The 57,671-nt window shown below is 31.4% G+C and carries 53 protein-coding genes and 2 pseudogenes (2 of these 55 cut by a window edge); 26 read left to right on the forward strand and 29 right to left on the reverse strand.

The genetic code is table 11. The annotated features are described in order from the left end of the window. Window positions 1-2,342 carry the 5' portion of a DNA polymerase III subunit alpha gene (dnaE, locus tag GCU34_RS09380; RefSeq protein WP_072782979.1) on the reverse strand. Its footprint begins 2,167 nt before the window's first position, so the window shows 2,342 of its 4,509 coding nt (coding positions 1-2,342); its start codon is at window positions 2,340-2,342; the stop codon falls past the left edge of the window. 155 nt (window positions 2,343-2,497) lie between these two features. Further along, entirely contained in the window at window positions 2,498-3,205 is a 708-nt protein-coding gene (locus GCU34_RS09385; RefSeq protein WP_072782977.1) for a DUF6252 family protein, read from the reverse strand. Between the two features lie 167 nt (window positions 3,206-3,372). On the opposite strand from GCU34_RS09385, the gene GCU34_RS09390 reads away from it, so the two are divergent. From GCU34_RS09390 to GCU34_RS09435, 10 genes are all read left to right on the forward strand, one after another. Then, window positions 3,373-3,909, forward strand: coding sequence for a 30S ribosomal protein S16 (locus GCU34_RS09390; RefSeq protein WP_072782975.1), 537 nt, complete (start codon window positions 3,373-3,375; stop codon window positions 3,907-3,909). A 13-nt stretch (window positions 3,910-3,922) separates the two neighbouring features. Further along, a complete protein-coding gene (gene rimM / locus GCU34_RS09395) occupies window positions 3,923-4,450 on the forward strand; it encodes a ribosome maturation factor RimM (RefSeq protein ID WP_072782973.1) in 528 nt (175 codons plus the stop codon). Between the two features lie 68 nt (window positions 4,451-4,518). Then, window positions 4,519-5,223, forward strand: coding sequence for a tRNA1(Val) (adenine(37)-N6)-methyltransferase (locus GCU34_RS09400; RefSeq protein WP_072782971.1), 705 nt, complete (start codon window positions 4,519-4,521; stop codon window positions 5,221-5,223). A 199-nt stretch (window positions 5,224-5,422) separates the two neighbouring features. Continuing rightward, complete coding sequence (locus tag GCU34_RS09405) at window positions 5,423-6,601, forward strand: acyl-CoA dehydrogenase family protein (protein WP_072782969.1); 1,179 nt, start codon at window positions 5,423-5,425, stop codon at window positions 6,599-6,601. Window positions 6,602-6,725: 124 nt separating this feature from the next. After that, a complete protein-coding gene (locus GCU34_RS09410; RefSeq protein ID WP_072782967.1) occupies window positions 6,726-7,508 on the forward strand; it encodes a DUF3050 domain-containing protein in 783 nt (260 codons plus the stop codon). A 119-nt stretch (window positions 7,509-7,627) separates the two neighbouring features. Continuing rightward, window positions 7,628-8,110 carry a T9SS type A sorting domain-containing protein gene (locus GCU34_RS09415; RefSeq protein WP_084656848.1) on the forward strand — a complete coding sequence of 161 codons (483 nt, stop codon included), beginning with the start codon at window positions 7,628-7,630 and terminating at the stop codon, window positions 8,108-8,110. Then, entirely contained in the window at window positions 8,107-10,818 is a 2,712-nt protein-coding gene (locus tag GCU34_RS09420; RefSeq protein ID WP_072782963.1) for a carbohydrate-binding domain-containing protein, read from the forward strand. The genes GCU34_RS09415 and GCU34_RS09420 overlap by 4 nt, the downstream gene beginning before the upstream one ends. A gap of 523 nt (window positions 10,819-11,341) precedes the next feature. Continuing rightward, entirely contained in the window at window positions 11,342-11,905 is a 564-nt protein-coding gene (locus GCU34_RS09425) for a sensor histidine kinase (protein ID WP_227658788.1), read from the forward strand. A 17-nt stretch (window positions 11,906-11,922) separates the two neighbouring features. Then, window positions 11,923-12,600, forward strand: coding sequence for a LytR/AlgR family response regulator transcription factor (locus GCU34_RS09430; protein WP_227658671.1), 678 nt, complete (start codon window positions 11,923-11,925; stop codon window positions 12,598-12,600). A 106-nt stretch (window positions 12,601-12,706) separates the two neighbouring features. Continuing rightward, the gene (locus GCU34_RS09435; protein ID WP_072782957.1) at window positions 12,707-13,132 is read left to right on the forward strand and encodes a hypothetical protein; all 426 of its coding nucleotides are present in this window, start codon (window positions 12,707-12,709) and stop codon (window positions 13,130-13,132) included. 180 nt (window positions 13,133-13,312) lie between these two features. On the opposite strand, the gene GCU34_RS09440 is transcribed toward GCU34_RS09435, so the two are convergent. Together GCU34_RS09440 and GCU34_RS09445 are read right to left on the reverse strand one after the other, a co-directional pair. Then, entirely contained in the window at window positions 13,313-14,404 is a 1,092-nt protein-coding gene (locus tag GCU34_RS09440) for an HmuY family protein (RefSeq protein ID WP_072782955.1), read from the reverse strand. Window positions 14,405-14,409: 5 nt separating this feature from the next. Continuing rightward, window positions 14,410-16,521 carry a TonB-dependent receptor plug domain-containing protein gene (locus tag GCU34_RS09445; protein ID WP_072782953.1) on the reverse strand — a complete coding sequence of 704 codons (2,112 nt, stop codon included), beginning with the start codon at window positions 16,519-16,521 and terminating at the stop codon, window positions 14,410-14,412. Between the two features lie 133 nt (window positions 16,522-16,654). Between GCU34_RS09445 and GCU34_RS09450 the strand changes: the two are divergent. Continuing rightward, window positions 16,655-17,526 (forward strand): annotated as a pseudogene (locus GCU34_RS09450) (DUF6607 family protein). 37 nt (window positions 17,527-17,563) lie between these two features. Here the strand turns inward: GCU34_RS09450 and GCU34_RS09455 are convergent. From GCU34_RS09455 to trmB, 10 genes are all read right to left on the reverse strand, one after another. Next, a complete protein-coding gene (locus tag GCU34_RS09455) occupies window positions 17,564-17,896 on the reverse strand; it encodes a 2Fe-2S iron-sulfur cluster-binding protein (protein WP_072782949.1) in 333 nt (110 codons plus the stop codon). Window positions 17,897-17,935: 39 nt separating this feature from the next. Further along, entirely contained in the window at window positions 17,936-18,994 is a 1,059-nt protein-coding gene (locus GCU34_RS09460; protein WP_072782947.1) for an NAD(P)/FAD-dependent oxidoreductase, read from the reverse strand. A gap of 235 nt (window positions 18,995-19,229) precedes the next feature. Next, window positions 19,230-19,469, reverse strand: coding sequence for a NifU family protein (locus GCU34_RS09465; protein ID WP_072782945.1), 240 nt, complete (start codon window positions 19,467-19,469; stop codon window positions 19,230-19,232). 1 nt (window position 19,470) lies between these two features. Next, window positions 19,471-20,613: an Mrp/NBP35 family ATP-binding protein gene (locus tag GCU34_RS09470; RefSeq protein WP_072782943.1), complete on the reverse strand. Its 1,143-nt coding sequence runs from the start codon at window positions 20,611-20,613 to the stop codon at window positions 19,471-19,473. A gap of 181 nt (window positions 20,614-20,794) precedes the next feature. Beyond that, on the reverse strand, window positions 20,795-21,352 hold the full coding sequence (locus GCU34_RS09475) for a YceI family protein (protein WP_072782942.1): 558 nt from the start codon (window positions 21,350-21,352) through the stop codon (window positions 20,795-20,797). Between the two features lie 45 nt (window positions 21,353-21,397). Then, window positions 21,398-22,687 carry a hypothetical protein gene (locus GCU34_RS09480; RefSeq protein ID WP_072782940.1) on the reverse strand — a complete coding sequence of 430 codons (1,290 nt, stop codon included), beginning with the start codon at window positions 22,685-22,687 and terminating at the stop codon, window positions 21,398-21,400. A gap of 31 nt (window positions 22,688-22,718) precedes the next feature. Then, complete coding sequence (locus tag GCU34_RS09485) at window positions 22,719-23,282, reverse strand: YceI family protein (RefSeq protein ID WP_152378437.1); 564 nt, start codon at window positions 23,280-23,282, stop codon at window positions 22,719-22,721. Between the two features lie 165 nt (window positions 23,283-23,447). Beyond that, complete coding sequence (locus GCU34_RS09490; protein WP_072782938.1) at window positions 23,448-23,777, reverse strand: MGMT family protein; 330 nt, start codon at window positions 23,775-23,777, stop codon at window positions 23,448-23,450. Further along, window positions 23,777-24,403 (reverse strand): hypothetical protein, encoded by a 627-nt coding sequence (locus GCU34_RS09495; RefSeq protein WP_072782937.1) that lies wholly within the window; start codon window positions 24,401-24,403, stop codon window positions 23,777-23,779. Before GCU34_RS09495 ends, GCU34_RS09490 begins: the two co-directional genes overlap by 1 nt. A 53-nt stretch (window positions 24,404-24,456) precedes the next feature. Continuing rightward, the gene (trmB, locus tag GCU34_RS09500) at window positions 24,457-25,131 is read right to left on the reverse strand and encodes a tRNA (guanosine(46)-N7)-methyltransferase TrmB (protein ID WP_072782936.1); all 675 of its coding nucleotides are present in this window, start codon (window positions 25,129-25,131) and stop codon (window positions 24,457-24,459) included. Window positions 25,132-25,223: 92 nt separating this feature from the next. Here trmB and GCU34_RS09505 point away from each other — a divergent pair, with 92 nt between their 5' ends. Continuing rightward, window positions 25,224-26,282: a glycosyltransferase gene (locus GCU34_RS09505; protein ID WP_072782934.1), complete on the forward strand. Its 1,059-nt coding sequence runs from the start codon at window positions 25,224-25,226 to the stop codon at window positions 26,280-26,282. Here the strand turns inward: GCU34_RS09505 and GCU34_RS09510 are convergent. Together GCU34_RS09510 and GCU34_RS09515 are read right to left on the reverse strand one after the other, a co-directional pair. Further along, entirely contained in the window at window positions 26,265-27,308 is a 1,044-nt protein-coding gene (locus GCU34_RS09510; protein WP_072782932.1) for a sensor histidine kinase, read from the reverse strand. The genes GCU34_RS09505 and GCU34_RS09510 overlap by 18 nt on opposite strands. Further along, window positions 27,308-27,991 (reverse strand): response regulator transcription factor, encoded by a 684-nt coding sequence (locus GCU34_RS09515; RefSeq protein WP_072782930.1) that lies wholly within the window; start codon window positions 27,989-27,991, stop codon window positions 27,308-27,310. The genes GCU34_RS09510 and GCU34_RS09515 overlap by 1 nt, the downstream gene beginning before the upstream one ends. A 178-nt stretch (window positions 27,992-28,169) precedes the next feature. On the opposite strand from GCU34_RS09515, the gene GCU34_RS09520 reads away from it, so the two are divergent. The 5 genes from GCU34_RS09520 (at window position 28,170) to GCU34_RS09540 (ending at window position 35,640) form a co-directional block, all read left to right on the forward strand. Then, on the forward strand, window positions 28,170-30,953 hold the full coding sequence (locus tag GCU34_RS09520; RefSeq protein WP_072782927.1) for a TonB-dependent receptor: 2,784 nt from the start codon (window positions 28,170-28,172) through the stop codon (window positions 30,951-30,953). A gap of 148 nt (window positions 30,954-31,101) precedes the next feature. Then, window positions 31,102-32,250: a hypothetical protein gene (locus GCU34_RS09525; RefSeq protein ID WP_072782924.1), complete on the forward strand. Its 1,149-nt coding sequence runs from the start codon at window positions 31,102-31,104 to the stop codon at window positions 32,248-32,250. A 110-nt stretch (window positions 32,251-32,360) separates the two neighbouring features. Then, on the forward strand, window positions 32,361-32,708 hold the full coding sequence (locus tag GCU34_RS09530; RefSeq protein ID WP_072783412.1) for a T9SS type A sorting domain-containing protein: 348 nt from the start codon (window positions 32,361-32,363) through the stop codon (window positions 32,706-32,708). A 93-nt stretch (window positions 32,709-32,801) separates the two neighbouring features. Then, window positions 32,802-34,538 (forward strand): T9SS type A sorting domain-containing protein, encoded by a 1,737-nt coding sequence (locus tag GCU34_RS09535; RefSeq protein WP_072782922.1) that lies wholly within the window; start codon window positions 32,802-32,804, stop codon window positions 34,536-34,538. 121 nt (window positions 34,539-34,659) lie between these two features. Then, on the forward strand, window positions 34,660-35,640 hold the full coding sequence (locus GCU34_RS09540; RefSeq protein WP_072782920.1) for a LuxE/PaaK family acyltransferase: 981 nt from the start codon (window positions 34,660-34,662) through the stop codon (window positions 35,638-35,640). 87 nt (window positions 35,641-35,727) lie between these two features. Here GCU34_RS09540 and tyrS read toward each other — a convergent pair whose 3' ends face one another. Then, complete coding sequence (tyrS, locus tag GCU34_RS09545; RefSeq protein ID WP_072782918.1) at window positions 35,728-37,029, reverse strand: tyrosine--tRNA ligase; 1,302 nt, start codon at window positions 37,027-37,029, stop codon at window positions 35,728-35,730. A 135-nt stretch (window positions 37,030-37,164) separates the two neighbouring features. Between tyrS and GCU34_RS09550 the strand changes: the two genes are divergently transcribed. Beyond that, the gene (locus tag GCU34_RS09550) at window positions 37,165-38,157 is read left to right on the forward strand and encodes an NAD-dependent epimerase/dehydratase family protein (RefSeq protein ID WP_072782916.1); all 993 of its coding nucleotides are present in this window, start codon (window positions 37,165-37,167) and stop codon (window positions 38,155-38,157) included. A 2-nt stretch (window positions 38,158-38,159) separates the two neighbouring features. On the opposite strand, the gene GCU34_RS09555 is transcribed toward GCU34_RS09550, so the two are convergent. From GCU34_RS09555 to GCU34_RS14270, 5 genes are all read right to left on the reverse strand, one after another. Then, entirely contained in the window at window positions 38,160-38,549 is a 390-nt protein-coding gene (locus tag GCU34_RS09555) for a DUF4296 domain-containing protein (protein ID WP_072782914.1), read from the reverse strand. Between the two features lies 1 nt (window position 38,550). Then, window positions 38,551-39,897, reverse strand: a complete 1,347-nt coding sequence (locus GCU34_RS09560) for a dihydroorotase (RefSeq protein WP_072782912.1) — start codon at window positions 39,895-39,897, stop codon at window positions 38,551-38,553. After that, window positions 39,897-40,619 carry a polyprenol monophosphomannose synthase gene (locus GCU34_RS09565; protein ID WP_072782909.1) on the reverse strand — a complete coding sequence of 241 codons (723 nt, stop codon included), beginning with the start codon at window positions 40,617-40,619 and terminating at the stop codon, window positions 39,897-39,899. The genes GCU34_RS09560 and GCU34_RS09565 overlap by 1 nt, the downstream gene beginning before the upstream one ends. A gap of 113 nt (window positions 40,620-40,732) precedes the next feature. Then, window positions 40,733-41,074, reverse strand: coding sequence for a thioredoxin family protein (locus tag GCU34_RS14265; protein WP_317162535.1), 342 nt, complete (start codon window positions 41,072-41,074; stop codon window positions 40,733-40,735). Window positions 41,075-41,109: 35 nt separating this feature from the next. Next, window positions 41,110-41,343: a hypothetical protein gene (locus tag GCU34_RS14270; protein ID WP_317162507.1), complete on the reverse strand. Its 234-nt coding sequence runs from the start codon at window positions 41,341-41,343 to the stop codon at window positions 41,110-41,112. A gap of 65 nt (window positions 41,344-41,408) precedes the next feature. Between GCU34_RS14270 and GCU34_RS09575 the strand changes: the two genes are divergently transcribed. The 8 genes from GCU34_RS09575 (at window position 41,409) to GCU34_RS09610 (ending at window position 52,498) form a co-directional block, all read left to right on the forward strand. After that, window positions 41,409-42,197, forward strand: coding sequence for a patatin-like phospholipase family protein (locus GCU34_RS09575; protein WP_072782904.1), 789 nt, complete (start codon window positions 41,409-41,411; stop codon window positions 42,195-42,197). A gap of 63 nt (window positions 42,198-42,260) precedes the next feature. After that, on the forward strand, window positions 42,261-42,968 hold the full coding sequence (gene pyrH / locus GCU34_RS09580) for a UMP kinase (protein WP_072782902.1): 708 nt from the start codon (window positions 42,261-42,263) through the stop codon (window positions 42,966-42,968). Between the two features lie 85 nt (window positions 42,969-43,053). Next, window positions 43,054-43,617, forward strand: a complete 564-nt coding sequence (frr, locus tag GCU34_RS09585) for a ribosome recycling factor (protein WP_072782899.1) — start codon at window positions 43,054-43,056, stop codon at window positions 43,615-43,617. Window positions 43,618-43,728: 111 nt separating this feature from the next. Then, window positions 43,729-46,209 carry a DUF5686 family protein gene (locus GCU34_RS09590; protein WP_072782896.1) on the forward strand — a complete coding sequence of 827 codons (2,481 nt, stop codon included), beginning with the start codon at window positions 43,729-43,731 and terminating at the stop codon, window positions 46,207-46,209. A 77-nt stretch (window positions 46,210-46,286) separates the two neighbouring features. After that, complete coding sequence (locus GCU34_RS09595) at window positions 46,287-48,698, forward strand: efflux RND transporter permease subunit (RefSeq protein WP_072782893.1); 2,412 nt, start codon at window positions 46,287-46,289, stop codon at window positions 48,696-48,698. An 88-nt stretch (window positions 48,699-48,786) separates the two neighbouring features. Continuing rightward, window positions 48,787-50,223: an asparagine--tRNA ligase gene (gene asnS, locus GCU34_RS09600; RefSeq protein WP_072782890.1), complete on the forward strand. Its 1,437-nt coding sequence runs from the start codon at window positions 48,787-48,789 to the stop codon at window positions 50,221-50,223. 79 nt (window positions 50,224-50,302) lie between these two features. After that, window positions 50,303-51,772 (forward strand): RNA polymerase factor sigma-54, encoded by a 1,470-nt coding sequence (rpoN, locus tag GCU34_RS09605; protein WP_152378438.1) that lies wholly within the window; start codon window positions 50,303-50,305, stop codon window positions 51,770-51,772. Window positions 51,773-51,883: 111 nt separating this feature from the next. Next, the gene (locus GCU34_RS09610) at window positions 51,884-52,498 is read left to right on the forward strand and encodes a hypothetical protein (RefSeq protein ID WP_072782885.1); all 615 of its coding nucleotides are present in this window, start codon (window positions 51,884-51,886) and stop codon (window positions 52,496-52,498) included. On the opposite strand, the gene GCU34_RS09615 is transcribed toward GCU34_RS09610, so the two are convergent. From GCU34_RS09615 to GCU34_RS09650, 7 genes and pseudogenes are all read right to left on the reverse strand, one after another. Continuing rightward, entirely contained in the window at window positions 52,493-53,152 is a 660-nt protein-coding gene (locus GCU34_RS09615; RefSeq protein WP_072782882.1) for a porin family protein, read from the reverse strand. The two genes, GCU34_RS09610 and GCU34_RS09615, sit on opposite strands and share 6 nt — an antisense overlap. A 72-nt stretch (window positions 53,153-53,224) precedes the next feature. Further along, complete coding sequence (locus GCU34_RS09620; RefSeq protein WP_072782880.1) at window positions 53,225-53,698, reverse strand: ExbD/TolR family protein; 474 nt, start codon at window positions 53,696-53,698, stop codon at window positions 53,225-53,227. 18 nt (window positions 53,699-53,716) lie between these two features. After that, window positions 53,717-54,331, reverse strand: a complete 615-nt coding sequence (locus tag GCU34_RS09625) for an ExbD/TolR family protein (RefSeq protein WP_072782877.1) — start codon at window positions 54,329-54,331, stop codon at window positions 53,717-53,719. Window positions 54,332-54,333: 2 nt separating this feature from the next. After that, window positions 54,334-54,753, reverse strand: coding sequence for a hypothetical protein (locus GCU34_RS09630; RefSeq protein ID WP_072782874.1), 420 nt, complete (start codon window positions 54,751-54,753; stop codon window positions 54,334-54,336). Between the two features lie 31 nt (window positions 54,754-54,784). Next, window positions 54,785-55,593: pseudogene (locus tag GCU34_RS09635) on the reverse strand (MotA/TolQ/ExbB proton channel family protein). Window positions 55,594-55,809: 216 nt separating this feature from the next. Next, window positions 55,810-56,841 carry an asparaginase gene (locus GCU34_RS09645; protein ID WP_072782868.1) on the reverse strand — a complete coding sequence of 344 codons (1,032 nt, stop codon included), beginning with the start codon at window positions 56,839-56,841 and terminating at the stop codon, window positions 55,810-55,812. Next, window positions 56,828-57,671, reverse strand: partial view of a 1-acyl-sn-glycerol-3-phosphate acyltransferase gene (locus tag GCU34_RS09650; protein ID WP_072782864.1) — the 3' portion only. 296 nt of this gene lie beyond the right edge of the window; 844 of the gene's 1,140 nt are visible here — the last part of the coding sequence; its start codon lies off the right edge, out of view; its stop codon occupies window positions 56,828-56,830. Before GCU34_RS09650 ends, GCU34_RS09645 begins: the two co-directional genes overlap by 14 nt.

The following is a 57,671-nucleotide window of genomic DNA, read 5'->3' on the forward strand; positions in this document are numbered from 1 at the left end:
AATTCTTCAGAACGAAGTGCTTTTTTAACTTCTGCTTCTTCTTCTTTTAAAAAACGAGCCAAATTCCATTTTGAAGGCATCATTCCTGGAATTAACTTCGCAATTCTGTCGGCTTCAAACAAAGGCAAATCAAGTACACGTGCGGTATCACGAATAGCCGATTTGGTAGCCATTTTACCATAGGTAATAATTTGTGCTACCTGATTAGCTCCATATTTATTGATTACATAATCCATTACCCTACTTCGGCCTTCATCATCAAAGTCAATATCAATATCGGGCATCGATACACGATCAGGATTTAAGAAACGCTCAAAAAGTAAATCGTATTTAATTGGGTCGATATTTGTAATTCCTAAACAATAGGCAACTGCTGAACCTGCTGCTGAACCACGACCAGGACCAACTGAAACATCCATTTTACGAGCTTCAGCAATGAAATCTTGTACAATTAAGAAATAACCTGGATAACCTGAGTTTGAAATCGTTAATAATTCAAAATCTAATCGTTCTTGAATTTCAGGCGTAATTTCGCCATATCTTCGTTTTGCACCTTCCATTGTAAGATGACGTAAATAGGCGTTTTCACCTCGCACTCCACCATCAACAGCATCTTCTGGATTTACAAATTCTTCAGGAATATCATATTTTGGAAGTAAAACATCTCGATAAAGTGAATAGGTTTCTACTTTATCAATGATTTCTTGAATGTTGATAATGGCATCTGGTAAATCGGAAAAAAGTTGTTTCATTTCTTCTTCCGACTTATAATAATACTCTTGATTAGGTAATCCGTAGCGATAACCACGACCACGACCAATTGGAGTAGCTTGTTTTTCACCATCTTTTACACACAATAAAATATCGTGCGCATTTGCATCTTCTTTATCGAGATAATAGGTATTGTTGGTTGCAATTAGCTTTACATTATGTTTTTTTGCAAAAGAAATTAATGTTTGGTTGACACGATTTTCATCTTCTTGATTGTGTCGCATGATTTCCAAGTAGAAATCTTCTCCAAACTGTTCTTTCCACCAAAGCAAAGCTTCTTCTGCTTGATTTTCACCGATGTTTAATATTTTACTTGGAACTTCACCATATAAATTCCCAGACAAAATCATCACGTCTTCTTTGTATTGCTCAACAATTGCTCTATCAATCCTTGGCACATAATAAAAACCATCGGTATAAGCAATGGAGGTCATTTTAGCCAAGTTGTGATAGCCATTTTTATTTTTAGCTAAAAACACAATTTGGTAACCATTATCTTTTTTAGTTCGATCTAAATGATTATCACAAACATACAATTCGCATCCAACAATAGGTTTTATTTCAACTTCTGTTGGTTCTTCCCCAGCTTCAATAGCTGCTTCATTTTTAGCTTTTGCCGCTTTATTATGATTCATTACTGCACTCACGAAGTGAAATGCTCCCATCATGTTTTCAGTGTCAGTTAATGCTACAGCTGGCATTTTGTGTTTTGCAGTAGCTGCAACCAAACCAGGAATTGAAATGGTTGATTGTAAAACCGAAAATTGAGAATGGTTATGTAAATGTGCGAATTTTGCTAAGCCTAAATCTTTTTTATCCGATTCAGAAACAGTCGTTTGTTGATTTTCCTGCTCAATTTTTTGAAATCTGCGTCTAATTTCATCAGAAGCAGCTTTTAAATTGATATGCTTTAAACCAATTAATTGAATTTCTCTCGGATTGTTTTCTCTAAATCGAGTAAAATAATCAGGTGTTACATCAAGTTCTTCTTTTGTAAAAACTTCGCGTTTGATTAACTCTAAAAAACAACGCGTTGTTGCTTCCACGTCGGCAGTTGCATTGTGTGCTTCAGCAAAAGGCTGATTAAAAAGATACTGATGTAATTCGGTTAGTGTAGGTAACTTAAATTTTCCACCTCGACCACCAGGCAATTTTAATAGCTCGGCAGTAGTTTCGGTACATGTATCTAAAACGGGTAATTGCGACAAGTCGGTTGTAATGCCTAAACGATGGAATTCACAACCCATAATGTTGACATCGAAACCAACATTTTGTCCAACAACATATTTTGCTTTTGATAAGGCAATATTGAACTTCTCTAAAACTTCAGACAAGACAATTCCTTGTTCTTGGGCAAGTTCCGTTGAAATACCGTGAATTCGTTCCGCATCATAAGGAATATTAAACCCTTCTGGTTGTACTAAATAATCTTGATGTTCGATAAGATTTCCCATCTCGTCGTGTAATTGCCAAGCAATTTGAATACAACGTGGCCAGTTGTCGGTATCTGTAATTGGAGCCGACCAGCTCTTAGGCAATCCAGTAGTTTCGGTATCAAAAATTAAATACATAACGCAGTAAATTCCAAATGGTTAAATTAAAAATCTTAAGAGATTAGATTTTCTTCAAAAATACATTTTATAAAATTGAAATTCAATTTAAGTTATCAACAGAAACAAAAAAACCATCTCTTTGAGATGGTTTTTAGTATATTAAATTTGCTCTTTTAATATTGTACTATTGGAATTCTATAAAATATACCTTCAGAAATTGTTACTGTATTTCCTTCAGAATCTGATGCAGTAAATTTGAAAGTCCCTGTTAAAGTATTTCCATCTACACTTTCGATCTTAACTTCACCATTACTATTTTGAGTACTCAAAATTTTAACTTGAGCATTTGAATTACCGCCAGTTACCTTAACTACATCTCCTGCTTTATAATTATCACCTCTAGAAACAATATCAGCGGCAGTAATTCTACCATTAGTATTTACTTGAGTAGCTAATCTTAAACCTGCACCAGGATTTAATTGTGGATTATCAAAAAAAGTAGTTGCACTGTTGCTTAATACATAACCAATACCTCCATTAACTATACTAACTTTAAAAGCTGGCCCATAAACAATACTTGTTTCAAAGTCTTCAACAACTTCTTCATCATCATAATAATAACTAGCAAAGTTATCTTGATTAGTTGTACCTAAATTATAAGTTCCGGCATTTGTTGATGTCGTTCCTAATGTTACCTCTTCATAAGGAGTGTAAGCAGTAATCGTGAAACCACCACTACCATTTGAACGCGCTTCAGCATAATCGGCTCTCCAATAATTATTATTTAATTTACCTTGAAAAGACGGATTATTATCTTTTAAATCTTGAGTACAAGATTGAAAAAACAAAGCAATACCTACTATAGCTAAAATTTTCTTCATGTTGTGTTTGCTAAAATTTTTATGGAAAACAAAAATAAATGTTTTATTCTAAAAAACTACCACCTTGTATAAAATATTTACACTTATATTTTATTGTATTACAAAGTTTTGTATATTTGCACCCTCAATAACCGAGGTCGGGAACCTCAAATTTAATCAAAAAGATTATGCCTGTAAAAATTAGATTACAAAGACACGGTAAAAAAGGAAAGCCTTTTTTCTGGATTGTAGCTGCGGATTCTCGCGCTAAAAGAGATGGTAAATTCCTTGAAAAATTAGGAACTTATAATCCAAACACTAACCCAGCAACTATCGATTTAAACTTAGATAGCGCTGTACAATGGTTACACAATGGTGCTCAACCAACTGACACTGCAAGAGCAATTTTATCTTACAAAGGTGCTTTATTAAAACACCACTTAGATGGAGGAGTTCGTAAAGGTGCTTTAACTCAAGAACAAGCTGATGCTAAATTAGCTACTTGGTTAGATGAAAAAGCTGGTAAAGTTACTGCTAAAAAAGATGGTTTAGCTAATGCTAAAGATGAAGCTAAAGCTAAAGCTTTAAAAGCTGAAAAAGAGTACAACGAAAAGCGTGCTGCTGCAAAAGTAGAAGAGCCTGCTGTTGAAGAAGTTGCTGAAGAGGCTGCTACTGAAGAAGCTCCAGCTGTTGAAGAAAACAACAACGAAGAAACTGAAGCATAATAAATAGCGATTGATGCGTAAAAAGGATTGTTTTTATTTAGGCAAAATCGCGAAAAAATTCAGTTTTAAGGGTGAAGTATTGATTTATTTGGACACAGATGAACCCGAAGTTTATGAAAATATGGAATCGGTTTTTGTTGAGTTAAACAAAAACTTGGTTCCATTTTTTATTGAAAAAAGTCAGTTACATAAAGGTGATTTTTTAAGAACTAAATTTGAAGACATCGACTCGGAAGAAGATGCTGATGAAATTATAGGTTGTGAAGTTTATTTACCACTTTCTCTTTTACCGAAACTGGAGGGGAATAAATTTTATTATCACGAAATTGAAGGTTTTGAAGTAAAAGATACTCGTCTTGGAACTATTGGAACTATTGTTAGAATAAATGATAGTAATGCGCAACCACTTTTTGAAATTGATTACAAAGGAACTGAAATATTAGTTCCAATGATTGACCATTTTATTATTGAAGTCAATCGAAAAGATAAAAAACTAGTCTTAACTACTCCAGAAGGTTTGGTTGATTTGTATTTGCAATAGTCGACAGTTGCAGTCAAAATTTACAGATTACAGTTTTTTTAATTGTTTAAATTCAATCCTTTTTCATTTTGTTCAAATTCAAGCAATTTCACGTTAATCAAGATCGTTGTGCTATGAAAATTGGCACTGATGGTGTTTTGCTTGGTGCTTGGACTCCGTTAATTAACAATCCTTGTAATGTTTTAGATATTGGTGCTGGAACTGGAATTTTGTCTTTAATGTTAGCCCAAAGAAGTAACGCTGAACAAATCGATGCTATTGAAATTAACGAAGATGCTTACGAACAATGCGTTGAGAATTTTGAAGCTTCGCCTTGGGGCGATAAATTATTTTGTTTTCATGCGGGTTTGGATGAATTTGTAGATGAACCTGAAGATGAATATGATTTAATTATTTCCAATCCGCCTTTTTATACTGATGATTATAAATCTGATAATACTTCGAGAGATTTAGCACGTTTTGAGAACGCTTTGCCTTTTGAAGAATTGATTGAAGCGGCTGCTTTACTACTTTCGGATAACGGAATTTTCTCGGTGATTATTCCTTATAAAGAAGAAGAGCGATTTGTTGCTATGTGTAAAGAATTGGATTTATTCCCTTTAAAAATTACTCGTGTAAAAGGCACGACAACATCGGAAATTAAAAGAAGTTTATTAGCTTTTTGCCGAATGGAGCAAACTCCTTTAATTGATGAGTTAGTTATTGAAATTTCTAGACATAATTATACTCCTGAATACATCGAATTAACGAAAGAGTTCTATTTGAAGATGTAACGCTAGCCCAGATTGAGCAATTTGCTGGAGCTCTTTTTAAAAAAAGCGACTTGCGAAAGCTGGATAAAGCTTCAAAAATAAAAAAATATAACATTTGTTGGGTAATTTGTTAAAAATGTTTCTGTAATTTTGCAAACGATTTCGTAGTTAGCTTAATCTAATTACTTATCACTTTTTACTAATCACTTTTTAAAAAAATATGAGACCAGACTTATTTCAATCTCCAGATTATTATTTATTAGACGAATTATTATCTGACGAACATAAAATGGTGCGTGATGCTGCACGTGCTTGGGTAAAAAAAGAAGTTTCTCCAATTATTGAAGAATACGCGCAAAGAGCAGAATTTCCAAAACAAATTGTAAAAGGTTTAGGAGAAATTGGTGGATTTGGTCCGTATATTCCAGTGGAATATGGTGGTGCTGGATTAGACCAAATTTCTTATGGATTAATCATGCAAGAAATTGAAAGAGGAGATTCGGGTGTACGTTCGACATCTTCGGTTCAGTCTTCATTGGTAATGTATCCAATTTGGAAATACGGAAACGAAGAGCAAAGAATGAAATATTTACCAAAACTTGCTACTGGTGAATTCATGGGATGTTTTGGTTTAACAGAGCCAGATTACGGTTCAAATCCAGGTGGAATGGTAACTAATTTTAAAGATATGGGTGATCATTATCTTTTAAATGGTGCTAAAATGTGGATTTCGAATGCGCCTTTTGCTGATATTGCAGTAGTTTGGGCTAAAAACGAAGAAGGAAGAATTCACGGATTAATCGTAGAAAGAGGAATGGAAGGATTCTCAACTCCAGAAACACACAATAAATGGTCGTTAAGAGCATCTGCAACTGGAGAGTTAATTTTTGACAACGTTAAAGTTCCTAAAGAAAACTTATTACCGGGAAAATCTGGATTAGGAGCACCACTAGGATGTTTAGATTCTGCTCGTTATGGTATTGCTTGGGGAGCTATTGGAGCAGCAATGGATTGTTATGATACTGCTTTACGCTATTCAAAAGAAAGAATTCAGTTTGACAAGCCAATTGGAGCAACACAATTACAACAAAAGAAATTAGCTGAAATGATTACCGAAATCACAAAAGCACAATTATTAACTTGGAGATTGGGTGTTTTAAGAAACGAAGGAAAAGCTACTTCTGCTCAAATTTCAATGGCTAAGAGAAACAACGTAGATATGGCTATTCATATTGCTCGTGAAGCTCGTCAAATGTTAGGCGGAATGGGTATTACAGGAGAATATTCTATCATGAGACACATGATGAATTTAGAATCTGTAATTACTTATGAAGGAACTCACGACATTCACTTGTTAATTACTGGTATGGACGTAACAGGTTTCCCTGCATTCAAATAATTGAACAATAGATAAAATTGATACAAAATGCTTCTCTTTTTAGGGAAGCATTTTTACATTTGTAATGTATAGATTCAATCCCAAAAGAAGTTAGAAATTCGTATATAGAAATAAAAATTGCCCAATGAATATTCAAACCATAAACCAATCGATTAAAAATCAGAAAGAACAATTATTAAATCATTCGTTATACAATAAAGTAAAAACGATAGACGATTTGCATTGTTTCTTAGAAAACCACATTTATGCGGTTTGGGATTTTATGTCGTTACTAAAAGCCTTGCAGAATAAATTAACTTGCACTACTACTCCGTGGTTACCTATTGGAAATCCAGAAATTCGTTATTTAATTAATGAAATTGTTGTAGCCGAAGAAACCGATTTAACATTGGACGGAACACGTCAAAGTCATTTTGAAATGTATTTGGATGCGATGGTACAATGTGGTGCTTCGACAAGTCAAATAAATGCTTTTTTGAAAAATGTAGAAGAAACAAAAAACATTTTTGTATCAATAAAACAAAGTGATTTACATACTAATGTTAAAGAATTTTTAGATTTTACTTTTAGAGTAATTGAACAAGGAAAACCACATGAAATTGCAGCTGCTTTTACTTTTGGTAGAGAAGATTTGATTCCGAATATGTTTACCGAAATCTTGAAAAACTTTCAGCAAAATTTCCCTGAAACCGATTTATCAAAACTAATTTATTATTTCGAAAGACATATTGAATTAGATGCCGACGAGCACGGTCCAATGGCAATGCAAATGATAACTGAACTTTGTGGTGATTCAGAACAAAAATGGAATGAAGTTCAAGAAGTTTCGGTTTTAGCTTTAGAAAAAAGAATCGGACTTTGGAATGCTATTGAAGAACAAGTAGAACACAAACATGAATTAGTATAAAATGAAAAGCGAGAAGAAATTCTCGCTTTTTTATTTCACCTCAATTTTTTTAACGTTTACCTCAATTTTTTTTCATAAAAACAAACCTCACGTACTTTGGGGCATTAAATGTTTATATTATGAAGACAAAACATCTACTCATACAAGTATTGTTACTACTTACTTTTGGATTGGCATCAGCGCAAACCGGAGTAACCGTAACCTACTACGACGCTACGACACAGCAGTTCAATGTCACTACCGCTGGAAAATTATACTTTTCCTCTGATAATTTGAATATTTTATCTGATACTGGTTCAACCGTAACCACTATTCCGGTAACGATTATTCAAAAAGTTACGTTTTCCGAAGCTTTTTTAAGCACATCTACTTTTGGAACTAATTCGACTAATTTGGTTATGTATCCAAATCCAAGTTCCGACTTTATCAAATTTTCATCATCGCAAACCGATGAATTAAAAGTAAGTATTTACAACTTAAGTGGGCAATTGGTACTCAACGGAACATATTCGGTTAGTCAGGAAATTACAGTTTCAAACTTTGCTTCCGGATTGTATTTGGTTCAAGTTAATGGTGTAACATTTAAATTGAGTAAAAAATGAAAAAGATAGTTTTATTTATAGCAACAGTTGTATTCGGAATAAACAGCTATGCACAGCAAAAAGTTTTGGTTCACCATTCGGGAGAAACCATTTATGCTAAAGAAATTTCTGCGGTTGACAGCATCAAATTAAATGACACCTATGCCAAATTCAAATTAACCGATGTTACCAATACATTGAATTTCCAAAAAACATTGGTTGACAGTTTAACCTTCACTTCGTCAACAGTAGATTTGGATAAAATATATGTTATTTACAATGGCACCGATGATGCAACCATTATTAATCCGTATGCTGACCAAGGTGTTACTTTAACAGCTTCAGGCGGAACTGTAACTGGAACAGCAACTTCGGGTATTGCCAATTTGGAATACAACATTTTAGGAACAACTACTAACGGAAGTTTAACATTGGCAACAACTGATAATGTTATTTTTGTAATGAACAACGCTTCGGTAACCAATCCTTCGGGAGCACCAATTGTAGTTACCGGCGGAATGACAACCAATTTTTATTTGACTGACGGAACTACCAACAGTTTATCCGATGGAACATCAAGCACCAAAAATGGAACAATCGTAACTGCCGGACCAATTGTTTTTGACGGAACAGGAACTTTAACCGTTGCCGGATTGAAAAAACACGGTATTTATACAACTTCAACAATTACTATTGATGAAGGCGATATTGCAGTTACTTCAGCTGTATCAGACGGTTTACATAGCGAAGGTTTTGCAATGAATGGCGGTTCGCTTAATGTTACTTCAACTGCTGATGGAATAGATGCTGGAGATGGCGTAGTTACCGTTACCGATGGTACTATTACGATTACTTCTACTTCTGCAGATGTTAAGGCATTTAAAACAGGTAACAACACCATTACAATTAATGGCGGAACCATTACATTAACTGTTTCGGGTAACCAATCAAAAGGAATTAGTGCAAAAAGCGACATTATGTTTAATGGCGGAACAATTGCTGTTACACTTTCAGGAGCAACCGTTTTAACGGCTTCAGGAAGTGGTTATGATCCATCTTATCCTACGGCAGTAAAAACCGATACAGACATTATAATCAATGGTGGAACTTTTACCATAACAGCAACCTCAACAGCAACGGGAGCAAAAGGTTTTTCTGCGAATGGTGAAATTATAGTAAACAGTGGAAACATCACAACGAATACTGCTGGCGCTGGTGCCGATTATGTAAATATTGACGGTGTTGCCGATTCGTATTCTACTTCTTCTTTCTCTGCAGACACCAATATTACTGTTACAGGTGGAACCATAAATAGTACGAATAGCGGTTCAAACGGAAAAGGATTATCGGCAGATGTTGATGTACTTGTTAGTGGCGGAACCTTGACAATTACCAATTCTGGAGCTTCTGGAAAAGGTATCAAAGCAGATGGAAATGTAACCTTTTCAGGTGGAAATACAACCATTACAGTTTCTGGAGCAACTGTTTTAACAGCTTCAGGCAGTGGTTATGATACTTCGTATCCTACAGGTGTAAAAGCAACAGGTGATATCATTGTAAATAGCGGAACAATTACACTTACAGGAACTTCTGCTGCAACGGGCGGAAAAGGTTTGTCGGCTGATGGCAACATTACCATAAACGATGGTACAATTTCAGCTACATTTGCCGGGGCAGGTGCAGTTTATACCAATACATTGGGAACAACTGATTCGTATTCTTCTGCTTGTATTACTGCCGATGGAAATTTAACCATCAATGCTGGTTCGGTAACAACTTCAAGTTCAGGTAATGGCGGAAAAGGTTTAAAAGCCGATGGTGCTATGAACATTGGAACATCAATTACAAGTCCAACTTTAAATATTACAACTACTGGTTCACGATTTTTAGTTTCAGGAACGGATTACAGCCATCCTAAAACTATTGTTGCCGATGGTGCTATTACCATTGCAAACGGAACGCTTACTGTAAATTCAACAGATGACGGTATTCACTCCGATACTTCGGTAACTATTTCTGGCGGAAATCATAATGTAAATGCTATTTCAACTATTAGTGGAATGGGCGAAGGTGTAGAAGCTCCAATAATTAACTTTACTGGCGGTGTTACCAATATTACCGCTTCAAATGATGGAATTAATGCTACTTATGGAACAGTTGCCGGTGGAACAGAAAGCAACGACGGTAGCCAATTAAACATTTCAGGCGGAATTGTTATTGTTGCAGGAACAGATGCTATTGACAGTAACGGAAACATTACCATAACTGGTGGAACAACTGTGGTTTGCGGACCAACTAACCAACCAGAAGAAGGAATCGATTTTAACGGAACTTTCAATATGAATGGCGGTACACTTATAAGCGCTGGTTCAAATGCGAATATGACAAAAAACTTTAGCTCTACTTCAACTCAAAGAACGATGTATTTAAAATCTAATTCTCAACTAGCAGCCACTTCTATGATTCATATAAGAACAACTGCTGGTGTTGAATTAGCAACTTTTAAACCTAAAAATGGTGTTTATTACTTCCATTTTTCAAGCCCAAATATCGCTGGAAATGTTAGTCATCAAGTTTATTTTGGAGGTTCCTATACAGGAGGAAGTTTTGTAGGCAATTCATCTGGATGGGGTCTTTATACGGGTGGGACCTATTCTACAACTGGTGCGACTCTAAAAAAGACGTTCACTACATCGAATACAAGCACATTAAATACACAAACTTTTTAATAATTAATTTATATTTGAATCTTTGGCAAAGTATTGTTTTTGCCAAAGATTTAAAAAATGAAGGCATCTACCCGAAATATCATTCTTCATATCATAGGAAGCATCTCGTTTTTGAGTTTTCCTATTTTATCTTCACCTGATTTTAATACTGGTCAAAATTTATTTGCAATAAATCCGTTTCTTCAAAATTTTTCAAGAACTATTTTATTATTACTTTTTTTTATTTAAATTTTTACGTTTTACTTCCAAAACTATATTTTAAAAAAAGAAAGTTTATTTTTTTATAACATTAATTGTTTGTTTTACGGTTATTTACAGTATTTCAAATTTTGTTTTTCCGTATGAATTTAGACCAAATATTGAAATTGATGAAAATTTCCCTTTAAAACCTAATCCAAGTTTTCATTTACCTCCATTTTTTGAAAGCGGAATATTTCAATTTCTCATCGTTATTGCTTTATCATATCTTTTAAAAATTAACAAAAGATTTGAAGAAGTTAAAAACGAAAAACAAATTGCTGAAATCTCATATCTAAAAGCTCAAATTAATCCTCATTTTCTATTTAATACACTCAACAGTATATATGCCTTAACCATTATAAAATCAGATGAAGCTCCTAATGCTGTTTTAAAATTATCGAGTATGATGCGTTATGTTGTTACAGAGAGTTCACAAGATTTTGTTCCACTCTCAAAAGAAATTGAATATATAAACGACTATATAACGTTACAAAAATTGAGAATGAATAATGATGTCAACTTTTCATTTAATTTCGTAGGAAATGAAACAGGAAAAGTTATAGCACCGTTAATCTTGATTCCATTTATTGAAAATGCCTTTAAATATGGCTTAAACCCTGATGAAGAATCCGAAATTAAAATTGAACTAGTTGTACTTGATTTTAATTTAACTTTGGTTGTAAAAAACAAGATGGTTGTTGATGAAATTTCAAAAGATTTAAAAACCGAAACTGGAATAGAAAACACCAAAAAGCATTTAGAATATTTATATCCAAAAAAATATTTATTAGAAATTACAGAAATTGAAAATGATTATATTGTAAGCTTAAATATAAATTTGGATTAATAAAAAAACTCTTACTGATGACTGCAATTGCAATAGATGACGAACCATTAGCACTTCAAATAATTTCGCATTATTGTGATCAAATAGAATGTATTACTTTAGAAAAGACTTTTACTCAACAAACTGAAGCATTAAAATATTTAAAAAAATACCCCGTTGATTTAATTTTTTTAGATATTCAAATGCCAAATAAAAATGGAGTTGAATTTTACAAAATGCTAGATAATAGCCCAATGGTTATTTTTACAACTGCTCACAGTCAATATGCAGTTGAAGGATTTAATGTAAATGCTACTGATTATCTATTGAAACCATTTTCTACAGAACGATTCATGACAGCAGTTCAAAAAGCTCGCAATGAATATGAATTTCGTAAAAATCAGTCCACACAATACCATTTAATGATTCGCGCCGATTATAAATTACATCGTATTGAATTTGATGAAATTTTATTTATTGAAGGTCTAGATGACTATGTGCAAATTCATTTAACAAATAAACCCAAAATTGTAGCTCGACTCTCTATGAAAGGAATTTTAGAAAAATTACCTGAAAATGATTTTATAAGAGTTCACCGTTCCTTTATTATACCAATTAAAAAAGTAAAAGCAATAGTTAATAAAAATATTCAAATTAATGATTTTTTAATCCCAATTGGCGAGACTTATAAAGATGCAATTTTAAAATATTTTTAAGAATTAACATTCTTTTACCCTAAAAATACTTGTGTTTACCTATTAAAATTTTTCAGGAGTTTATCATTACATAAATTTATTAACATAAAGTTTTAAATGATAAAAAATGAAAAAAATTGCAATCCTTTTTTTAATAATTTCCAATTTAACAGTTTTTGCACAACAAAGAATGCCTCCAAAAGGTGAAAGACCTGATGGTCCTCCAAAAGGTGAAAAACCTAAAAAAGAAAAAATATCAATTGATGATCAGGTTAAAATAATGACTTCTGATTTAAATTTAGATGAATTACAACAATTACAAGTAAGAGAGATATTAATTGACCAAGAAAAAAACAGACCTTCTTTCTCAAAAGAAAACACAACTGCTGAACCAAGTCAAGATGAAATGGAAGCTAAAATGAAAGAGGAAAAAAATACTTTAGATGCTAAATTTAAAAAGATTTTAACTGAAGAACAGTATACAAAGTTTACAACAAAAATGGAAGAAAGAAATAATAAGAAAAAACGAAAAAATAAGGAACAAGAGGAATAGAATAGGTTTATGTTAGTTTAAAAATGCATTAAGTAATATACTTCTTAATGCATTTTTTTAATAATAAAACGTCACACACAAATTGTGAATAATTACAAAAAACAATTTATTATTAAATAAAAAAAGCTGTCTCAAAAAGACAGCTTTTTCTTTATAAACAAAACTCAATGTCAAAAAATATTAATTCAATATTTTGTACGTAAATGTTGGATTTCCCCTTTCTCCAGCATTGTTTGACATTGCTAAAAATCTAAGTTTATAAATATTATTGTCATTATCTTTTATGATATAAAAGCGATCATCTTTTATACTTGGTAAAGATGTTGGTCCACCACCATTTCTCCAATTTGAACCAATAATTCTTTGATCTGAAGATGAAACTGTAAATTGAGTATTATCTACATCTGCTAAAACAAAATTTTCAAATTCTGTTTCGGTTTGAGAAGCGTCAGATACAACAACTTCATAAACTTGAGTTCCGCCTAAAATATTTGATGAAACAAAATCTGAATAAAAATACAACACATCTGAACCATAGTTTACATAGTTAGTAAATCCTGTTAAGTTAATATCCCAGTTTTCTTTTTTAGGTTGAACATTTACTGTTTGAGCTGTAGCTAGATTAAAAAACTTAAAATTATAGTCGGAATCCTTAGAAATTGTAACTGTTTCTGCAGTTGAAGCATCTAAATTTGCATATTGTAACACATAATTACTTCCGCTTCTTGTAATTCTAATTTTTTTCCAACCACGACTATCTCCATTCATAGAAACCGAACCTGTTGCTGGAGTTGTAGTACTTACTTCGTAACCCATATTTACTACATATACAAAATTTTGAGTATTATCGGTAGAAATTTCAGCAATTGCAGTACCAATTCCAGAACCTGAACCTTGTAAAATTCCCGTTGGATTATCGGCATATCCTAAACTTGCCAATGTTGTGTATCCTACAGAAACAGATGAATCTTCAGTTTGAATTTCTGAAATATCTGTTGAAGTCGTTTTCTTAACTGCCATGCTTATTGCACCGTTTAGAATTACTCTAAAATCGTTCCCACAGTAAAAACCTAAATCCCAAGAATCTCTTTGTACAGCTGTTTCTGAATTTGCACTTAAATCAACAAAAACTTGATTGGGTTGATTTGGTCCGCCAACATTTGGACTTGTAGTCGCTTCAGTGGTAATTGGTGTTGCTGAATTTGAATCATCACTTGAACATGATACTAATGATAAAATGGCTAATGATAAAATGTAAAATGTCTTTTTCATGTTTATTAAAAATTTAAATTATATACTGCTTTTAAAAAATAACTTCGCCCATAGGCTAGTAACACTTGAGATGAAACGCTATGTCCACCACTTTGATTAACATTGGTTTGGTTGATATTATCGATATTGAATACATTTCTGGCTCCAAGTGTAAGTTCAATTTTGTTTTCCCAGAATGTTTTTCTTACAGAAGCATCTAACCAACTATAAGGTTCAATTTCAGATAACACATAGCCATCGGTTGAACTGATATATTGTTGGGTTTTTCCGGTAAACTTATAATAGGTTGAGAAGGTGGTTTTCCATTTTGGAATTGTGTAAGAAATATTGGCATTCAAATTAAAATTGAATAAAAATTTATCATCAGATTGAAACTCTAAATCGTTTATTTCTCTCGAAATTCCTGTTAAAGAAGTTCCAAACATAAACTTCCAATTATTGGTTTGCAACTGATTAGTTAAAGCGAAATTGATACTTTGGTACTTGCTAATATTGATGTATTCATAAATAGGAGTAGCGTTGTCGAAACCAGTTAATGCACTTGTAATTCGATCTTTAACATCTAAAAAACCGATTGCTAATTGGATAAACATTTTAACATCTTCGCCTAAAGACGTTTGCTTTTTTAGATTTACTTCATAAGAAGTGCTGGTTTCTGGAATTAGATTTTCGTTACCAATGAAATAATGTCCGTCGAAAATAATTTGGCTAAACAATTCTTGAAAAGTTGGTGTTCGATACGATTTTCCTAAAGAAGCTCTAAGTTCGAACTCCTTTGGTAACAGAAAACGCGACCCTAATGAAATTGCATATTGGTTATCGAACATAGACTGAAAGGAATATCTAGCACCTGGACGAAGCGAAAAGACATCGGAAAACCTAATTTCTGAAACCGCAAAAAAGTCTAAATTATTTATAGTTTCTCTAACTTCTTTTGTTTGATTATTTACTTCATCTACAATAGCAAATCCGTTATTATTTACCGCTTCATAACCCAATTGAAGATTAATTTTTTTACTCTTAAAAAAATCGCTAAAAGTTCCTGTAGTATAAAAAACTTCCATCGATTGATCTTTTTTGGTTGTATTATTCGATTCTACATCATAAGTAATATTGTAACGATACTGCTCGACTTCCCTCTTTTGATATTGATGTGAAAAAGAAAGATTATAGTTAACTTGAGAAAACAACTTGCCTACAAAATTTAAATGATGATAAAATCTATCGGAAAAATAGCGTTCGTCATCTCCATATTTATAAGAACCATATTGAGTATTAAATCCAGATTGTGCTGCCGAACCATAAAAATGAATCACTTCGTCTAACCATTCGAATTTATAAAAAGCACGAAAATTATTTTTCTTGTAAGAAAGCAAAGCATTGTTTTGCCATTGTTCTCTTGGTAACCAATTGTAACCTCTAGTTCCATCGTTTATTTCATAATTAGAGCCATTTTTATTACCAAGAAAACCTCGAAAATCGTTACGATTTCCATTTACAGAAACAAACCAATATTTATTAATAGAATGCGCTACTTGCAAAGTTTGCATGTGCCTGCCTTGGTTAAATAATTCATACTCTTTACCAACAGTTTCCTCTTGAATTGTAGCTTCTATATTCCATTTATCTTGTGAAGATTTTTTTGTAATGATGTTTAAAATTCCCGAAACCGCGTTGGCACCATGTGTAACTCCCATAGAGCCTTCGATTATTTCAATTTGTTCAATATCATTAAGATTAATTTGAGATAAATCGGTATTATTCCCTAAACCACCTTCATTTACAATCGGAATATTATCTACTAAAATTTTAAAATATCCTGCATTTAACCCAAACATTGAAATTGTAGATTTCCCAGAATTACTACTTGGTCTTACTGTAATATTGATATATTGATTTAAAACATCTCCTAAATTATTTGCTGCTAAATTTTGAATGTCTTGTGCTCTAATAATTCGCACATTATGCACTGATTTTTTTAACGACTGAGGTTCAAATTGAGTAGTTAACACTACTTCTTCTAGTTTATTTATTTTCAAAGAATCATTTTCAATTTTTTGAGAATAAACACAAGAAAAATATAGCATTGAACACAATAAAACTAGCTTCTTTTTCATTATTTAGAATTGGACTTATTTAAAATATTTTCGCAAATATATATATTATTTTTATTCAATCTAAATAAATTTTATACTTTTGTCTTCGTTATATTCAATTAATAATTTTATAAATCATGAGAAAAAACTTTTATTGTTATCTACTTTATTCAGTATCATAACATTAGCACAAAACAAACAAGAAGACATTAAAGCCATAAAAAGTATGTGCGGTTGCTATGAAGTTCAATTTAACTTTACAGAAACCTTTCAGCCTAAAAAAGACAGCTTGTATATTGCTTCTCCAACAAAAAAAGATTGGGGATTAGAATGGGTAGAATTAGTAGAAGATACTCCAAACAAAATAGTAATGCAACATTTATTGATTGTGAGCGATTCTATGATTATTAAACATTGGAGACAAGATTGGCTTTATGAAAACACCGATTTATATACTTTTAATAAAGACTTACATTGGAAATATTCTAAACTAGATAGTAAAACTGTTAAAGGACAATGGACACAAAAAGTATATCAAGTAGATGATAGTCCACGTTATGAAGGAAGTGCAACTTGGATTCACGCTGATGGTAAACATTATTGGATGAATACAACAGATGCACCGCTTCCAAGAAGAGAGCACACCATTAGAAATGACTACAATGTATTAAAAGAAGAAATATACATGAAATTACCGCTTATGGTTGGTTACACGAACAAGACAATGTAAAAATTAAACGTGACGATAAAGGAAATGACACTGAAATAGCACAAGAAAAAGGATTAGACCTTTACAAAAAAGTAGATGATTCTAAATGTAAAGCAGCGCAGAATTGGTGGAAAACAAATCAGTTTGTATGGAAAAATGTTAGAACTAAATGGCAAACCATTTTCGATGGCAAAAAAGATATTTATCTAGAAGGCAAAGTTGATAAAAAGCCGCTTTACTCGCATTTATTTAGTTTAAAAACAAATGCTACAAAGAAAGAAAGTGATACAATAATTGATTCTTTCATTAAAAAATAAATCAATAAAAAAGCGAAGATTTCTCTTCGCTTTTTTATTATTGTTCTGGAGCAATTTGAACTTCTAAACCTTCTAATGCTTCTGAAATATGAATTTGGCAACCTAGCCTACTATTTTCTTGAACATGATAAGCTTCATCTAGCATAGCATCTTCATCTGGGTTTCTATCAATAGGAACCACATCGTTTAAAACATAAACTTGGCATGAAGCACACATAGCCATTCCACCACAAATTCCCAAAGTTCCTTCCTCGGCTAATTCATAAGAACGAATTAACTCCATAAGGTTCATATTCATATCTGTTGGAGCTAAAACTTCGTGAGTTACTCCGTTTCGGTCTGTAATTTTAATTGTAACGTCTTGTGTCATTTTACACCCCTAAAATCCCTCAAGGGGACAATTAATAAATTAATCAATCGATTTAACAACTGCTTTTTCCGCTTCTTTACGAGTACCATCAAAACCATCAACACCAGAAACGGTTGTATATTTCAGAACATAACGTTTTCCTGGATTGATTCGGTTATAAACACTTTGACACATTAAAGTTGCTTCGTGAAAACCACAAAGAATTAATTTTAATTTACCTGGATAAGTATTTACATCACCTATAGCATAAATACCGTCAATATTTGTTTGATAATCTAATGCGTTATTTACTTTAATGGCATTTTTTTCGATTTCTAATCCCCAGTTTGCAATAGGTCCTAACTTTGGCGTTAAACCAAATAAAGGAATAAAATAATCGCAATCTACTTTTTGGCGAGCTCCGTTAATTTCAATAACAACTGCAATTATTCTTTCGCTACCATTAAAACCAACGACCTCTGCAGGAGTAACTAATTTAATTTTTCCTGCATCTTTTAATTCTTTTACTTTTTCAACTGAATCTAAAGCCCCACGGAATTCGTTTCTTCTATGGACTAAAGTCACTGAATTTGCAACATTTGATAAGAAAATTGACCAATCTAAAGCCGAGTCTCCACCACCAGCAATTACAATGTTTTTACCACGGTATTTTTCTGGGTCTTTTACAAAATAATCTACTCCACGATCTTCTTTCTCATAGAACTCAATGTCTTTTAGAACTGGTTTTCTCGGTTCAAAAGTTCCTAAACCACCTGCAATTGCAATGGCTTTTGCTTTATGTTGTGTTCCTTCATTTGTAGTTACAATAAAAGTACCGTCTTCAAGTTTTTCAATAGTTTCGGCTGTTTCTCCTAATGTAAAACCTGGTTGAAACTGTTTAATTTGTTCCATTAAATTGTTTACCAAATCTCCAGCTAAAACTTCAGGATAACCTGGAATATCAAAAATAGGTTTTTTAGGATATAATTCGGCTAATTGCCCTCCGGGTTGTGGTAATGCGTCAATAATATGACACTTCATTTGCAATAAACCCGCTTCAAAAACAGCGAAAAGTCCTGTAGGACCAGCTCCAATTATTAGTATATCTGTTTCAATCATTCTATTATTCTTTCAATTTTTACAGTACAAAGATCTGTATTTTGAAACTTTTGTTTTGTGACTTTTGTCACCTTTTATTTTGCGTTAGGGATGGAAGTGATATCCTTTTTTGTTTTCAATTAATCTTGAACTTATAAAAAAGATAAAACGGACAGCCCGACCGAGACATGAACGTAGTTTTTCGTCTTGGTAACGCCCATACTTCGACAAGCTCAGTATGAAACTAAAGACATCGTTAACTTATGTTTTCGACTGTTTCTATTTGTGGTGCATATTTTTTTATAGTAGTTTCTACTCCAGCTTTCATAGTACTGATACTTAAACTACAACTTGTACAAGCACCTTCTAAACGTACTTTTACATGTTTATCGTCGATAATTTCAACAAGTGTAATATCGCCTCCATCTGAATTTAGGAATGGACGAATTTCACTTAACGCTTTTTCGACATTATCTTTTATTTCTAGTGTAGTCATTTTATTTTCCTTTTACTGCTGAACAACCAGCCATAGTAGTTATTTTAATAGCTTCTGAAGGTGGCAAGTTTTCATTTCTTTTTACCGTTTCTTCTACTACATTACGAGCTAGTTCTTCGAATGCTTTTTCTAATGGAGTCGCTGTTTGTAATGCCGCTGGGCGACCATAATCTCCTGCTTCGCGAATACTTTGTACCAATGGAACTTCTCCTAAGAATGGAACTTGTAAATCTTGTGCTAAGTTTTTTGCTCCTTCTTGACCGAAAATATAATATTTATTATTTGGCAATTCTTCTGGTGTAAAGTATGCCATATTCTCGATAATACCTAAAACTGGAACATTAATACTTTCATTATTGAACATTGCTACTCCTTTTTTAGCATCGGCTAAGGCAACGGCTTGTGGTGTACTTACTATAACAGCTCCTGTTATAGGCAACGACTGCATAATAGATAAGTGAATATCTCCTGTTCCTGGTGGTAAGTCGATTAACATGAAGTCGATTTCTCCCCAATTTGCATCAAAAATCATTTGGTTTAATGCTTTTGCAGCCATTGGACCTCTCCAAATTACAGCTTGATCTGGTTTTGTAAAGAATCCGATAGATAAAATTTCAACTCCGTAGCTTTGAACAGGTTGCATTTTCGATTTTCCATCTACCTCAACTGATACAGGTTTTGCTTGTTCTACATCGAACATTATTGGCATTGAAGGTCCGTAAATATCGGCATCTAAAACTCCAACTTTAAATCCCATTTTTGCTAATGCTACCGCTAAATTTGCCGTAATTGTAGATTTTCCTACTCCACCTTTACCAGAAGAAACCGCAATAATATTGCTAATTCCTGGAATTGCTTTCCCTTTGATTTGATTTGGATTTTCAGGTTTTTCTGGAGTTTCAACTTTAATATTAACCTTCACTTTTGCTTTTTCATACACTTTTTCGTGTATTACTTTCATAATGTCAACTTCGGCTCTTTTTTTGATGTGTAATGCTGGAGTATTTAATACTAATTCTACAACTACTTCATCGCCAAAAGTTAGTACATTTTGAACTGCACCGCTCTCTACCATATTTTTACCTTCACCAGCTATTGTAATAGTTTCCAAGGCTTTTAGGATTTCTTTTCTATCTAGTTTCATTATTTTTTTGAAAAATTCTTATTAAGACTGAATTTGAATTGCAAAGATACATATAACTTTAAAAGTTTTGGAAATAAAGCTTTTAAAAGTTTTATACCACTATTTAAAAAATCTATAAAATAAAAAAGCAACTTAGATAAGTTACCTAAATTGCTTTTAAAACTAAAACATTTAAAAAATATTAATATTCAAGAAATAAGTTAAAATGGATGGTAATTGTTTCTTTTAGCTTTATTAATCCTAATACTTTTTTGGGTGACTTTAAATCAAAATCGTTAATGTTTATGGTTAAATCTCCTTTTACATTATTTGTTGATGAATCAAAGTTTACTGGCAAATTATAATTTTTCTCAATACCAGTTATTTTAATATTAGTTTTTGCTAAAAGTTTATTATTTTGAGAAACTATTTCTTTAATTGTAATTTCAATATCTGGATAAACTTCTGAATTAAGAACTTTTTTTAAATCGCTTGTAATCATTTTATGTCCGCAATCGAAACCTTTTGATTTTATTTTGATAATTGCACCGTCTAAAACCAATTTACTTTCACGTTTAATGTGTGTAACGGTCATTTCGTTTTGCATAAGTTTTGTATCATAAAGACACTCAAAACAATTTACATTAGATTCTCCTTTTATAACCACTTCACTGCGATTTAGAATCGTAACTTTTGTTTTATCGCTACTAACAAAACTTATTAAAAGAATAAGGGGCAATATTTTTAAAAATCTTTTCATTTTGAAAAGAGAAAAGCATTTGAGCTTTTCTCTTGTTGTATAAAGTTAGAAACTAATTATTGCTTCTGCAACTAATCCGTTGAATTTACCACCATCTAAGATGTTACCAGTTGCAAAACCATCATATTTTTGAGTTACATATTCTACTTTAGCTAACACATTTTTAGTCATAAACCAACCACCACCGATGTTGAATCTTGTGATATCGATATCATATCCTGAAGCATCTTCTGCAGAAACACTGTTATAACGTCCACCGAAATAGAAGTTTTCTTTACTTCCAAAGCGGTATAATAACTCTGCTCCTAATTGAGTTGCTTTTCTTCTATCAACTTCACCTAAATTTTTACCATTTGTTAACTCTAACATTCCGAAGAATTCTAAACCTTTAAATTTCACGAATGGGTTGAACATAATTGCAGTTAATTTGTTATTGAAACCTGGATTGTAACGACCAGTTGTAAACGCAGCAGCAGCAGTTGTAGCAGCACCATTTGTTGTTGGAGGAGCCATTACGTAGTAATATCTTGCACCAGCTCTATCTCCAGCATATAAGTAAGTTCTAGTTGCCCAAGCTGTGTTGTAGATAGATCCTGTTAAACGTAATCTTAAATCAGAATTTATTTGTTTGTCGTATCCTAATTTACCAACTATTGAAGGACTTGCATTACCGTTTACCTCGTCACTTACTACACTTTGATTTAATTTAGTGTTTGTTGCACCAACCATTGCTAAGAAGCCATTTTTTCTAAAGTACACTTCTCCACCAACTTCTGTTGTAAAAGAGTCCATGATGTAGTTACCAACGAATGGATTGAAAATAGCTTGAGCATTATCAGATCTTCTAAAGTGAGCGTCACCGTAGTTAATTTCCATGTGACCAACTTTAATAGTTACATATTTCATTAAATCTGAAGCCAATCCTTCTTTGATGAAATCTAAATTATCTACTTGGAAATATCCACCTTTAACATAAGGTTCATTGTGGTGACGAGAAGATAAATAAGTTCTTAAGTGCATTCTTAAACCTTTTGCTAATGCAACATCTAAATCTAAGTTTGCTGTAGCTAAGTTAAAATTGTTTGTTATGGGCATAAGGGCTGCAGCACCATTTGCATTTTCGTGATCAATTGCTTGATATTGTAAAGCAAATGAACCACCTATTCTCACTTTAATATTTTCGAATGTAGATGTAGTATCTTTTGGTGATTCAAAAACATTTAATCCATTTTTATCTGGTTCTCTATAATTATCTAGTTTTCTATTTTGAGCATTGATGCCTAATCCTAAAGCTAATGCTGCAATTAAAATTGAATTTTTAACTATTGTTCTCATGATTCTATTAATAAAAAATTATATACTTAGTTTAATTGTATGTTACACTGAAATCTGCAGTAACGTCTTTTCCTGTTTTGATAGTTCCCATTAAAGCTGTAGGAGGTTCAATACCATAAGTAGTCATGTCGATTGTTTGTTTACCACTTAAAAGGTATTTTCCGCCGGTAACTTTAACTGTAAAAGTTTGATTCACTTTTTTGGTTACTCCACAAATTGTTAAATTTCCTTGAGTTTCTACTGCAAAAACTCCTTCACTTTTTTTAGTAATTTTCGCTACACTTAATAATTTAAATTCGATGTTTTTATAAGTTTCTGTTTTTAAAGCTTTATAAGTATTTTTATCCATCCCACTTTTGCCACTTTTTAAACCTTCTGATGTTAGAACAAAATTTAAACTCTTAACTTCTTTTAAGGTATTACCTTCCGAAACAAAAGTTCCTTTTCCACTCATTACTTCAGCATTTGCATGCCAATCGTGTAAATTAGATGTTCCTAATACTGTTAACTTACTTTCTTTTACATTAACTTTACTCTCTTGAGCGACTAAAACTCCTGAAACCAGTAAAAAAGCTACTAGGACATTTTTCCTAATTTTATTATTTCACTTTTCATTTGTACTTGTTTTAATTTTATAGTACAAAGTTCAGCACAATAAACCCCTTAAAACATGACTTTTGTCACATTTGTTACAAAAAGATAATGGTACATTTTAGGAAAACATTAACGAAAACGTTTGAGTTTTTGAAATACAAAAAAATTAAAAAATTGGTTCCCAAAAATATTTTTGAAAATCTACAATTTTATTATCAACTACTTTAACACCTTCGGCTTCTAAAAGTTGTTGCATTAAGTTGGTTCCTTCGAAATGATGTTTCCCGGTTAGCATTCCATTTCTGTTTACTACTCTATGCGCTGGAACATCTTCCATGTTGTGCGAAGCATTCATGGCATAACCCACCATTCTTGAGGATTGTGACGAACCAATTGCTTTGGCTATAGCTCCGTAAGAAGTAACTTTTCCATAAGGAATTTGCCGAACCACTTCGTAAACACGTTCAAAAAAATTGTCTTTACCATTAGTTTTCATTATGAAAACATTTTTATTAAAGAAGATATAGCAACAAAACCTGTTAGTGCAGCTATCAAAAAATTAATATTTTTTACGATAAAAGTTAAACGCTGTTCAATTAATTTGAAAAATTTAGCATATAGATAAAATACTAAATATGTTCCTATTGCTGCAGCTACAGAAAATAAAATAATTGAAACTATATCATAAAAGAAGAAATCTTTTGATGCTACCATTAAGCTTGTAAAAGCATACCAAGGAATAGCAAACATATTAAAGGCAGACATTGCCATACCATAAAAAAATCTATTCCTTTTTGCCTCAACATTCACTTTTATATCTTTTTGTTTGTTAGCTTTTATTCCCATTATGGTAAAAGCAATCGTTAAAGCAATAAAAATAAATGTTCCAACTTTTCTTAATCCTTCACTAAAAACAGGATTTGCATCTAAAAATTTGGCAAAATATGTTCCTACAAAACTTTGAAAAAAAACGACAACAACTGCTCCAAATGCAAATTTTAAAGCTTGTGATTGGTTTTCATTTAAACTAATTTTAGCAATGGTCATATTCAACATACCAGGAATAATAATTCCAACTATTGAAATAAACAAACCTGATAATATTGCAAGTAAAAATGTCATTTATTTATTTTTTCAAATTTAGTAGTGTCTTTTAATATGTTTTGTAACCTTTCTTACTTTATCTTAAATTTAATATAAGTAATGGGTTTATTTTGTTCTAGATATTGACTTTCATAAAAAGTTTGAATACTTGTTACTTCTTCAGGAGCTCCTTCATTTCGATATACATTATGATTAGCATATAAAACCTCGTGACCTTCACCATGTAATAAACCTAAAGTATAACCATGCATAAATTCGCTATCGGTTTTTAAATGCACAATTCCCTCATTTTTTAGAATCTTTTTGTAACGTTGTAAAAACTCTGAATTCGTCATACGATGTTTTGTACGTTTGTATTTAATTTGCGGATCTGGAAAAGTAATCCAAATTTCATCTACTTCATTTTCAGCAAAACAATGTTCCACTAATTCAATTTGTGTACGAAGAAACCCAACATTATTTATGTTTTCTTCTACAGCAGTTTTAGCACCACGCCAAAAACGTGCACCTTTAATATCGATACCAATAAAATTTTTATTTGGAAATTTTTGAGCCAGGCCTACAGAATATTCTCCTTTTCCACAACCTAACTCTAAAACAATTGGATTGTCATTTTTAAAAAAATCAGTTTTCCACTTTCCTTTAAATGGCAATTCTCCAGCAACCACCTCTTCTCTAGTTGGTTGCACTACATTTGAAAACGTTAAATTCTCTCTAAATCTTTTTAATTTATTTTTACTTCCCACAGTTAAAATTAATTTTTTGGTAAAATTAAGGAAATATGTCAGAAGAAAAATTATATTTAATTTGTAATTCAATAATCATTTGATCAAATACATTGAATAAGCCAAAAAAAATACTTATTGCACCTTTAAATTGGGGATTAGGGCATGCCACTAGATGCATACCAATTATAAATGCATTATTAGAAAATGGTTTTGAAACAATTATTGCTTCTGATGGTGTTGCAATGGAATTATTAAAAAAAGAATTTCCTAATCTTAGACATCATGTTTTGCCTTCATATGATATTAAATATGCAGAGAATGGTAAAAATTTTAAATGGAAGTTATTTTTACAAATTCCTAAAATGATTACTGCAGTAATTAATGAAAAGAAATCTGTTGAAAAGCTAGTGGACGAATTACAAATAGATGGTATTATTTCTGACAACAGATTAGGTGTTCATTACAAAAGAGTACCTTGTGTTTTTATGACACATCAATTAAATGTATTGACCGGAAACACTTCTTACTTAACAACAAAAATTCATCATTATTTCATTAATAAATTCAACGAATGTTGGATTCCTGATTATGCTACAAGTCCAAATTTATCGGGTGAATTGGGTCATTTAAAAAATCCTCTAAAACATTTACGATATTTGGGTCCGTTGAGTAGAATTCACAGAAAAGAATTACCTAAAAAATATGATTATTTTGTATTGCTTTCTGGTCCTGAACCTCAACGAACTTTACTTGAAGAGAAACTAAAAATTGAATTTCAACATGTAGACAAACCTACTTTATTTGTAAAAGGTATTGTTGAAAATGAGCAAAAAACAAATCAAGAAGGCAATGTAACTTTCTACAACTATATGAATAGCAAAGAGCTTGAAATTGCTTTTAACGAAAGTGATTTAATTATTTGTAGATCGGGCTATACTACTATAATGGATTTAGCTTTTCTAGGGAAAAAAGCCTTTTTTATACCAACACCAGGTCAATATGAACAAGAATATTTGGCCAAGAAATTAAAATCGGAAAATATTGTACCAAGCTGTAAACAAGAAAAATTTAAACTAGACAAACTAGATAAAGTAAGTATGTATAGAGGTTTACAAACTTTTAACAACGGAACTGCAGTGAGTTGGTCTGAGTTATTTCGCCTTTTCTAAAGTAAAAGAAAATTCAGAGCCTACGCCAAATTGGCTTTCGACATAAATTTTTTCTTCGTGACTTTCGATAATGTGCTTCACAATTGCTAATCCTAGTCCGGAACCGCCTTCGCTTCGAGCGCCACTTTTATCAACGCGATAAAATCTTTCAAATAAACGTGGAATATGACTATTTTCTATTCCTTCACCGTTATCAGTAACACGGATAATTACTTTATTGTTGACTAAATCCTCAATGCTTACTTCAGTAGTTCCACCTTGTTTTCCATATTTAATAGAATTCATAACCAAGTTGGTAATTACTTGTTGAATCTTTTCTTGATCTCCCGATACTTTTATAGCGTGTTTATATTTAACATCGAAAGTTAGCGTAATATCTTTTTTAGCAGCTCTCATTTCAAGTAAGTCAAATACATTTTGAATGAGTTCAACTACATTAAATTCAGATCTTTCTATATTAATATCACCTGTTTCTAGTTTGGTAATCATATCTAAATCTTTAACGATATAGATTAATCTCTCCACCCCTTTTTCAGCTCTTTGTAAATATTTTTTACGAATATTTTTATCATCCATTGCCCCATCTAGAAGCGTAAGTAAATAACCTTGAACGGTAAACAAAGGTGTTTTTAATTCGTGTGAAACATTTCCTAAAAACTCGCGACGATATTCTTCTCTAATTTTTAATGTTTCAATTTCAAGTTTTTTGTCTCTGGCAAACTTCTTTACTTCTTGAGTTAAAGTAGCCATATCAGTAGTTATAGGTTGGTTTCTAAAAGTAGTATTTTCAAGCAACGAAACATCGTCGTATATTTTTTTAACTCTTTTATAAATAAAACGTTCTACTCTATATTGGATTACAAAAAAAGAAAAAACAAAAAGTAAAATAGCCAATGGAACTACTGCAAAATAGCCAAAAGGCTGTTCTAAAAAATGATATAATAACAATACAAAAACAAAGAAAATTGTAATGTATAATGATGATTTAAAAGCAAATTTATATGACTTTTTAAAGTTTACTGCCATTAAAATTCAATTTTATAACCCACTCCTTTAATGGTTTTAAAAAAATCATCACCAATTTTTTCTCTCAATTTTCTAATGTGCACATCAATTGTTCTACCACCTACAACAACTTCGTTACCCCAAACTTTATCAAGAATTTCTTCCCTAGTAAAAACTTTTCCAGGTTTTGTAGCTAATAAATAAAACAATTCGAATTCTTTTCTAGGTAAAACAATTTCTTCGTCTTGTCTTATTATTTTGTACTCTTCTCTATTGATTTCAATGTTACCAACTTTTAGCACATCGCTTGAACCATCATCTTCTTTTAATCTTCTTAGTAAAGCTTTTACTTTGCTTACAAGAACTTTTGGTTTAATTGGTTTTGCAATATAATCATCGGCACCAGCATCAAATCCAGCAACTTGAGAATAATCTTCAGAACGAGCGGTTAAAAAAGTGATAACGGTGTTTTCTAATTCAGGGATTTTACGGATATTTTCACAAGCTTCGATACCATCCATTTCAGGCATCATAACATCCATAATTATTAAATGTGGAAGTTCTTTTTTAGCTTTTACGATTGCTTCTTTACCATTTGATGCCGTACTAATTTGATATCCTTCTTGTTCAAGATTATACCCTACAATCTCAAGTATATCTTGCTCATCGTCAACTAATAAGATTTTAATATCCTTCTTCTTCATGAGTAGATTTTGTTATTTTTCGATTGTAAAGGTAAAGATAAAATAAATAGTTCAAAGTTGTTAACAATTATTTAATCGCTTAACGATTTGATAACAAAAAACAAACCTAATAATAATAACTGCATAACTTTTCAGTAACCTTGCCGCAGTTCCTTTGCGCAAAATTTAACACAACAACATGAAACTTAAAATTTTATTACCATTTTTATTCTTTATCTCGTTAACATTTGCGCAAACTGGAACTGTATCGGGAGTAATTTTAGATAAAGAATTTAACAATGAGCCACTACCTTTTGCAAATATTACAGTTAAAGGTTCAACTCAAGGTGCTTCAACTGACGATCAAGGTCGTTATTCGATAACCTTAAAACCAGGTAATTATACACTAGTAATCGCTTTCTTAGGATACGAAACTAAAGAAATTCCATTTACTTTAAAAGCCGGAGAGAAAAAAGTTATCAATCATACTTTAGAAGCTAGTGGAGTTCAACTTGCAGACATTGTGATTACGCATACTGTTTCTAAAGAAAGTGAACAAGCTTTATTACAAGAACAACAAAAAGCAGTAGAAATTAAACAAGCTATTGGCGCAGAAGAGATTTCTAAAAAAGGAATTAGTGATGTTGCTGCTGCAGTTGCTAAAACAACAGGTATCTCAAAATCTGAAAGTTCAAGTGGAATATTTGTAAGAGGATTAGGAGATCGTTATAACATGACAACTTTAAATGGATTACCATTACCTTCAAATAACCCTTCTACTAAAAATATTTCATTAGATTTATTTTCAACAGATATCGTAGAATATATTGGTATTGATAAAACTTACAATTATAAAAACTACGGTGACTTCGCTGGTGCAAACATAGATATTGTTTCTAAAAATTATACAGGATCAGGAATGTTAGAAGTGGGGACTGGATTTGGCGTAAACTCAAACGCTGTTTCTCAAGATAAATTTTATTTACAAGATGGACCAAATTATTATGGTTTTACAAATCAGAGTGAACCAAAAAATGGTTTAGCTGATTATAATTTTTCAACAAGTTGGAACAAACATGCTGAAACACCTGTTAATACTTCTTACTACTTAAGAGGTGGAGATTCTTATTCAGTTGGAGACAATGGTAAATTTAGTTTCTTTATTAATGGATCTTTTGATAATTCTTATACATACAAAGAAGGAGTATTAAGAGGATCTGTTACTTCTGATGGTACAGCTAAAGTTGATTTGTTTCAAAAATCATATAACTATTCTACATCAACAAATGGAATGTTGAATTTAGCTTATAAAATCAACAACAAGAACACTATTAAAACTAATACTTTATATATCAATTCAAGTAATCAAAATCATAGTGAGTATACTGGAGTATTAGATATTTTTGATATTGCTCCTAACGGTGGAGGTTACCAAAGACGTTCTACATTTGATAGAACAAGTTTATTGGTAAATCAATTACTTGGAGATCATAAATTATTTGATGAAAAAGTTGATTTTAATTGGGGACTATCATACAACATGATGACAAATGTTATTCCTGATCGTATGCAAAACACTTTTATCCCAAGAAATGATGATGATTTAAGTCAAGGATTGGTACCATCAAACTTTAATAAAGCGCATAATCATAGATATTATCAAGAAATGACTGACGATGAAGTTGCTGGTAATTTCTCAGCTTCTTATAAATTTAAAAAAGATGAAGACGGAAAATACAGAGGAAAGTTTACAGCTGGTTATAGTGGAAGATATAAATTAATTGATTTTAATGCCATTCAATATAACCTTCAAACAGCTAATACAGCTCAACCTAATATTGACGTTAACAATATTGACGCTTACTATAACCAGAACAACTTTGATGCAGGATTATTTACTTTAAGTACTTTATTTGGAGATATAAATTCACCAAATGGGTACACTCCTCAAAGTTATAGTGGCCAACAAATTATCTCAGCAGGATATGGTGCTATTGATTATCAATTTACACCAAGATTATTTGTTAATGTTGCATTTAGATCAGAGTTTATTATTCAGGATATAGAATATTTAACAACTCTAGTACCTACAACAACTAAGAAATTTTTCGATACAATGGAGTATTTACCATCTTTAGCTGCTAAATATGAATTAACTGAAAAACAAAATTTAAAACTTGCAGCAAGTAAGAGTTATACTTTACCACAATTCAAAGAAAGAGCTCCTTTTCAATATGAAGAAATTAATCAAGTATATTTTGGTAATCCATACTTATACAATTCTACTGATTATAACTTTGATTTAAAATGGGAATATTTCCCTAAAAATGGAGAAGTAATTTCAGTTACTGGTTTTGGAAAATACATCCAAAACCCAATAAATCAAACTACTGTTGCTTCTGCAGCAAATGATATTTCTTATGTAAACTCAGGTGAAAAAGCAGTAGGTTTTGGAGCAGAATTTGAATTTAGAAAATTCTTATTTAATGTAGAAAACAACTCAACAAACGAGTCTACTAATTTAGCATTAGGAATTAATCTTTCATACTTACATACAAATCAAGATTTAGATAGAAATAAAGTACAACAAGAAACACGAGGAACAATAAACGCATTCTTTACTGAAACATCTAGTGGTTTAACTGGAGCTTCTGATTTGTTAGCTAATACAGATTTAAGTTTTAACATGAACATGAAAAATGACAAGGCTTTAACAATGACAGCAACTTGTGGTTATTTTTCAGATAGAATTTATGCTTTAGGTACAAATTATAAAGGAGATATTGTTGACAAAGCTGTATTAACCACAGATTTTATCTTGAAGTATAAAGTAAATAAAAATTTAGGAATTGGATTATCAGCTAAAAATCTAAATGATCCTAAAATTACTAGAGTTCAAGAAAACAAAACGGTCCAAGATGTAACAATCTCTGAATATAGAAAAGGTAGAAATTTCGGATTATCAATTAAATACGAATTCTAAAATTCAATATTAATCTAATGTTATGAAAAAAGCGGTTTCTCATGAGAAACCGCTTTTTTTAATAATATATAAATAACATTTGCTTAAAATCCATCTAATAATGACGTTTTACATTTGCTCTACAAATAATAAATAACACAAAAACAAAATGAAAAATTTATTTTTATCTGCATTAGCAGTTTTAACTTTAACTATCACTTCTTGTTCAAGAGACAATGAAGATAGTACAAACAACAATGTAGTAAATATAGATCCTAACAATTTTCAAGGAACTTTAACTGCAGGACAATCTTTAACATTAGATCCATCAGTTACTTATAAATTAACTGGACCTTTTGTAGTTCAAAGTGGTGCAACAGTTACTTTTCCAGCTGGAACTGTAGTTGAAGCAACAGGTGGAACTTCTGCTTATATCGCTATTGCACAAGGGGGTCTTATTTATGTTAATGGTACTTCTAGCAATCCAGTAATCATGACTAGTGCAAATGCTACACCAGCACAAAGTGATTGGGGTGGTTTAGTTATTTGCGGTAAAGCTGTTACTAACAAAGGTGGATCTAATGGTGAATCTGCTACAGCAGAAGTTTCTAATTTAACTTACGGAGGTAATGATAATAATGATAGTTCTGGGGTAATTCGTTACTTAAGAGTAGAATATACGGGTGCAGCTTTCTCAAGTGATAAAGAATTTAATGGTGTTTCATTATTTGCAGTAGGTGCAGGAACAGTATTTGAAAATGTTCAAGCATATATGAGTGGAGATGATGGTATCGAATTCTTTGGTGGTGCTGTAAATGCTAAAAACTTAGTTATTGTTAATGCTCAAGATGACGGATTAGATTTTGCTGATGGTTTCTCTGGTTCATTTGAAAATGTTTACATTAAAGATATAGAAAAAGCTGGTGTAGAAGGTTCAAATAATGGCGATAATTTTGCTGCTTTACCAAGAACTAATGCTACTTTAAAAAACTTCACAATCTTAAAAGGGAGTCTAGCTGGTTCTGAGCACGGAATGTATTTAAAAGAAGGTACTGGATACTGGACTTGTCAAAACATCTATGTAGATGGATTTACTAAAGGATTAAAAGTTAAAGATGCTGCAACAGATGCAACAACTAATGCTAATATCGATGGTGGTTTTGTAACTTTTAGCCCAATTTACTTCGGCGCTACTATCACTACACCATCAGAATATGTTGGATCAAATACAACTTACATCATGACTGGTTCTACTTCAGGTGCTGGTAATAGTGCAGCTGCTCCATCTTGGACTGCTGGTTGGACTGCTGGTTTATAATAACAAACTCCCACAATACATTAAAAACCCTCAATATTGAGGGTTTTTTTATTTGGCATCACTTTTGTATTAAAAAAATTAGTAACTTTACACGATATTATATGAAGCCCATGATAAAAAAATACTTTTATATTTTACTTTTTATCTTCTCTTTCTCAAGTTTTTGTGCTACTGCTCAAGACTTAAAGGGTTCATCTGATTTTGGAAAAAATCAAGAACAACCTAATTTAGAAGGACTTTCAATATATCCTAATCCTACAAATTCTGGTAAAATTTTTATTTCATCGAAATCTCTAGCAGAAAAAAAGATTGAAATATTTGACGTGTTAGGAAAACGAGTACTTGAAACCATTACTTCAAATAAAGAAGTAAATGTTAGTATTCTAAAGCCTGGTGTTTATATTATTAAAGTAAAAGAAGGAGATGCTTCTGTTACTAGAAAATTGATTATCAACTAATCTATTAAGTTTTAACTATAATTTTACATTATACCTTAGGTAACTAAAAAAAATAGTTACTACTTTTGTTGTCGAATTAAAATTCTTATTAAAATGAAAAAACTTTACTTTTTATTATTTTTATTTGTAACCACTTTGTCTTTTGGACAAGCTACGGATTTATACTTTAGTATGTATGGAGAAGGGTCTTCAAACAACAAGTTTATTGAAATTTATAACGGTACTGGTTCTGATGTCGATTTAGGAGATTATTCAGTTGAATTATACTCTAATGGTGCAGCTACAGCTACTAACACATTAACTTTTACAGCAGGCACGATGTTAACTGCTGGTGATGTTTATGTAGCTTACAATGGGTCTGCTAATGCTACTATTGTTTCAGCAGGTGACGCAAGTTCTTCGGTTTGCAATTTTAATGGTGATGACGCTTTGGCTCTTTTAAAGTTAGGTTCTGTTATTGATGTAATTGGTCAAATTGGAACTGACCCAGGAGCTTCTTGGGCTGTTGGCAGTACTCCTGACGGAACAGTTAACCATACAATAATCAGAAAAAGTTCTGTGTGTAGCCCAAATCCAGTAAATCTAGCTTCTTTTGGAACTGATGACACTAATTCAGAATGGACTGTTTACCCAAGCGATGATCAATGGGGGCAAATAGGAACTCACAATGGCTGTTCTTCATCTCCATCGTTAGTAATTTCTTCACCAACAGATGGAACAACTTTCAATCCTTTAACAACATCTGTTGATGTTACATTATCAATAAACAACTTTGTAGTTGCAAACGGTACTGGTGATGGACATATTCATTACACAATTAATGGTGGTAGTGTAGTTATGAAATATGACACAACCCCAATTAGCGTTCCAGTTACAGCTGGTAATTCGTACACTGTTTATGTGGAGTTAGTCGACAATTCTCACAATCCAATAGCTCCTGCTGTAAATGCTACTGTTAATTTTGACGTTGCTGCATACAATGTGGTTGCTACTATTGCAGATGTTAGAAACGATGTAATTACGAATGGCGCTGGAAGATATTATCAAATTACAGGTGAAGCATTAGTAACATATACTAGACCAGCTACAAGAAATCAGAAATATATTCAAGATGCAACTGCTGGTATTTTAATTGATGACAATACTAATATTATTACAAATACGTTCAATATTGGTGATGGAATGACAGGATTAAGAGGGCAAACTTCATTATTTAATGGAGTTCTTCAATTCTTACCTGTAGAAGACATTACTGTTTCTTCAACAGGAAATACTATAACCCCTCAAGTTGTTACCGTTGCTGATATTACTGGTAACATTGAAGCTTACGAAAGTGAATTAGTAAAAATCAATGGAGTTACTTTCACAGACGGAAACGGATCGAACACTTTTGCAATAAACACTAATTATGATATAACAGACACAAACACTATGGTTTTCCGCAGTATGTTTGGTGAAGCTGATTATGTTGTAAATTCTGATTTAATCCCAACTGGACCAACAGATATTATTGTTTTAGTTGCTGAATTCAACGGCACTGCACAAGTAGTAGCTAGAAGTTTAGCAGATGTTACTTTAAGTACAAATTCTTTCAATGCAATTGATGGTTTAGTAATGTATCCAAATCCAGTATCTGGAAATAACTTATTCTTTACTTCTACAAACAATGGAGAAATGAATGTTCAAATCTTCGACATTTTAGGTAAAGAAGTTATTAAAGCTAATGTTATTAACAATCAAGTAAATGTTTCTGGATTAAACGCTGGCGTTTACATTGTTAAAGTTACTGAAGCTGGAAAAACTGCTACAAGAAAATTAGTTGTAAAATAATTTACACTTTAAAAAATATTAAGGCACCAACAATTGTTGGTGCTTTTTTATTTTATAGCTTTGCAAAGTAAACATAACGTTATTTGTTAGCATAAATAATTCTCAAGGGGGCAGCTATTAAATGATTGATTCAACAGACATATTCTCTATTTCTGGTAAAAAAGATTTTGAAAAAATCGCCATGAAAGTTTTTCGTTTCCAATACGAAAACAATTTAGTCTATCAAGAGTTTTGTAACTTTTTAAAGCGAAATCCTTCAAATGTAAAATCGGTAATTGATATTCCTTTTTTACCTATTCAGTTTTTTAAAAGTCACGAAGTTTTAAGCTCGAAAGAATCTATCCAGCAAACTTTTACAAGTAGTAGAACAACTGGAATGCAAACTAGTAAACATCACGTTACTGATATTTCACTTTATGAAATAAGTTACCGAAAAGGTTTTTCAGAATTTTACGGAAATATTGAAAACTATTGTGTTTTAGCTTTATTACCATCTTATCTCGAACGCGAAGGTTCATCTTTGATTTATATGATAGAAGATTTAATAGAATTGAGCAACCATCCCGATTCTGGTTTTTATCTTCATAATTACAACGAATTAATTCAAAAGCTTGAAGAACTCGATAACGCAGGTCAAAATGTATTACTAATTGGTGTTACTTATGCACTTTTAGATTTAGTAGAACAACATCAATTCGACTTAAAAAACACCATTATAATGGAAACGGGTGGCATGAAAGGAAAACGCAAAGAAATGATTCGCGAAGAACTTCATACTATATTGTGTAATGGTTTTGGAGTTCCTACAATTCATTCAGAATATGGGATGACCGAATTATTATCTCAAGCTTATTCTCTTGGAAATGGAATATTTGAGTGCCCGCCGTGGATGCAAATTATTATTCGCGATCCAGAAGATGCACTTACACTTTTACCTCAAGGTAAAAATGGTGGCATTAATGTTATTGACTTAGCCAATATAAATTCTTGTAGTTTTATTGCCACACAGGATTTGGGAAAAAAATATCCCAACCATTCTTTCGAAGTGCTGGGACGTTTTGATAATTCTGATATTAGAGGTTGTAATTTAATGGTTTTATAAACCAATTGTCAAGCTGAACTTGTTTAACTACGTTGAATCATGATTTCAGCTTCTATAAAGAGATTCCGAAACAAGTTCGGAATGACATCACTTCACTCTTATAACATAATAATTTTTCTTTCCTTTTTGCAGTAATACAAATTGATTGTTAATTAAATCATCTTTTGTAATTACTTTAGCTTCGCCTACTTTTTCTTTGTTTACAGAAATAGCATTTTGTTTTAATTCTCTTCTAGCATCACTATTAGAAGCTAAAAAGTTAGTTTTTGCAGCTAAAGCTCCAATCATATCTAAACCTTCTTCTAAATCAGCAATTGTTAATTCAGCCATTGGAACACCATCAAAAACTTCTAAGAAAGTCTTCTCATCTAATTTTTTTAAATCTTCAATAGAATTACTAAACAAAGCATTTGAAGCTACAATTGCATTTTCAAGTTCTTCTTTAGAATGTACAAAAGTTGTAATTTCTTCCGCTAAACGCTTTTGTAAAACACGCACATGTGGCGCTTGTTTGTGCTCTTCAATGATAGCATCGATTGTTTCTTTATCTAAAAATGTAAATATCTTAATGTATTTTTCTGCATCTTCATCTGAAGTGTTTAACCAAAATTGGTAAAATTTATAAACTGAAGTTTTATCCGATGTTAACCAAACATTTCCTCCTTCACTTTTGCCAAATTTTGAACCATCTGCTTTAGTAATTAATGGACAAGTCATTGCAAATGCTTTTGCATTTTCATCGATACCAACATTCATTCTACGAATTAGTTCAGTTCCTGTTGTAATATTTCCCCATTGATCACTTCCGCCCATTTGTAGCACACAGTTATACTCTTTATGTAAATGGTAAAAATCGTAACCTTGAATTAATTGGTAAGTAAACTCTGTAAAACTCATTCCTTCTCCTACTTCTCCGCTTAATCGTTTCTTTACTGAGTCTTTAGCCATCATATAGTTAACCGTAATGCGTTTTCCCACATCGCGTGCAAAACTAATAAATGAAAAAGTTTTCATCCAATCGTAGTTATTTACCAATATTGGAGCATTCGCATCTGTTGCTTCAAAATCTAAAAAACGTGATAAAACACCTTTAATTCCGTCTACATTTTTATTTAATGTAGTTTCATCTAATAAGTTTCTTTCATCTGACTTTCCAGATGGATCACCAATCATTCCTGTAGCACCACCAACTAAAGCAATTGGCTTGTGACCAAAATCGCGTAAATGCTTTAATAAAATAATGGGCACTAAGCTACCAATATGTAAAGAATCTGATGTGGGATCGAAACCAATATATGCAGTAGTAGGATTTTTCAATTGCTCTTCAGTTCCAGGCATCAAGTCATGCACTAAGCCTCTCCAACGTAATTCTTCTACTAAATTTTTCATTATTTATAAATTTAATGCGCAAAGATACTTTTTAGTTTAAAAGTTTAAAAGTTTAAGGTTTAAAAGTTTACTATTTTCAAAATCAAATATCGATTTTCGCTTATCTAAAATCAAAAGTTTTCCTATTTTTACCCTATGATTTTAGTAACAGGCGCAACCGGACTTGTAGGTTCTCATTTATTGGTAAAACTGCTTCAAGAAAATGAAGTTGTTAGAGCTATTTATAGAGAAGAAAAAAGTTTAGTTGCTGTTCAAAATGTATTCAAATATTACAACGAAATTAATCTATTCGACAAAATTGAATGGATAAAAGCCGACATTAACGATGTTCCTAGTTTAGAAATTGCATTTCATAATATTACTAGAGTTTATCATTGTGCAGCCTTTATTTCTTTTGATCCAAAAGATGAAGAACAACTATTCAAAGTAAATATTGAAGGAACTGCAAATATTGTGAATTGTTGTATTGATTTTGGCATCGATAAATTATGCTATGTAAGCTCAGTAGCCGCACTTGGTGAAGCGACAAACAGTAATTTAATTATAACCGAAGAAACAGAGTGGAATCCTGAGAAGCCTAGAAATGAATATGCCATTTCTAAATACGCAGGAGAAATGGAAGTTTGGCGTGGTTATCAAGAAGGTTTAAAAGTTGTTATTGTAAATCCAGATGTGATTTTTGGTTATGGTTTCCCGAATAATGGCAGTAGCTCCGCAATAAATGCAATAAAAAAAGGAAATCCGTTTTATACAAAAGGAAAATTTGGAATTGTAGCCGTTGAAGATTTAGTAAACTGCATGACAAAACTAATGAACAGCTCTATTTCGGGTGAACGTTATACTATAGTTGCTGAAAACATTACATTTCAAGAAGGACTAAATGCAATTGCTGACGCTTTAAAACTGAAAAGACCATTTATTTACGCTAGTAAAGGGCTAACTTCAATTGCTTGGAGATTAGATTGGTTTTTATCTCTTTTATTACGCAAAAAAAGAATTTTAACAAGGCTAACTGCAAAAAGTTCTCACTCATTAGCTGAATATGATACTACTAAAATTAAAACCACTTTAGGCTACGATTTTGTAGACATGAAAGAATATTTAAAAAAACTACTAATTAACTTTTAGTATTATTTTACAATTCCTTCAACATTATCTGTTTGTTTTCCAATTGAAGTAGAATCACTTAAAGAAGTTTGTTCAGCAGTTATTTTCTCTAAAACTTTTTTGTAGATTTTTTTATAATTATTTACATCAGAAGCATAATATTTATGGTTTTGATAATAGGTCGTACTATCAATATTATATTTCTTATATATGTAATTATTAACTTTTACACCAGCATCAGATAAATTAATAGGTTTATAATTATCTGCAGCTTGAAGAATAGCAATATCATAAATAATATCAATCATTTTATCTTCAGGTAAAAGATTGTCTGGCTTTTCAACCGCCATATCTTTACAAGACGTAAAGTTTATTAATAATCCTAATATTGCTATTCTTAATATTTTATTCATTTTAAAAATCTCTTTCAAATAACAAGCGTTGACCTGCTTTTATATTTTTTACTTTACCGTTTTGGAAAACTAATTTACCATTAATAAATGTATGTGTTACTCTAGATTTAAAATTCGTTCCTTCTAACGGCGACCAACCACATTTATACAATAAATTCTCTTTTTTTACAACCCAAGGTAAATGTGTATTTACAATAGCCAAATCGGCATAATAACCTTCTTTTATAAAACCTCTTTTTTCAATATTGAAAATTTTTGCAGGATTATGACACATCTTCTCTACAATTTTTTCTACTGAAATTTTTCCTCTTAAGTGCGCTTCAAACATTGCCACAACAGAATGTTGCACTAACGGCGCTCCAGAAGGACAACTAGTGTAAGGATTTGTTTTCTCTTCTAAAGTGTGTGGCGCATGGTCTGTTGCAATAACATCAATTCTATCATCTAAAAGCGCATCCCATAAAGCTTCTCTATCGTTTGCTGTTTTAACAGCAGGATTCCATTTAATTAAACTTCCTTTAGTTTCATAATCTTCATTGGTAAACCATAGATGATGCACACAAACTTCGGCCGTAATTTTCTTTTTCTCCAAAGGAATTTTATTAGTAAATAAATCCATTTCTTTGGCTGTCGACAAATGAAAAACATGCAAACGAGCTCCCGTTTTTTTAGCTAACTCAATTGCTTTTGAAGATGAAATATAACAAGCTTCTTCACTACGAATTAAATGGTGAAACTTCATTGGAATATCATCACCATATTCTTCTTTATATTTTTCTAAATTAGCTTTTATGGTAGCTTCATCTTCACAATGAACAGCAATAAGCATTTTTGTTGAAGAAAATATTTTTTCTAAAGTTTCTTGATTATCAACCAACATATTTCCTGTTGATGAACCTAAGAAAAGTTTTATTCCTGCTACATTTCGAGGATTTGTTTTTAAAACTTCCTCTAAGTTATCATTAGTTCCTCCCATCATAAACGAATAATTCGCATAAGATGTCGTAGCAGCAATTTGATATTTTTGCTCTAACAACTCTTGAGTAACCGCATTCGGAACTGTATTTGGTTGGTCAATAAAAGTAGTAACACCACCAGCAACAGCAGCTTTACTTTCAGTTTCAATAGTTGCTTTTTGTGTTAATCCTGGTTCTCTAAAATGCACTTGATCGTCGATTGCTCCGGGAATTAAATAATTACCTTCAGCATCAACAATGATACAATCAGAAGATTTTGGACTTATTTTTTCGGCAATTTCTTTAATAAATTCATTTTCTATTAAAACATCGCCTTCAAAGATTTCTCCTTCATTAACAATTTTAGCATTTTTTACTAAATATGTACTCATTACAATTGGTTAAATAGTTGTTTTATTCTTAACAAAATTACGCCAAAAACTGCTTCGCGAATAATTTCACCGCTCATTTTTGATTGTCCTTTTGTTCTATCAGTAAATATAATTGGAACTTCTACAATATTAAATTTCTTGACAAAAGTTCGATACTTCATTTCTATTTGAAACGCATAACCTATAAATTTTATTTTATCGAGATTAATAGTTTCTAAAACTTGGCGCTTATAACATTTAAAACCTGCTGTAGCATCATGAATTTTCATTCCTGTAACCATTCGCACATAAACTGACGCAAAATATGATAGTAATACTCTAGAAAGTGGCCAATTGACAACGTTTACACCTTTTGAATATCTTGAACCTATCGCTAAATCAGCTCCGTTTTCACAAGCCTCTAAAAGTCTTTCCAAGTCTTTAGGATTGTGAGAAAAATCGGCATCCATTTCAAAAATATAATCATATCCATTCAATAAAGCCCATTTAAAACCATGAACATACGCTGTCCCTAAACCTGATTTTTTAGTTCTAATTTCTAAATGTAATTTATCTATAAATATTTGTTGTAATTCTTGAACTTTTTGCGCGGTTCCATCAGGCGAATTATCATCTACAATTAATACATGAAAGTTTTTTTCGAGAGAAAATACTGCACGAATAATATCTTCAATATTTTCAATTTCATTATAGGTAGGAATTACTACAAGGTTTTGCCCCATTTCATAATTAATTATGCGACAAAAATAAACTAAAAAATGGGTTTATCTCTTAAGAAAGTTATAATTTAAACAAAAAACTACTTATAAATTCTCATAAGTAGTTTTTGAAAAAATTATTTTACTAGTTGTTTTTCTTCTAAAATTTGAAGTAATTCTAACTGTGTAGATTCTCCTTTATCTTTCAAATACCATTTTTGCAATTCAATTTTAATAGGTTCATCTACTACTCCGTTTTTCTCTTTATAATCAGCAATTAATTTTCGAGCTGCTTCTGGTCTTGGCCCCCAACTTCCTACAACTTCTTGTGTATTTTTATCAATCAAAATAACTTTTGGAATTGATTTACTTCCATTGGTTAAAAAAAGATTCATTAAATCTTCATTTTCATCTCTTAAAACCAATCTTAAATCTATTTTATCACTAGTATCACTAATTTTATTTAAAACCGGAACAATTTGAGCAGCATCGCCACACCAACCTTCAGTTAATGTTAAAAAATAAACTCATTTTCTAAATTCGATAATCTATCTTGTATAGTTTCTGAAACTGAAAGGGTTTTATCTAATCTGTTCATTCTCGTTTCATTTAACTCAGAATAATGAAATAAATCTTCATTTTGAGTTACTCCAGTTGACTTTCCTTCTTTTAAGAGCCCGTTTACTAAACTTCTATATTCGTTATAAGACAAACTGTTTTCTAAAGATTTTTTAATTATATTTTGCATTGTAGTAACATTTTATTTGCAAATTTAATTCTATTTTTGAGATTAATTTGTTAGTTAAGTTACAAATGGATTTTTCTTCAAAGAATATCGGATTTGCTTTGTCTGGTGGTGGTTCAAAAGGAATTGCTCATGCCGGAGCTTTACAATTTTTAAAAGAACAAAATATTTTACCTTCGGTAATGTCTGGAAGTAGTGCTGGGGCGATAATAGCTGCATTATACTCTGTTGGTAAAACCCCAGAAGAAATACTCGATTTTTTTCAATCCATTTATTTTTTTCATTGGAAACATTTTACATTAAAAAAACCTGGACTTATAGATTCTGAGGCTTTTAAATCGTATTTTGAAAAAGTTTTTGGAAAAAAGACAATTGGCGATTTACCCATACCTATTAAAATAACTGCAACTGATTTAGTAAGTGGAAAACTGAAAATTTTTAATGAAAAAACACTTGTAACCGATGCTGTTTTAGCTTCCGCTTCTTTCCCTGGAATGTTGTCTCCATATGTTCTAAACAATAAAATGTATAGCGATGGCGGTATTCTAAATCATTTCCCAACAGACTTATTACAAGGCGATTGCGATCATATTATTGGAATTTATGTAAGTCCAATTCACAATGTGGAAGCAAAAGATTTAAATTCTATAAAGTCGGTAACCACTAGATCATTCGAGCTTTTAACAGCGAGAGGAAACTATCAAAAATTCAGTTTATGTGATTGGGTTATTGAACCAAAGGAATTGGCAAACTTCAGTACTTTTGAAACTTCAAAAACAAAAATGAAGCAAATTTTTGAAATTGGCTACCAAGAAGCCAAAAAAACATTTGAAGAATTGAAGGGTCCAAAATCTTAGGCTTTGAGCATATTGTAATTTTGTGTAAGTTTGCATCGCATTTATGCAACAAATAAACTCACAATGAAATATAAAAGAATACTTCTAAAATTGAGTGGCGAAGCTTTAATGGGTGAGCGCCAATATGGTATTGAGCCAAAACGATTAGCAGAATATGCTGATGAAATTAAAAAAATTCACGATAAAGGCGTGGAAATTGCTATCGTAATTGGTGGTGGAAATATATTTAGAGGTGTAGCCGGAGCTAGTAACGGAATGGATCGTGTACAAGGCGATTATATGGGAATGTTAGCAACAGTTATTAACGGAATGGCTTTACAAGGTGCTCTTGAAGAAGCAGGGATGCAAACACGTTTACAAACTGCTTTAAAAATTGAAGCCATTGCTGAGCCCTATATAAAAAGAAGAGCAACACGCCATTTAGAAAAAGGACGTATTGTAATTTTTGGTGCTGGTACAGGAAATCCATATTTTACTACTGATACAGCGGCCGTTTTAAGAGGAATTGAAATTAACGCAGACGTTATTTTAAAAGGAACAAGAGTTGATGGTGTTTACACAGCAGATCCTGAGAAAGATGTTAATGCAATAAAATTTGATCAAATTTCTTTTGAAGATGTACTAGCTAAAGGTTTAAATGTAATGGATACAACAGCATTTACACTTAGCCAAGAGAACAAATTACCTATTATTGTGTTTGACATGAACAAAGACGGTAATTTACTTAAGGTTTGTGAAGGAGAAACAGTAGGAACAACAGTAACGATATAATTTGTTTCAGGTTTCAAGTTGTTTTTGTTAATTTTAAAACTTGAAACACGTGCAAAGTGAGTAAAAAATTGAAACTAATAAAAAGATGACAGAAGAAATTAATTTTATAATAGACAGTGCAAAAGAATCGATGACTGGTTCTATTGCTCACTTAGAAAGAGAATTTTTAAATATCAGAGCTGGAAAAGCTTCCCCTGCAATGTTAGGTAGTGTATTCGTTGACTATTATGGTTCTCAAACACCCCTTTCTCAAGTTGCTAATATAGCCGCTCCAGACGCAAGAACTCTAACCGTTACACCATGGGAAAAAAGCATGATAAACCCTATTGAAAAAGCGATTATGATTGCTAATTTAGGTTTAAACCCAATGAACAATGGAGAAAGCATCATTATTAACATACCTGCTTTAACAGAAGAGAGACGTAAAGAATTAGTAAAACAAGCAAAAGCTGAAGCTGAAGATGCAAAAATAAGTGTTCGTAATGCTCGTAAAGATGCTAATAACGACATTAAAAAAGAAGAGAAAAATGGGACATCTGAAGATGTTTGCAAAAAAGCTGAAGAAGATATTCAAAAATTAACAGATAATTTTATCAAAAAAATTGAAGATGTACTAGCTGTTAAAGAAGCAGAAATAATGAAAGTATAATTTTTTAAAATCCCGAGTCCTTCGGGATTTTTTTATACCATAATTTATTCTCTCTTAGAGTTAGTTATACAAACTATTATTTTAATTAAGTTTGCATAATATTATTACAATATGCGCAAGTGTTTCATATATTTCTTTCTCCTATTTTATTCAGCATTTTTTGCACAAACTAAAATTAAAGGTCAAGTCATCGATTTTGACACTACAATTCCTCTAGCTTTTGCAGATGTACTTTATCAAGGTAACGTTATCAAAACTGATTGGGAAGGAAAATTCGAGCTTTTAATTTCCGAATATGAGAAACCTATAATTGTTAAACACAAAGGTTATTATGACAAATTTGCTTACGCTAATGCTAAAACTAATTTTTTATTAATTAAAGCAACCACTAATATCAGCGCAAAACAACCTGAGCTTTATACCGATAATAAAGTAAATAAAATTGTAAAACAAGTTATTGAAAATAGAGACAAAAACAGTCCCGAAAAGGCATTAGAAAATTATCAATACAAAAACTACGAATATTTATATTTAAGCGCTAATCCCGATAGTATTTCCTCAAAAATAGACACTATATACAAGAAAAAACTTTTTGGAAGAACTAAAACAAAGTTAGATTCATCAAACTATAAGTTTAAAAAATTGGTAAGTAAGCAACACATTTACCAAACTGAGAAAGTAAACCTAATTCAACACCACAAAAACACTACAAAAGAAACTGTTTTAGCCACAAGAATGGCTGGTTTTAAACAACCTATTTATGAAATATTGGGTTTAAAATTAGTTTCTTATTCTGTTTACGAAAACCCTTTTGAAATTCTAGAAAGTCCTGTTCAAAACCCAATTTCTAGTTACGGTCGTTTACTTTACAATTACAATATTGTCGATACTGTAAAAATTCAAGGAAGAAAAGCCTACCGTATTTATTTTCAACCCAAAAAATTAAGAGCCAATAAACTAAGAGGATTACTTTATATTGATGCTGAAACATTTGCAGTTGCTAAAGCCTATTACAGAATTTACGGAATGGTAAACATAAATGCAACATATACTTTTGATTATTTAAAAGAGCAAAATTTATGGTTTCCTAATAAACGAGAAATTAAAGTCCAAAAAGGAACTAGTAATGAAGATTTAAAAATTTTAGGAGGAACCATAAAATTTAATGCTTCTGAAGAAGAAACTGTTGGAAACGACACAAGCGATCATAGTTATTTAGCCATTACTTCTAAAGTTTTTGATATCGACTTTAACAAGAAAAATATAGTCGAGAAACCATATATTAAAATCGACGTTCCCGAAACCAGTTTAGATAAGCCTGATAACTTCTGGAAACCCTTTTCAAAAGACACTATTGATAATCGAAAATTAAAAACTTATGTTTCATTAGACAGTTTATCAGTTGCTGAAAAAATTGAGCATCGCTTATTTTTGGGTAGAAAAATAATAAATGGGTATTTCCCAATTTCATATATCGATTTAGATTTAAGAAGCATCGTAAAATACAATAATTACGAAGGGTTTCGATTCGGTTTAGGATTTGTAACCAATGATAAATTATCTGAAAATTATAAAATTAGTGCTTACGGTGCTTACGGATTAAAAGATGAAAAGTTTAAATATGGCGTAACTCCTTCTTACCGACTTGATAAAATATCTGAAACTTGGGTTAGTGCATCTTATAGCGACGATTTAAGTGAGATTGCTGAAACAAATTTTGCAACAGACACAAAGCGTTTTAAAATCTACGACCCAAGACCTATTAATATTTCTACTTTTTATAATTACAGAAGAAGTGCTATTGGCCTAGAATCTAAAATAGTACCAAAAACCTATTCTGTTTTAAATTTAGAATACAATAGAATTCAACCACTTTTTGATTACACATATTTACTAAACAATAAAGTTTATACCGACTTTTATTTAACAACTGCTCAATTAGCATTTCAGTGGAATCCGTTTAGTAATTTCATGCAAACACCTAAAGGTTTGTTAGAATATGAAAAAAGACATCCAAAATTTTCTTTTCAAATAACACAAAGTGTACCTGCTCTTGAAAGCGATTTTACCTTTACTAAATTAGATTTTAAAACCTATTTCGAAAAACCTTATTTATCTGGGCAAAAAAGTGCTGTTTTATTTCAAGCTGGAGTAGTTTTTGGCGATGCTCCACTAACACATTTATACAGTATTGCACCAAATAGTATTAACAAAGATGCTATACTAAAAAGAATCACTTTTGCTGGTAAAAATAGTTTTGAAACCATGTATTACAACGAGTTTTTCTCTGACAGATTTGCTGCACTACATTTAAAACATACTTTTAATAGAATTAATTTGGGCTACAAAATTGATCCTGAAATTTCAGTAGCTACAAGAATGGCTTGGGGTAACATCGATAATACTCATAATCACCTAGGATTACCATTTAAAACTCTTGAAAAAGGTTTCATAGAAAGTGGTATTGAAGCGAATAAAATTTTTAAAGGAATTGGGTTTACAGCTTACTATAGATATGGTCCAAATCAACTTCCAAGAGTAGATGATAACATTTCTATAAAAATATCTTATCATTTAGATTTAGGGTTTTAAATTTATCTTAATTCTTGAGCTTGTAACTTAAGTATTTAAGTTATTATACGTACCTTTGCCGCTCAATTTTTGTACCAATGTTAAAATGGCTTAGCACCAGTTTCTGGGATTACATAGCAGGTAAAATATTACGAAATAGAGTTGCGCTTTTAATTATAATTTTTGCATTTACAGCTTTTATGGCAATGCAATGGAAAAATATGCGCTTTACTTATACAGAAGCAAATCTTTTACCAGATCATCATGAAGTAAATATTCAATACAAAAGCTTTTTAGATAAATTTGGCGAAGAAGGAAATCTTATCGTTATTGGTTTTAAAGACAGTACTTTTTTTAATGCCAAAAACTTAAAAACTTGGGAAAAATTTATTGCAAACATTAAAAAAGACAAAGCAGTAGATTTCACCATTTCAATTGAAGATTTAAGAGTTTTAGAAAAAGATACTTTACAGCAAAAATTCAAATTAGTTCCTTTTGTTTCTAATGATAAAGTTTCTGATGAATATTTAAAACAAAAAGAAAAAGAGCTTTTTAATAATTTACCTTTTTATGAAGGTATGTTATTCAACAAAGAATCTGGAGCAGTTCGTTTTGCTATTTACATGAACAAAAAAATTGTAAATACCGCTGCAAGAAAAGATTTTGTTTTAAAATATTTAAGCAAAGACAAAATTGAAGCACTGGAAAAAGAAATGGGAATTGATATTCGCGTTTCTGGTATGCCTTACATTAGAACTTTAAATTCTCAAAGTATAATTGATGAAATTGGTTTGTTTGTTGGCGCTGCACTTGGAGTAACTTCGTTGTTGTTTTTCTTCTTTTTCAGAAGTTTCAGAGCTACATTCATTTCAATGTTAGTGGTTATTATTGGTGTAATGTGGTCATTTGGAACTCTTGGATTATTAAATTATGAAATAACTGTCCTTACCGCAATTATTCCGCCTCTTATTATTGTTATCGGAATTCCAAACTGCATTTTCTTAATTAACAAATACCAACAAGAAGTTAAAAAACACGGAAATAAAGCAAAATCTTTACAACGTGTTATTTCTAAAGTTGGTAATGCTACTTTGATGACCAACTTAACTACTGCGGCAGGATTTGCAACTTTTATTGTAACCGAAAGTGAGTTGTTAAAAGAATTTGGTATTGTAGCTTCATTAAACATTGTATCCTTGTTCTTACTTTGTTTAATTATTATTCCAATTGCTTATAGCTACATGCCTTTGCCAAAAGAAAAGCATTTAGCACACTTGGGTAAAAACTACATGAAATCTTTCATCACTTGGATTGAAAATACAATTAGAAAACATTCTGTTGCCATTTTTGCTGTAGCAATTGGTTTACTAGTTTTTGGTATTATTGGAATTTATCAAATAAAAGTTTCGGGTAGTATTATTGAAGACATGCCTAAAAACACTGGTTTCTTTGATGACATTATTTTCTACGAACAAGAATTCGACGGAGTTATGCCTTTGGAAATAATGATTGATACAAAAAAGCCAAAAGGAGCTTTAAAATCTGTCACACTAAAACGCATTAACGAACTACAAGAAACTATTGAGGAAATCCCTGAATTATCGAAACCTGTTTCAATTGTTAATGTAGTAAAATATGCTAAACAAACGTTTTACAATGGTAATCCAGAATATTATGAATTACCCACAAAACAAGAAGAAGCTTTTATTTTAACATACATAAAAAATTCAACCAAAAAAGGAAACGACAACATGATGAAAAGTTATGTTGATAGTACTGGTCAATATGCACGTATCACAACTTTTATGCGTGATATTGGCACCGATAAAATGGCTAAAATAGAAGAACGCTTACAAAATAAAATTGACAAACTTTTTCCAACAGAACGCTATACAGTTACTATGACTGGTAAAGCTTACGTTTTTGAAAAAGGAACACATTATTTAGTTCACAACTTAGTTTTATCACTGTTATTTGCCATTCTATTAATATCGTTATTAATGGCATATTTGTTCCGTTCAGTTAAAATGATTATCGTATCGTTATTACCAAATATTTTACCATTAGTAATAACAGCTGGATTAATGGGCTTTTTAGGAATCCCAATTAAACCTTCAACAATTCTAGTATTCAGTATCGCATTTGGTATTTCGGTAGATGACACGATTCACTTTTTAGCAAAATACAGACAAGAATTAAAAGCTAATAATTGGAAAATTAAACGCTCGGTTTATGCAACAGTAAAAGAAGCTGGAATTAGTATGTTCTATACTTCAGTAGTTTTATTCTTTGGCTTTTCTGTTTTTACATTATCTAGTTTTGGAGGAACAGTCGCATTAGGTAGTTTGGTAGCCACCACATTGCTTTTTGCTATGCTTTCAAATCTTATTTTGTTGCCAGCATTATTACTTTCTTTAGAAAAATCTGTTGCTAACGAGGAAGAATTCCCAGAACCTACAATAGATATTTTAGCAGAAGATTTAGAAGAAGATAGTTCTCAAATACAATAAATTTTATATTTGCATTAAATTTGAAAAAAAATGAAATACGAGTAACTATTCAAATTTCATTTTACCAATAAAAAACAATATTTTTAAAATGAAACATATTAAAATAATTGATCTTTTAAACAACACTAAAACATTACAAGAAGTAACTGCAAAAGGTTGGGTTAGAACATTTAGAAACAATCAATTTATAGCATTGAATGATGGTTCTACCATTCATAATATTCAGTGCGTTGTAGATTTTGAAAATACTTCAGACGACATTTTAAAAAGAATAACAACTGGTGCGGCCATTTGTGTTAAAGGAACTTTAGTAGAAAGTCAAGGTGCTGGACAAAAAGTTGAAATTCAAGTTACTAGTTTAGAAATTTTAGGCGATAGCGATGCTGAAAAATTTCCAATGCAACCTAAACGTCACTCTTTAGAATTTTTAAGAGAAAATGCACATTTACGAGTTAGAACAAATGTTTTTGGTGCTATTATGCGTGTGCGTTCTGTATTATCGTTTGCAGTGCATCAATATTTTCAACAAAAAGGATTTGTGTATGTAAATACACCAATCATTACTGGTTCAGATGCTGAAGGTGCTGGTGAAATGTTCCAAGTTACCGCTTTACCTTTAGATGGTTCTGCTCCTAAAAATGAAGATGGAAGCATCAACTATAAAGAAGATTTCTTTGGAAAACAAACTAACTTAACTGTTTCGGGTCAATTAGAAGGTGAAACTTTCGCAATGGCTTTAGGTCAAATTTATACTTTTGGACCAACTTTCCGTGCTGAAAATTCTAACACTTCTCGTCACTTAGCTGAGTTTTGGATGATTGAACCTGAAGTTGCTTTTAATGATTTAGCAGACAATATGGATTTAGCTGAAGATTTCATTAAATATGTAATCAAATATGCAGTAGATAATTGTGCTGATGATTTAAAATTCTTAGACGAGCGTTTTGCACAAGAGGAAAAACAAAAACCTCAAGCTGAGCGTAGTGAAATGACATTATTAGAAAAATTAAACTTCGTATTAGAAAACAATTTTAAACGTGTTTCTTATACTGAAGCTATCGATATTTTAAAAGATTCAACTCCAAACAAAAAGAAAAAATTCCAATATTTAATTGAAGAATGGGGAGCTGATTTACAAAGTGAGCACGAACGTTTCTTAGTTGAAAAACACTTTAAATGTCCGGTTATTTTATTCGATTATCCAGCAAAAATTAAAGCATTCTACATGCGTTTAAATGAAGATGGAAAAACTGTAAGAGCAATGGATATCTTATTCCCTGGAATTGGAGAAATTGTGGGTGGTTCTCAAAGAGAAGAGCGTTACGATGTTTTAGTTGAAAAAATGAAAGCATTAGGTATCGATGAAGAAGAATTATGGTGGTACCTAGATACTAGAAGATTTGGTTCTGCTGTTCATTCAGGTTTTGGATTAGGATTTGAACGTTTAGTGCTTTTTGTAACCGGAATGACTAATATTCGTGATGTAATCCCTTTTCCAAGAACGCCACAAAACGCAGAATTTTAATAAAAAACTTAGTATAATTAAGTTTAGTTGTTTAACTTTATATAGTAAAACAGCTAAACTTTTTTAATTTAAATCGTTTATGTTAAAACAAAATTTACAACTTAAACTTTCTCAAAAATTATCTCCTCAGCAAATTCAATTAATGAAATTGATTCAATTGCCTACACAAGCTTTTGAACAACGTTTACAAGAAGAATTAGTTGAAAATCCTGCACTTGAAAGTGGTAAGGAAGAAAATGTAGATTTTGACGAATATGGAGATAATTCGGTTGATGATTATGACGATTATGACAATGAACATATCGATGCGAATGATATTAATATAGACGAATACTTAAGTAACGACGAAACTCCTGATTATAAATACCAAAGTAATAATTACAGCGATGACGACGAAGACAGAAGTATGCCTTTTGTTGCTGGAGTTACATTTCATCAAGATTTACTAAACCAACTTAACACTTTCATTTTAAACGATACCGAAAAAGAAATTGCTGAGTTTTTAGTAGGCAGTATTGATGATACAGGTTACATAAGAAGAACCGTGCAAGACATGGTAGACGATATGGCTTTTACGCAAGGTATTTATACAGATGAAACTACGGTACAAAATATTTTAAAACATATTGTACAAGAACTGGAACCATCTGGTGTGGGTGCAAGAGATTTACAAGAATGTTTATTATTACAATTAAAGCACAAAACTCCTACAGAATCTGTTGAACTAGCCATTGATATTATAGAAAATCAATTTGATGCTTTTACAAAAAAGCATTATGATAAACTGATTCAAAAATATGAGGTTTCTAAAGAGCAACTTCGAAAAGCAATTGATGAAATTGAAAAATTAAATCCAAAACCAGGAAGTGGCTTTACAGGAAACCAAAAACCTATTGAACACATAGTTCCTGACTTTACCATTAGAATTGTTGATGGAGAGTTAGAACTTTCTTTAAACGGAAGAAATGCTCCAGAACTACACGTTTCTAAGGATTACCAAGAAATGCTGCAAAGTTACAAGGTAACCAATGAAAAATCTTCGGCGCAAAAAGATGCTGTTCAATTTATAAAACAAAAATTAGATTCGGCAAAATGGTTTATTGATGCTATTAAACAACGTCAAGAAACACTTTTTGTAACCATGAATGCCATTATGCATTATCAAGAAGAGTATTTTTTAGATGGAGACGAAACAAAGCTAAAACCTATGATATTAAAAGATATCGCAGATTTAGTTGGTCTTGATATTTCTACAATTTCTAGGGTTGCCAATAGTAAATATGTCGAAACACCTTATGGTACTAAACTAATTAAAGATTTCTTTAGTGAAGCCATGAAAAACACTGAAGGTGAAGATGTTTCTACTATTGAAATTAAAAAAATATTACAAAATGTAATTGACGAAGAAGATAAACGCAAACCTTTACCTGACGATAAATTAGCCGAAATTTTAAAAGAAAAAGGTTATCCAATTGCCCGAAGAACAGTAGCTAAATATAGAGAACAGCTCGATATTCCTGTGGCTCGTTTAAGAAAAAAATATAACTAAAATTCTTGTGGTTTATTAATTAGCCCCGATTGAAATGATAGCTTCCAATTATTGGAACTAAAATGAAAAGCGGGTAAAAGGACAACAAGTACAACTAAAGTATCGCTTTGAATGAAAAGTAACTCTTTTTTACCTATATTTTCATATATATTTCATCCCATATTCATTACATTGTATGGAACGTTATATTTTTTCTTAGTTGCACCACACACAGCTCCTGAGCGCTTACAATATTTAATTTTAATACAAGTAAGTATTTTAACTTTGTTAATGCCTCTAGCACTCTATTTTCTATTTATATCGCTGGGTATTGTAACATCTTTTACTGAAGCGAGCATAAAAGAAAGAAAAATTCCTGTTTTAATACAATCTTTTCTCTTTTTTGCTTTACTGTACATTGTGAGAGAAAACAATACAATTCCCGAATTGTTTTACTTTTATACAGGTGGGTTTTTTAGTGCTGTTTTAGCTTTTATAGCAATCCTTTTAAAATACAAAGCCAGCTTACATATGATTGGCATCACATCACTTGCTTGTTTTGTTTATGCTGTGGCTGTTTACCATCAATTACCTTATTTGAATATGGTAGCTTTTGCTATAGTTTGCATGGGATTAGTGGCTTCTTCTAGACTCTATATGAAGTCGCATACGATGCCAGAATTGTTCGTGGGCTTTTTAATTGGGTTATTACCACAATATTTTATTTGGAAAGATTTAGTTTTATAAAATATAAAATATAAATCCAAGATTAAAATTTGACAAACGATTAGTTCCATCTTTAAAAACAGGATTTAAACCATAATAAATGTAAGGGTTCCAAGTATTATAACCAACTGACAAATAAGCTCCATATTGCCATCTATTGACATTACTTAGAATGTTTTCTTTGTCATTCCCGAAAGAGGATTCAAATTTTAATTTTGCATTTAGCACATAGGTTGCTTTTATTCCTGCATAAATTCTCCAAAATTTGTGACTTAAAGGTGACGCATTTCTCCATCTAATTTCAAGAGGAATATCGATACCGTGTGTGATAATTGTAGTTTTAATATTCTCGGAAGTTCCAGAATCGGGAATTAAAATATCTGAGTTAATAAATTGTTTGATATTGTTATAAGAATAGCCAAATCCGGGAGCAATTGCCCAATTTCTATCTTTCGACAATGGAAAATCTCTCAAGAAACCTCCAGAAAATCCTTGAGAAAAACCAAATTGCTTAAAACCACTTGGTCTATTTTGTACTAAATTGTAACTAATAGAAACATAAAACTGATCTTCTCTAAATAATGAATCAACCACTTTGTAAGGAGCATTTTTATCATCTTGAGAAAAAGAAAAAAAGACTGTAAAAAAAGAAATTATAAAAAAGTATTTCTTCACTTGGTATTTTTTTATAAAAGTAATAAAAAAAGGTACGCAATGCGTACCTTTCTATATAAAGATGAAAAGAATTTAATCTACAGGATTCCCTTGATTAGTTGTATAGTTAACCTTTAATTGATCAACTTTACGTAGTTCTTGTTTAATATCTTGAACAAGTCCCATTTTTACTTCTCTGTCTATTTTCAAAGAAGCTGTTAAATATTTTTCGTCTTCAGAATTACGAGAAGCTCTCTCAGTAATTACGAAGTTACGAATATCTGCTACTGAAGATATCTTGTCGTTTAATTGAATACGATCTGACGATCCTAAAGTAGACTTGTAATTATCTTTTGCTTTACCAGCATAAATATACATAACATATTGTTTTTTATGCAGTTTAGCCGTTTGATTGGCTTTCGGTAATCTATTCTCAATCATTAAATCACTATCTTTCATTGTCGTAGCGGTCATGAAAAAGAACAATAGCATAAATACAATATCAGGTAATGATGCTGTTGAAATGGCAGGAAGTGCTCCTGATTTTTTCTTTTTAAATTTAGACATATCTTCTAAAATTAAATGTTAATAGTTCTTTTTCGGTTCTGCTTCTGAAAGACGCATTGGAAATAACTCTTGAATCTTTTTAACCTTCGGTTCTAATTCCTCTACTAAACCTTCAGTAGCTTTAGAAGCTGGGTCGTTGTAAATGTATTCCATTTCACTAAATGAAACCCCATATCTTCTTTTGCTTTCTCTATCTCTTAAGAAATAATACGCTGCAACCAATTCATTTTGTACAGCTATATATGTTTCATAAGAAGTTTGACCATCATTCATTACAGAAATTACAGCTTTTTCAGGATTATCCGAAGAGTTAGAAACTCTTTTACCTTGACAATATGCACAAGACCCATCTCCATTGTTTTCTAAGAATTCAATAGCAGCCTGACGTAAATCTTTGATATTCATTACTTGCTCGTTTACAAGTAATTGATTGTCTTTGTTTACCAATACTCTTAAGATATTTCTTTCATTAATATCTACAGGAGGCTGTGGGTTTTCTTCATATCTAGGCAAAAGACGGTTAATCCCTTGATCTACTCCAATAGTTGTAGTAACCAAGAAGAAAATCAAAAGCAGGAAAGCAATATCTGCCATTGAACCGGCATTTACCTCTGGTGCTTCTCTTTTAGCCATAATTATTTTTTAATTTTATTAAATCCAGTCCAAACCATTGCTCCTACAGCTACAACAGCTAATAAATAGAAAGCATTAAGACCTGCACTTACCCATTTAGATGTAGCACCCGTATAAACAATTCCGTTTGCTTTAACATCTGAACTATCTGCGAAGATATAAGAGATAAGTACAACACCTAAAAATAGTCCAACTGAAATTAAAGTTCTTTTTAAGTCTTCTTTGTGAGTAAATAAATTTTTCAATACAAACACTAACACTACTACAACACATGCAGCAAATATTGCATATGAAATGTAGATTAGTGGAGAAATCCAGCTATTATCTTCAGCATCGCTGTTTGCCATTAATAATCCTAAGAAAATGATACTTAGAACGGCAACGATAATGGCTGCTATTTTTGTTAACTTATGTAAGTTCATAACAGATTATCTTTTTTAGTGTTGTTTATTATTATTTTTTGCTATAATCAGATAACATATCAACTAAGCTGATAGATGCATCTTCCATATCGTTAACGATAGAATCGATTTTTGCTACGATATAGTTATAGAAAATTTGAAGAATAATAGCAACAATAAGACCGAATACTGTTGTTAATAACGCAACTTTAATACCACCAGCTACTAATGACGGCTCCATTGAACCAGCTGATTGAATTTGGTCAAACGCCTCGATCATACCAATTATCGTACCCATGAATCCTAACATCGGAGCAAGAGCGATAAATAATGAAATCCAAGAAACGTTTTTCTCTAATTGTCCCATTTGAACACCTCCGTAAGCAACGATTGATTTCTCAGCTGAATCTAAACCGTGCTCGTAGCGATCTAAACCTTGGTAGAAAATTGAAGCAACTGGACCAGCAGTGTTTCTTGCAACTTCTTTAGCAGCGTTAACACCTCCTGAGTTTAAAGCATCTTCTACTTCAGAGATTAATTTTTTTGTATTTGTTGTAGATAAGTTTAAGTAGATAATTCTCTCAATAGCAATTGCTAAACCTAAAATTAAACAGATTAATACAATTCCCATGAAAGCAGGACCACCCTCAATAAAACGGGTTTTCATTTTTGTGTAAAGCTTGGCTCAACAGCAGCTTCATCATCAGCTACAACATCAGCAGCTGGAGTTTCTTCTGCTACAGTTTCTTGAACTTGTTCTGTCGTAGCAGCTGCAGTTGAATCTACAGTTTCTTCTTGAGCTTGAACATTTCCAAAAGTCATAAGCCCTGTGATTGCCAAAATAGAAAATAATCTTTTCATCGTTTTGTTCTTAAATTTAATTAGTTAATTGGGTTAAAAATATAAAATTTAATAATTTTTTGAAAATATTTCTCAAATCAAAGAAGCTTTATACATCCTACTTTGTAGGTTTTTTTTGCATAATAGCTAATTTTTCTCCTTCATTAAAAAACACTTTCTATTTTAAGGACGCTAAATAACGTAAAATTTCTCATCTATGAAAATTTTTAAGCATTTTTAATTCATTTCGCCCCTTAAACTCGTCTCGAAAATGGTTTTAAAAACATTATTACTTACTTTTTGCCCTAATAAATACATTAATTTAGTAATAGCAGCTTCTGTAGTGATGTCGCGACCCGAAATTACACCTATCTTTTTAAGTGCTGTACTTGTTTCATATTTACCCATTGCTACTGAGCCACCACTACATTGCGTTACATTTATAACGTAAATATTGTTTTTTATTGCCTTTTTGATTTCTTTTAAAAACCATTCTTCTGAAGGTGCATTACCCGAACCATAGGTTTCCAAAATAATTCCTTTTAAATTAGGCACCGAAAGCACCGCTTCTAATGTGGTTTTGTTAATGCCGGGAAACAATTTAAGAATCAATACATTTTCATCAAAATCTTTATTAACCTTTAGTTTTACAGGTTTCTTTTGTTTCAATAAAACATCTGAAGTTATTTTTAAATGCACTCCCGATTCAGCTAGTTCAGGGAAATTTGGTGAAGTAAAAGCATTAAAATGTTCGGCACTGATTTTTGTGGTTCTATTGCCACGATATAATTTGTATTCGAAATATAAACCAACTTCTTGAATTACTGGTTTACCTTTTTCTTGAAGTGAAGCAATTTGTATTGCGGTAATTAAATTCTCTTTTGCATCTGTACGTAAATCTCCAATTGGTAATTGGGATCCTGTAAAAATTACTGGTTTAGCTAAGTTTTCTAACATAAAACTTAAAGCCGATGCACTATAAGACATTGTATCAGAACCATGAAGCAGTACAAAACCATCAAATTTTGAATAATTTTCTTCGATTATAGTTGCCATTTTTTGCCAATGAACTACATTCATATTCGAAGAATCAATAGGATGTTCAAACGAAATTGTTTCAATCGAACAATCTAAAAGTTTTAACTCGGGAATATTTTTTAGTAATTTATTAAAATCAAAAGCTTTTAAAGCCCCAGTTGCACTATCTTTTACCATACCAATAGTACCACCGGTATAAATCAACATTATATTTGGCTTAGAATGTTGCATCTGTATATTTTAATTTATTAACAACTGGATTTGCATACATGGTTAAGAAACTTTCTACCATTTCTTTATGATCAGCATCAATTCTCAATTCCAATCTTCTTTCAAAAACTTGTCGCTCTTTACTTGTGTAATGACTTGAAAACTTATCTGTATTATAAAGTATATCGTATGCAATAAAATTTGTTGGCCAAAGTTTATACGATTGTAAAATAGAATCATCAATTACTTGAGCCAAAGCTTGAATTTGCTTATTTGAATTATCGCATTCATTCTTGATACTTTCTAATTCTTCATTTAAAATTTTACCAACATGAATATGAATACGCTTTTTTTGCCCTACAATACCACTCATTAAGTTTACAAAATCTTCATTTTTCTCTTTTTTGTAAACTTCATCTCTTGCTTCCGCTAATAATTGTGGCATTTTTAAAGCATCTGTTGGATCATATTCATAGGAAATTGAAACGGGAACAATTCGCAACTTCTTGAAATAATCCATGCAATTTTTTTCATCAGATGCCATTGCAATCATTTTTAAAACACCTTGATGTGTAGCATCATTTCCGTCTTTTGTTCTTCCTTCCTTTTGTGCTACCCAAACCGAACGATTTTCTTTTGCCAATAATTGATACATAAATTCTGAAACCAATTTCGAGCTCATTAAAAGTTCTCGAGGTGAAAGTCCTCTTTGAATAAGAAAATTTCTATTAAGTTTTGATAGTTTTAAAAGAAAGTCTTTTTGAACCAAATTATCACCAATTGCCGATGCCGTCATTAACAATCCGTGATCGTATAAAGAGACATTTAACAATGATGTGTCTAAAATAATA

Source organism: Flavobacterium haoranii (assembly GCF_009363055.1).
Lineage (GTDB): Bacteria > Bacteroidota > Bacteroidia > Flavobacteriales > Flavobacteriaceae > Flavobacterium > Flavobacterium haoranii.

What these genes read in the sequence shown, in the direction of transcription:
- GCU34_RS09385 (WP_072782977.1), bottom strand. Translation starts at nt 3,205, where the DNA reads ATGAAGAAAATTTTAGCTATAGTAGGTATTGCTTTGTTTTTTCAATCT.
- GCU34_RS09390 (WP_072782975.1), top strand. Translation starts at nt 3,373, where the DNA reads ATGCCTGTAAAAATTAGATTACAAAGACACGGTAAAAAAGGAAAGCCT.
- rimM (WP_072782973.1), top strand. Translation starts at nt 3,923, where the DNA reads ATGCGTAAAAAGGATTGTTTTTATTTAGGCAAAATCGCGAAAAAATTC.
- GCU34_RS09405 (WP_072782969.1), top strand. Translation starts at nt 5,423, where the DNA reads ATGAGACCAGACTTATTTCAATCTCCAGATTATTATTTATTAGACGAA.
- GCU34_RS09410 (WP_072782967.1), top strand. Translation starts at nt 6,726, where the DNA reads ATGAATATTCAAACCATAAACCAATCGATTAAAAATCAGAAAGAACAA.
- GCU34_RS09415 (WP_084656848.1), top strand. Translation starts at nt 7,628, where the DNA reads ATGAAGACAAAACATCTACTCATACAAGTATTGTTACTACTTACTTTT.
- GCU34_RS09420 (WP_072782963.1), top strand. Translation starts at nt 8,107, where the DNA reads ATGAAAAAGATAGTTTTATTTATAGCAACAGTTGTATTCGGAATAAAC.
- GCU34_RS09430 (WP_227658671.1), top strand. Translation starts at nt 11,923, where the DNA reads ATGACTGCAATTGCAATAGATGACGAACCATTAGCACTTCAAATAATT.
- GCU34_RS09435 (WP_072782957.1), top strand. Translation starts at nt 12,707, where the DNA reads ATGAAAAAAATTGCAATCCTTTTTTTAATAATTTCCAATTTAACAGTT.
- GCU34_RS09440 (WP_072782955.1), bottom strand. Translation starts at nt 14,404, where the DNA reads ATGAAAAAGACATTTTACATTTTATCATTAGCCATTTTATCATTAGTA.
- GCU34_RS09445 (WP_072782953.1), bottom strand. Translation starts at nt 16,521, where the DNA reads ATGAAAAAGAAGCTAGTTTTATTGTGTTCAATGCTATATTTTTCTTGT.
- GCU34_RS09455 (WP_072782949.1), bottom strand. Translation starts at nt 17,896, where the DNA reads ATGACACAAGACGTTACAATTAAAATTACAGACCGAAACGGAGTAACT.
- GCU34_RS09460 (WP_072782947.1), bottom strand. Translation starts at nt 18,994, where the DNA reads ATGATTGAAACAGATATACTAATAATTGGAGCTGGTCCTACAGGACTT.
- GCU34_RS09465 (WP_072782945.1), bottom strand. Translation starts at nt 19,469, where the DNA reads ATGACTACACTAGAAATAAAAGATAATGTCGAAAAAGCGTTAAGTGAA.
- GCU34_RS09470 (WP_072782943.1), bottom strand. Translation starts at nt 20,613, where the DNA reads ATGAAACTAGATAGAAAAGAAATCCTAAAAGCCTTGGAAACTATTACA.
- GCU34_RS09475 (WP_072782942.1), bottom strand. Translation starts at nt 21,352, where the DNA reads ATGAAAAGATTTTTAAAAATATTGCCCCTTATTCTTTTAATAAGTTTT.
- GCU34_RS09480 (WP_072782940.1), bottom strand. Translation starts at nt 22,687, where the DNA reads ATGAGAACAATAGTTAAAAATTCAATTTTAATTGCAGCATTAGCTTTA.
- GCU34_RS09490 (WP_072782938.1), bottom strand. Translation starts at nt 23,777, where the DNA reads ATGAAAACTAATGGTAAAGACAATTTTTTTGAACGTGTTTACGAAGTG.
- GCU34_RS09495 (WP_072782937.1), bottom strand. Translation starts at nt 24,403, where the DNA reads ATGACATTTTTACTTGCAATATTATCAGGTTTGTTTATTTCAATAGTT.
- GCU34_RS09510 (WP_072782932.1), bottom strand. Translation starts at nt 27,308, where the DNA reads ATGGCAGTAAACTTTAAAAAGTCATATAAATTTGCTTTTAAATCATCA.
- GCU34_RS09515 (WP_072782930.1), bottom strand. Translation starts at nt 27,991, where the DNA reads ATGAAGAAGAAGGATATTAAAATCTTATTAGTTGACGATGAGCAAGAT.
- GCU34_RS09520 (WP_072782927.1), top strand. Translation starts at nt 28,170, where the DNA reads ATGAAACTTAAAATTTTATTACCATTTTTATTCTTTATCTCGTTAACA.
- GCU34_RS09525 (WP_072782924.1), top strand. Translation starts at nt 31,102, where the DNA reads ATGAAAAATTTATTTTTATCTGCATTAGCAGTTTTAACTTTAACTATC.
- GCU34_RS09530 (WP_072783412.1), top strand. Translation starts at nt 32,361, where the DNA reads ATGATAAAAAAATACTTTTATATTTTACTTTTTATCTTCTCTTTCTCA.
- GCU34_RS09535 (WP_072782922.1), top strand. Translation starts at nt 32,802, where the DNA reads ATGAAAAAACTTTACTTTTTATTATTTTTATTTGTAACCACTTTGTCT.
- GCU34_RS09540 (WP_072782920.1), top strand. Translation starts at nt 34,660, where the DNA reads ATGATTGATTCAACAGACATATTCTCTATTTCTGGTAAAAAAGATTTT.
- tyrS (WP_072782918.1), bottom strand. Translation starts at nt 37,029, where the DNA reads ATGAAAAATTTAGTAGAAGAATTACGTTGGAGAGGCTTAGTGCATGAC.
- GCU34_RS09550 (WP_072782916.1), top strand. Translation starts at nt 37,165, where the DNA reads ATGATTTTAGTAACAGGCGCAACCGGACTTGTAGGTTCTCATTTATTG.
- GCU34_RS09555 (WP_072782914.1), bottom strand. Translation starts at nt 38,549, where the DNA reads ATGAATAAAATATTAAGAATAGCAATATTAGGATTATTAATAAACTTT.
- GCU34_RS09560 (WP_072782912.1), bottom strand. Translation starts at nt 39,897, where the DNA reads ATGAGTACATATTTAGTAAAAAATGCTAAAATTGTTAATGAAGGAGAA.
- GCU34_RS09565 (WP_072782909.1), bottom strand. Translation starts at nt 40,619, where the DNA reads ATGGGGCAAAACCTTGTAGTAATTCCTACCTATAATGAAATTGAAAAT.
- GCU34_RS14270 (WP_317162507.1), bottom strand. Translation starts at nt 41,343, where the DNA reads ATGCAAAATATAATTAAAAAATCTTTAGAAAACAGTTTGTCTTATAAC.
- GCU34_RS09575 (WP_072782904.1), top strand. Translation starts at nt 41,409, where the DNA reads ATGGATTTTTCTTCAAAGAATATCGGATTTGCTTTGTCTGGTGGTGGT.
- pyrH (WP_072782902.1), top strand. Translation starts at nt 42,261, where the DNA reads ATGAAATATAAAAGAATACTTCTAAAATTGAGTGGCGAAGCTTTAATG.
- frr (WP_072782899.1), top strand. Translation starts at nt 43,054, where the DNA reads ATGACAGAAGAAATTAATTTTATAATAGACAGTGCAAAAGAATCGATG.
- GCU34_RS09590 (WP_072782896.1), top strand. Translation starts at nt 43,729, where the DNA reads ATGCGCAAGTGTTTCATATATTTCTTTCTCCTATTTTATTCAGCATTT.
- GCU34_RS09595 (WP_072782893.1), top strand. Translation starts at nt 46,287, where the DNA reads ATGTTAAAATGGCTTAGCACCAGTTTCTGGGATTACATAGCAGGTAAA.
- asnS (WP_072782890.1), top strand. Translation starts at nt 48,787, where the DNA reads ATGAAACATATTAAAATAATTGATCTTTTAAACAACACTAAAACATTA.
- rpoN (WP_152378438.1), top strand. Translation starts at nt 50,303, where the DNA reads ATGTTAAAACAAAATTTACAACTTAAACTTTCTCAAAAATTATCTCCT.
- GCU34_RS09610 (WP_072782885.1), top strand. Translation starts at nt 51,884, where the DNA reads ATGAAAAGTAACTCTTTTTTACCTATATTTTCATATATATTTCATCCC.
- GCU34_RS09620 (WP_072782880.1), bottom strand. Translation starts at nt 53,698, where the DNA reads ATGTCTAAATTTAAAAAGAAAAAATCAGGAGCACTTCCTGCCATTTCA.
- GCU34_RS09625 (WP_072782877.1), bottom strand. Translation starts at nt 54,331, where the DNA reads ATGGCTAAAAGAGAAGCACCAGAGGTAAATGCCGGTTCAATGGCAGAT.
- GCU34_RS09630 (WP_072782874.1), bottom strand. Translation starts at nt 54,753, where the DNA reads ATGAACTTACATAAGTTAACAAAAATAGCAGCCATTATCGTTGCCGTT.
- GCU34_RS09645 (WP_072782868.1), bottom strand. Translation starts at nt 56,841, where the DNA reads ATGCAACATTCTAAGCCAAATATAATGTTGATTTATACCGGTGGTACT.